Genomic DNA, 55,057 nt, shown 5'->3' with positions numbered 1-55,057 from the left:
TGTCGATGGCATCCACCCGAATCGCCTCGCCGCGACGCACCGCTTCCGCACGGGCAAAATGCAGTGCGCCGGCCAAGTCATTGAAGGCCGCAGTCAATCGGTTGTTCTGGATCATGGTGGTGAAGGAGGGAACCCCGATAGCCATGACGATACCGAGGATCGCAATGGTGAACATCAGCTCCACCAGGGTGAATCCCGCCGAGCGCCGAAAAAGTGTCATTATTGGACCTTATTTGAGCTTTTTATTTGTCTTTGGCGCCCTCCGCAGCGCCGTGCATCAGTTATACCAGCTTGTAAAGGGGATTAAAGTGCGCAGGTCCCCAGTTAAGGCAGGCGCCGACGAATGGCGGAAGTGAGCCGACTAACGGTGGGCAGAAAAGGTTTACTGATTGGCTCAGCCACCAGGCCCTTACGTAGCTTCCTGGACAGGGAGAAGCGGGCATTCTCCTCCCGCCCCGACATTACCCGCCGGCCTGCGGCGCCCAACTATTGCAGACGCCCGCCAAGTCCCGTGCTGGAATCTACGGCTGTGATACCAATGGCACTCGTCCCTTTGAACCGTGCCAGGTCGACATCCGCAGTGCTCTCCACAAGTTTCAATCAAGCGCCGCAGCGTTTCGCCCAACCGGGCCATTCAATGATAAAGCGGATAAACCCTACTTTTTGTGAAAGCCAAAATTAATCTATGCAGCTTAAGGAACATTTTATGCTGACACCAATAATGATTTTAATATGCACCTGATTAATTCAATACTGCCTCAACGGTCCTGGCATGATTTGCATACAAAACCCTAATATCAGATATAACCCGCATCTAACTTACCCAAGCTACTGCATTGGAAAGTCAACTGGGGCACCCAATTAACGTGAGTGCATTGAGCCCGATACACCAAACAAGGAAGCCGGCCTATAATCAAATATATTTGATTTAAGGTGTAAGCCACTGAAAACAATATCAATCCGGAAATTAAAATAAGTTGTCGTGTTAACACGACCGAAAATTATCGTTTAAGCGATAGAAATGCTCGAAAACTTCAGGCAGCATGTTTTATGTAAAAATTGAATAGGAACTTTACATCTCCCATATAACTTTCAGGATTTTCTGGTCTATAAGACTTTTTTATCAAAAAACAACTAAAATTTGAGCACACAAATAATGAAATACATCAAGTTTGCAGCCTTAGCGGCACTAGCCCCGAAAATGGTGTTTGTGGCTTCGCTTTCCCTGCAAAGCGCAGAAGTTCATAGTAATGAACCCTGCCTGGAGCCGCTATCCACCCCCGAACTCGGTCAGCAAAACGAATTAATTGAACCGGACCCCTGTGACCCAGGCGGTGGCGGTGGCGGTGGTGGCGGACCCTATGGCCCACCCAGCACTCCCGCGTCAATAACCTATCCAGCCTACACCAATACTGATTCTATAAAGGTCAGCTGGGCTGCCAGTTATGGGGACGGCTATCCTGTAAGCTATGAGCTTTACGAAAGTAAAAATAATGGGGGTTGGGTAAATGTCTATACAGGCTCTTTTCCCAGTCGTGTGCTGAACAACAAGACTGAGGGAAAGTACCGGTATAGGGTGCTGGCCAAAAACTCCATCTTCAGCAGCTCTTATCGCTATGGAAATTACTCCCTCATCAATCCCAGACAAAAATCCAATCTGTACTTAAAATATCCGACCACAATGAGTACGCTGGATTCACAAAACTATCAATTTCGAACTGTAAATTCAGCAGCCAAAACAGGGTTGAAAAGGGAATACCCGGAAGGCCAGAGCAGCTCAATGAATACGCCTGAGGGACGATTCTATTTGGGCAATGGCTTTGATGTGGTTAGAGGCTCCTTAAAGGAAACCTGTTTAGATGTAAATCACCCGGATTTTGTCATCACGCAAACACCAGCTTCTCAGGCAAGCACCTTTAATATCAGCTACGTAAACGATAATCGACATCTGGCACAGCTGCTGGATGTTTCCTCTTCTGCGCAAATTGGTTTTTCTTCACATGACATCGATTTGGGCCTGTCCGGCGAACAAGAGCGCTATGTCAACTCAGTTTCGGACGAAACCTATGTTCGATATGTGGTTAAAATAAAAAACAGGCGCGAATCCTGGAATCTGAGTACACCGGTAGATGCAATCCATCCGTTATTGGTCAACAACGTATTGTCGCCCAATGATGACGAAGCCAAAGCAGACTTTAGAGAGCGTTGCGGAGACAACTATTTAAGCGGTGCCAATATCGGCTCGGCACTGTACCTGGTGTTTAAATTCAGTGCCAAGGCATACAGTTATCAGGAGCGGGAAAATAAAAAGGCCGAACTGAGCTTGGCGATAGGAGACGTTTTCCAAGCTAGTGGCGCTGCGGATTCTTCATCATCGCTTACGGAAACTCTAAACAGGTTGAATGTGGAAGTAAGAGGAGAGCAGATTGGAGGCCCGCCCGGCGTGGCCGCTGCGATTGCGCTCAATGGTTCAAATGTTGTAGACAAATACAATCAATTTGTTCAGGATTCCAATTCTTCAAATTGGGCGGCAGTGGATTACTCCACCAATAATTATCAGCGCCCAACCGTGTACAATGCGTATGCCCACAACCAAATATTCGCCGATTACACCGGAAACCAGGGTCCTCTGGCACAAATGCGGCGCTGGCTGGACATCAGTGTCCAGCATAGGGAGCGTTGCGATCTTTACGGTGGATACAACAAAAACCCGCCAAGCCAGTGCCACACTTCAATCGGTGAAATCAGCACCGCTATGGACTCGTGCCTAAACACTCGTGAATGGGGCCAATGTGTGCATCCGCACCAGTACAATACGGGCAGCCCCACCACCACAGCACAGGGAACCTACCTCTTGGGCTGGCTTTCAACCAATGTTAAAAAGCTCAATGAAGACATCAATACAGAGGATTGGGACCATCACGTGTACCGTACCTATTTAAATGTCGATGATAAAACCTGTTTGAAAAATTCCCAGTGCTTCTTAAATCCATACCGGGGTAGCGGGCCCGGGATCGGCAAGGGATTTCACGTTTTCAACTACTACTATGACAACCCCAGGGGCGGTTCCAGAAGCTACTCGACATACGCCGGGTACTGTGCGAGGACTCAAGTGCATCTGGATACCGCGGACGGGTTTTGGGGTGACACCACGGCAGATTGGGAGTACTCGGTTACGGTGGAAGGCTTATGTCCTGAAACCGAAGATTTTCTTGTAATCCCTTAACCCAAAGCACCGGAAGGGTTTGCGGACATGCACCGCAAACCCGAGTTGAGGAAAGCCATGGAAGGTTTTTCGAAGCTGTCAGTGGCAGCATCCCGCCGGGGTGCTGCCACTGGGTTTTAACGCAATTCCCTGGGCAGGGAAAAACGGACATTCTCCTCCCGCCCGGACATTTCCCCCGGGGCCGCTGCACCCAGCTGTCGCAAACGCTCGATCACACCCTGCACCAGGATCTCCGGCGCCGATGCACCGGCGGTGATGCCGATGGCCCTCTTCCCCTCCAGCCAGGCCGGGTCGACATCCGCCGCGCCGTCCACAAGTTTCGACTCAGCGCCGCAACGCTCCGCCAGCTCCCGCAGGCGATTTGAGTTGGAGCTGTTGGGGCTGCCCACTACCAGCACCAGATCGCTTTCCAGGGCCAGCTGCTTGACCGCATCCTGGCGATTCTGGGTGGCATAACAGATATCGTCCTTGCGGGGACCGCGGATACTGGGAAAACGCGCCCGCAGGGCGTCGATCACCCGCGCCGTATCGTCCATGGAAAGTGTGGTCTGGGTGACAAAACTCAGGTTGCTCTCGTCCCGCACCCGCAAATTGGCCACGTCCGCCTCATTCTCCACCAGGTAGATGCTGCCACCGGTGCTGTCGTCATACTGGCCCATGGTACCCTCCACTTCCGGGTGGCCGGCGTGACCGATCAGGATACATTCGCTGCCTTCGGAGCTGAATTTGCTCACTTCGATATGCACCTTGGTCACCAGGGGGCAGGTTGCATCGAACACTTTCAGGCCCCGCTGGGCCGCTTCCCGCTGCACTGCCTTGGACACACCGTGAGCACTGAAGATCACTATGACATCGTCGGGCACTTCCGAAATCTCGTCCACGAACACAGCGCCGCGCTCGCGCAAACTGTCCACCACAAACTTGTTGTGAACCACTTCGTGACGCACGTAAATCGGCGCCCCGAACACGTCCAGCGCGCGATTGACGATATCGATGGCGCGGTCTACGCCGGCGCAGAAGCCGCGGGGGTTGGCGAGGAGAATTGCTGTCATCAGTTCACCGAGGCCACTTCTATAATCTTTACCTGAAAAATCAGCGTCTGGTCCGCCAGCGGGTGATTGAAGTCCACGGTGACCTCATCCTCGCCCACAGCCTGGACCACGCCGGGCAGTTCGCCACTGCCATTGTCAAACGAGATTACCAGGCCCGGCTCCAGCGCCATATCCGGCGAGAAGTGGTCGCGGCGCACCTTCTGAATATTGGCCGGATTGCGCCGCCCAAAACCCGCCTCCGGTGGAATTTGGAATTGCGCCTCGTCGCCCATTTTGAGGCCGAACAGCGCCTTTTCGAAACCGGGCAACAGGCTGCCATCACCCACGGAAAAAGAGGCGGGGTCGCCGCTAAAGGTGGAATCCACCTCGGAACCATCCTCCAGTTTGAGACTGAAGTGCAGGGTCACCCGGCTGTGCTCACCTATCAGGTTGTCACTCATAGTGGTTAAACTTCTGCACTGTCGCGCGCATTCTTGTCCCTGTGCTCGCCAAAAAACAACAGCTCGATCACCAGCATGGCGGCGCCGACACTGATAGCCATATCCGCCACATTGAAGACCGGGAAGTGCCAGCTATTGTAATACACGGAAATAAAGTCCCGCACATAACCCAGCATGACGCGGTCCCAGAGATTGCCCAGGGCCCCGCCGAGAATCAGCGCCAGCGCGCCGGACTCCCACCGCTTGGCCGGGGCGAGACGCCACAGCCAGATACAGATGACCACACTGAAGCCCAGGGCCACCAGGCCGAACAGCCAGCGCTGCCAGCCGCCGGCATCGGCCAGGAAACTGAAGGCGGCACCGTAGTTTTCCGCATAGGTAAACCGCAGCAGCCCGGGAATTATCTGCTGCGGGGGGCCAAAGCGAAACTGCTCCACCGCCCACACTTTGGTGGCCACATCGAGCCCGATCACCACCAGGGCCAGCAGGTACCAGCGCCAGGGGTGGGCGAACAAACTGAATCCCCTAAGCATAGTGCCGCTCCTCTCCCGCACCCACCACATTGTCCACGCAGCGGGCGCAGATCTCCGGGTGTTCAGGGTCCACACCGACATCTGCGCGGTGGTGCCAGCAACGGACACACTTGGGGTGATCAACCCGGCGCGCATCCACTTTCAAACCCTCCAGTTCGGTGGCGTGGGCACCGGCCGCATCGCTCAGTCGCTCTACCGTAACCGCAGAGCAGATCAGCACGAAGCGCAATTCGTCCCCCAGTGCCACCAGTTTCTCGCGCAGCGCGTCATCCGCGTACAGGACCACGCCCGCCTCCAGCGAACTGCCTATGCTGCCGGCGCTGCGCTGCTCTTCCAGCACCTTGTTAACCGCGGTTTTTACCTCGGCGATGGCAGCCCAGTAGTCCGCGTCCATATCGGTGTCCTGCGGGAGCACCGGCAGTGGGTACCACTCCTGCAGAAAGATGCTGTCACTGCGCTCGCCGGGAATAAACCGCCACAATTCCTCCGCAGTGAAACTGAGGATCGGCGCCACCCAGCGGGTGAACGCCTGCACCAGGTGGTAAAGCGCGGTCTGCGCGGAGCGGCGCGCGATACTGTCGGCGCGGGCTGTGTACTGGCGGTCCTTAATGATATCCAGATAGAAGCCACCCATGTCCACCACGCAGAAATTGTGCAGCTTCTGGTATATCTGGTGAAACTGGTAGTCGTGGTAGGCGGCGATAATCTCGTCCTGCAGCCGCGCGGCCCTGTCCAGCGCCCAGCGATCCAGCGCCAGCAGCTCGCTCTCCGGCAGCAGATCTTGGGCGGGGTCGAAACCGGCCAGATTGGACAGAAAAAAGCGCGCAGTATTGCGCAGACGGCGATAGGAATCCGCGGTGCGCTTGAGAATTTCGTCCGACACCGCCATCTCGCCACTGAAATCAGTGGCCGCCACCCACAGACGCAGTACATCGGCCCCCAGTTTATTGATCACCGCCTGGGGCGCGACCACATTGCCGATCGACTTGGACATTTTGCGCCCCTGGGCGTCGACGGTGAAACCGTGGGTCAGCACCTGCTTATAGGGTGCCGCATCGTTAATGGCGATGGATGTCTTCAGGGATGACTGGAACCAGCCGCGGTGCTGGTCGGAACCCTCCAGGTAGAGGTCGGCAGGGAAACGCAGCTCCTGGCGGCGCTCCAGTACCGCGAAATGAGTGACACCGGAATCAAACCAGACATCCAGGGTGTCGGTGACCTTTTGGTACTGATCCGCCTCATCCCCCAGCAGGTCCGCGGGGTCCAAGTCGAACCATACATCCATTCCCTCGGCGTCGACGCGCTCGGCCACCCTGTCCATCAGTGCGGGGGTATCCGGGTGAAGTTCGTGGGTCTCCCGGTGCACAAACAGGGCGATGGGCGTACCCCAGGTACGCTGACGGGAAATGCACCAGTCCGGGCTGGCATCCAACATGGCATCAATGCGGGCCTTACCCCAGGCGGGAATCCACTGCACCGAATCCGCCGCCTCGCGGGCATGGGCGAGCAGGTCACTCTGCTGCATGCTGACAAACCACTGCGGCGTGGCTCGGTATATCAGCGGCGTTTTGGTCCGCCAGCAATGTGGATAGCTGTGCACCAGTTTGCTCTGGTGCAGTAAGACCCCTTTGTCTTTCAACAGCTGGACGATCTTCTCGTCCACCCGGTATACATGCTCGCCGGCAAACAGCGGCACCTTATCCCGGTAAACACCGTGATCGTCGATATAGTTGAGTGTCTCGATACCGTAGCGACCGCCCACGAGGAAATCGTCCGGACCGTGATCCGGCGCTGTGTGCACGCAGCCGGTACCGGCGTCGGTGGTCACATGGTCGCCCAGGATGATGGGCAGTTCCCGGTCGTAAAAAGGGTGGTGGACCCTGCTGTGCTCCAGTGCCGCGCCGTGGATTCGGCCCACCACTTCGCCTTCCAGGCCGGCACGGGCCAATACCGTATCCTTCAACGCCTCGGCAACCAGGATACGGCGATCGCCGGTCTGCACCACTACATATTCCAGTTCCGCATTGACGGAGACCGCCTGGCTCGCGGGCAGCGTCCAGGGAGTCGTGGTCCAGATCACCACACTCAGCTGGCCGTCGCCGGCATGCCCCCCCGCCGCATCGGCTATCGCCAGCGCAGTTTCATCGGTGACCGGGTAGCAGACATCGATGGAGAAGGAAGTCTTGTCCTGATACTCCACCTCCGCCTCCGCCAGCGCTGAACCGCCGACCACGCTCCAGTACACCGGCTTGAAGCCGCGCGCCAAATGCCCGTTCTGCACCAGGCGCCCGAGCGCGCGGATAATGTCACCCTCGAACGGATAGTCCATGGTGCGATAGGGGTTATCCCAATCGCCAAACACCCCCAGCCGGACAAAATCCTTTTTCTGTCCCTCCACCTGTGTGGCGGCGTACTCGCGGCATTTCCGCCGAAACGTCTTGTGGTCGACCTTGACACCCGCCTTGCCGATTTTTTTCTCCACCCGGTGCTCGATGGGCAGGCCGTGGCAGTCCCAGCCGGGCACATAGGGAGCGTCAAAGCCGCTCAGGGTTTTCGACTTGACGATGATGTCTTTTAGGATCTTGTTAACAGAATGCCCGATATGGATATCGCCATTGGCATAGGGTGGGCCGTCGTGCAGGATAAACTGTTCGCGCCCGCTGCGGGCCGCGCGGATCTGTTCGTAGAGGTCGCTCTGCTGCCACTGCTTGAGAATCTCCGGTTCCCGCTGGGGCAGATTACCGCGCATGGGAAATCCGGTGTGGGGCAGATTCAATGTCGCTTTATAGTCGGTCATCGGGTGTCTACTTCGGTTCTAAGACTGGAAAAATTATCGGACATCTGCGCGTGCCGGCCGGACTCTTTTAGCCGCGCTGCAAAAACCAGTTCTGTGCGTCACGGATATCCCGGGCAATCTGCACTTTGAGCGCATCCAGGGAGTCGAATTTAACCTCGTCCCGCAGCTTGTGGCAGAAATCCACCGCCAGTTCGCGCCCGTATAGGTCGCCGTCAAAATCGAACAGGTTCACTTCCAGCAGCGGCCGGGCCCCTTCGCCTTCTACTGTCGGTCGAAAGCCCAGGTTGGCCACGCCATTGATACTGGCGCAGTCCGGTGCCAGTTCGCTGCCATCGGTGGCGCTTACCCGCACTGTGTACACACCCACCAGGGGTGAGCGGAAGCGACGCAGGCGCAGGTTTGCGGTGGGCGCACCCAACTGCCTGCCCAGAGTGCGTCCGGGCGCCACCCGCCCGGTGATCCGGTAGGGCCTGCCAAGCAGTGCCCGGGCCAGCTCGAAGTCCCCCCGCTCCAGCGCCGCGCGGATTCGGGTGCTGCTCACCCTGGCACCCCGGATTTCCACCGTGGCGGTATCCTCAACGGAAAAACCGGCCTCGGCCCCCAGTCGTTGCAACAGGCCATAATCCCCCCCGCGGTCACAACCGAAGCGGAAATCATCCCCCACCACCAGATGCCTGATTTGCAGGCCATCCACCAGTATTCGCCGGATAAACGCCTCGCCGCTGAGGCTGCGCAGAGTTTTGTTGAACTGCAGGCACAAAACCCGGTCCACGCCAGCGTCAAATAACGCCAGTACTTTTTCCTTGAAGCGCATCAGACGCGCCGGCGCCTTTGCCGCGGAAAAAAATTCGTGTGGCTGCGGCTCAAAGATGATCGCCACCGCCGGCACCTGATACTCGCGGGCGCGCCGGCGCAATTGTTCGATAATCGCCTGGTGGCCGCGGTGAACACCATCGAAGGAGCCTATCGTGGCCACACAGCCGCGATGGCGGGGGCGCAGATTGTGCAAACCGCGAATCAATTCGCGCGCGGAGGCCACCCTGGTCATCCCATCCTCACAAAAACAAGCGCCGCAGTATACCCGAATCCGCCGCCCCCATCAGCCATGCGCCAGGTCCCGGCCACTCAGCTGGCGGGGCGGAAGTGGCGTGCGCGCATGCCGCAGACCCACAGGGTGGCCAGGTAACAGGCGCCGCCCGCGACCACCATCACCCCCATGCGCCAGCACCGCTGCCACCAGGTCCACTCGGACCACTGTGGCCACAGGTACAGAAACAGCGCCAGCAGCGCCACCATCGCCAGATTGGCCAACAGCAACCGCACCAGAAAACCCATCCAGCCGGCTTCGGGCCGAAAGACGTCGTCCCGCCGCAGCCCCCGGTAAAGTAACCAGGCATTGACTGCGGCCTGGGCCGCAGTCGCCAGCGCCAGCCCCATATGGCCGAGCCGGAAATAGTGGTTCAGGGGAATAACAAAGGCGAGGCTGAGCACCATCTTGACGGAGATGGCAATCAAGCCGAATCGCACCGGCGTATAGGTATCCTGACGCGCGAAGTAGCCGGGAGCCAGAACCTTGATCAACATAAAGGCCAGCAATCCCAGGGCATAGGCCCGCAGGGACCAGGCCGCCATCTGCATATCCCAGGGTGTCATGCGACCGTACTGAAACAGAGTGGTCAACAGCGGCTCCGCCAGTACCACCAGAGCGACCGCCGCCGGCAGCGAAATCAGAGTCACACAGCGCAGGGCCCAGTCCAGGGTGTGGCGGAAGCGCTGTGGGTCGCCCGCCATATGCTGCCGGGAGAGGCTCGGCAATATCACCGTCGCCACCGCCACACCAAAGACCCCCAGCGGCAGCTCCGTGAGCCGGTCGGAAAAGTAGAGCCAGGAGATGCTGCCGGTGGGTAGGAAGGAGGCCAGCACCGTATCCAGCACCAGGCTGATCTGGGTGACAGACACCCCAAAGATGGCCGGACCCATCAGCCGCAGAATCTTGCGCACTCCCGGGTGGCTCCAGTCCCAGCGGGGGCGCGGCAGCAGCCCGGCGCGGATCAGGAAAGGCACCTGGAACAACAGCTGCACCACACCAGCCGCCAGCACGCCCCAGGCCAGACCCATAATGGGGGGCTCGAACCAGCCGGTTGCCAGTACCGCGGCGGCGATCAGTACCAGGTTCAGCAGTACCGGTGTCAGCGCCGGCACTGCGAAGCGGTCGAAGCTGTTCAGAACCGCCCCGGCAAATCCGGTCAGGGAGATCAGCATCAAATAGGGAAAGGTAATTCGCAGCATATCGGTGGCCAGGGCGAACTTTTCCCGCTCAGCGCCGTCCCACCACCAGCCGAATGCAAAAATACCCGCCACCAGAGGGGCGCACACCACACCGAATAAAGTGACCAGCAGCAGGGTGCCACCGAGCGACCCGGCGACACGGTCGTTGAGTGCCCGCGCAGCGGCAATACCCCCCTGCTGCCGGTACTCTGCCAGCACCGGCACAAAAGCCTGTGCGAAAGCCCCCTCGGCGAACAGGCGGCGGAAAAAATTGGGGATTTTGAAAGCGACAAAAAAGGCATCGGCAGCGGCACCGGCACCGGCAAATCGGGCGAACACTATGTCCCGCGCCAGCCCCATCACCCGCGAAAGCAACGTGGCGCCACTCACGACAGAGCTGCCGCGCAACAGCCCACTGGTGGATTTTTCCGGCGAAAGATCTTTGCTGGCGGCGGGTTGAGGCAAAACCGGGCTCCTGCACAGAGTGGGAAATGTGATGGCCGGCAAGTCTAACGCAATTTCGCCATCCCACGGACCGCGATCGGCGCCGCGTTCACACTACTGGCGCCCGGCGGGGAAACTATACTCTGAGAGAGCTAGTGGCGCGCCACAACGGATTGTCGGCGTTCGGGAGATAAGGATGACCATCAACGCTTTGTTTATCGCTCTGGCGTTGGCCGCAGTGCTGTACATCGCCGTAGCCATGGGCCCGCGGCCGCAACGTGTGCGGGTGCGGATAGAGACCCCCGGCGATCGCCGCTACCACCGCCGGCGATAGGTTTTCGGCAGAACCTCGGGGCAGTGCCATATTTCGCCACAATTGTCCCGGAATCTGCCCTGCTGACGCCATGTCAGCGCCTTCTTGCGCGCGTTAAATAAGACTCGACCGGGCCGCTGGGACAGGGCCCACCAGAGCAAACCGATTCGCAAGGAGAACAAAGATGAAAAAAGTATTGATGGCTATAGCCCTGGGTTCCGTTGTCACCACTGGTGCCCAGGCTGAAGAATTCCAGGGATCGAAATTCACCCCGGCCAAGCAGGCCACTGTATTTACCGGCGCCGCTGTCGCAGGGGCAGCCGTGGGTGGTCCGATCGGCTTCGTCGCCGGCGCCCTCGGTGGAGTCTGGCTCGGCGAACAGATAAGAGAGGCTGAAGAGGCAACCATGCTGGCATCACAATTGGCAGAGAGCCACAATGAATTAAGCGACCTGGCCCAACAATTGGACGCAGCGCGGCTGTCGGCCAGCGACGCCAGCCAAATGGCGGTTGATTCCCTCCAATTCCAGATACTCTTCACCACCGGCGACGATCAGCTGCAGGAAGTCCAGTTGCGTCAGTTGAGCGCTCTGGCGGACTTTCTCAAGCGCCACCAGCAGCTGCATGTGAAGCTGGAGGGACGCGCCGATCCCCGCGGCAGTGACGGCTACAACAATGTGCTGTCGGACCAGCGCGCCCTGAGCGTGCAGAGAGCGCTGGAGGCAAATGGTGTAGATTCCGCGCGGATCAGCCGCAATGCCCTGGGCGCCACCTACTCGACCGCGCATCGCGGCGACCTGGACGCCTACGCCATGGAGCGCCGTGTGGACCTGCTGTTTCACCTGCCGGACAGCGTCGCCGGCAACCTCTAGCGGGTTGTGGAGAGGGCTCTGAGCGGCTTCTCTCGACCCGGTCAGCGGCAAATGCCCGCACCTGCCCTCCTCCACCGGGCGCCCCTGTGCGCCCTAGCAGGCTGTTGAAATTCGAAGAATTTCGACGCCTGGTACCGGAATATGGATGTTCCGGCAAAATCGACGACGCCTAAGTCGTTGATTTTGGGAGAAAAGTGAAAATCACATTTTTCGCTTTTCGTGTTTTGAAACAGGCAGGATGCCTTTTTCAACAACCTGTTAGAGTTTGGATTTGGACGAATTTGCGGCATCATGTGTCAACCGCAGATTCCGCCAGCCACAGGCCTTCCCCCGAGCACCATGACCGCCACCATAGCCATAGTCGAAGACGAAGTCGCCATCGCCGAGAATTACCGCGACGCCCTGCGCCGCAGCGGCTACGCAGTCAACCTCTACGCCTCCCGTCCGGAAGCGCTGGAAGCCTTCCACCGGCGGCTGCCGGACCTGGCGATCATCGACGTCGGCCTGGGCGCGGAGATTGAAGGCGGCTTTGAACTCTGCCGGGAACTGCGCGCCATGGCACCCGGTCTGCCAATCCTCTTCCTCACCGCGCGCGACTCGGAACTGGATATCATTTCCGGCCTGCGCCTGGGAGCCGACGACTATCTCACCAAGGATATCTCCCTCCCCCATATGCAGGCGCGCATCAACGCCCTGCTGCGCCGTGTGACGACACTAAGGGATGGCAGCGAGGCAAGCGAAACCCTGTCCCAGGGCGGGCTGGCGCTGGATATCTCACGGCTGCTGTGCCTCTGGAAGGGAGCGCCGGTGGACCTCACCGTCACCGAGTTCTGGATAGTCCACGCACTGGCCAGGCGGCCCGGACACGTGAAATCCCGCAGCCAGCTGATGGAGGCTGCGCGCGTGGTCCTGGACGACAACACCATTACCTCCCACATCAAGCGTATCCGGCGCAAGTTCCAGGCGCTCGACAGCGAATTCGATGCCATAAGTACCGCTTACGGCATGGGGTACCGCTGGCAGTCCCCATGACCTGTGGGAGCCCGCCACCGTGAAGCTGCGCCGTCAACTGACCCTCGTCAGCCTCGCCGCCCTGGCCCTGCCCTGGGCCGGCTGCCAGTATTTACGCCAGGTGGACGACGCCCTGGCGGCGGGGCAGATGCAGGCACTGAAGGCAACCGCAAACGCGGTGGCGGCGCGGCTGGCCAGCGCCCCGCAACTGATCGCCCCGGACTCCGGGCGATTGGGACGGCCCGATGGCGCCCAGCTCTATCTGCACCCATTGCCACACTCCCCAAGGCTGGATGGCTACGGTGACGAATGGCGCTCCTGGGGCCTGCCGCCGCAACCCATCACCGCGACCGACGGCACCGCCAGCGCCCAGGTAACCCTCGGGCGGTCGGGCGAGCAGGTATACCTGTTGCTGACCGTGGCGGACGAGACCCATCGCTATCACGACCCCCGCACCGGCCTTCCCGCAAGCGGCGATACAGTGGAGCTGAGTATGGACGGCCAGCGCTACCTGCTGCCGGTGGCCAGCCAGGGACCTGTCCGCGCCCTGCGGCACAGGCCGCGCCGGGGGGACTATCAGCGCGAACTGCGCCTGCGCGGGCGCTGGACCTCGGGCCCCGACGGCTATCAACTGGAGCTGGCCATCCCCTATGCACTCACCGCCGGGGAACTGGCGATCACTGCCCTCGACCGCCACAACAGCGATGGAGGCCCCCCGGCGAGAATCGCATCCACCCTGCCGGCGGACGGCGTGCCCGGCAGGCTGGTGGAGCCGCTGCCGCAACTCGAGTCTGAAATCCACCACTTTGCCCGCCCGCACCTGCGCCTGGCGGTTGTGGACCGGGAAGGCTTTCTACTCGCCAGCAGCGGCAGTCTCGACCCGGGCCCGACGCCATCCCAGAACCAGCACTGGCTGCGCCGGTGGGTCACCCGCAGTCTCCTGGCCCGTGAGCCGCTGCAGCGGCTGCCGGCCGGGGCACTGCCTGAGGCACTGAGCCTAAACCGAACCACAACAGGCCAGTGGTTTGCCGGCGACAGCGCCGAGCGCGTAGGCGCGGCCAGCGTGCCGGTGATCACGCGCGCGGACGATATCGTGGAGAGACCTCTGCTGGGGCGGGTAATCGCCATGCAGTCTGGCGCGGCCATGCAGTCCCTGACCGACTCGGCGGCGCGGCAGTTGTGGCTGATCACCTGCGCCACTGCGGGGGCGGCGCTGCTGATACTGCTGGGCTATGCAAACTGGCTGTCCTGGCGGATCCGGCGCCTGCACCGGGCCGCGGGCAATGCAGTGGACGCCAGCGGCAAACTGCGCGGCAACTTTCCCCCCGCGCGACTGAACGATGAACTGGGAGCCCTGAATCGCGCCTTTGCCAAGCTGCTGGCGGAGCTGGACCACTACCACCAGTATCTGCGCACCCTGGCCGGCAAGCTGTCCCACGAGCTGCGCACACCGCTGGCGGTGGTGCGCTCGTCGCTGGACAATCTGCACGCCGGGGAGCTGGACGAACCTGGCCGCCGCTATGCCCAGCGCGCCATGGAGGGCGGTGAGCGCCTGTCGGGAATTCTCAACAGTCTGGCCGCCGCCAGCAACCTGGAGGCGAGCATCCAGCAGGCGGAGCGGGAGGAGTTCGACCTGGGAGACCTGCTCGATGTGCTCAGCCAGAGCTATCGGGACGCCAAACCCAGCCACCGCTTCAGCCTCACGCGGCCGCCGGGAAACCTGCATTACTACGGCGCACCGGAGTTGCTGGCGCAACTGATGGACAAACTGGTGGACAATGCCTGTAGTTTCGCCCCCGCAAACAGCGAAATCCGGCTCACTGTCACCAGCGAGCGGGCCGGCTACGCCATATCGGTGGACAACGACGGTCCGCCGCTGCCGGCGGGCTACGACCAAAAGCTGTTCGACTCATTGGTATCGGTGCGCAGCGGCGGTGGCAGAGAGGGGCACCTGGGCCTGGGACTGCATATAGCGCGGCTGATCGCAGAGTTTCACCAGGGCTGCCTGCAGGCCCGGAACCGCGAGGACGGCAGCGGTGTGGTGTTTACCCTTTTCCTGCCGGTGGATTGATGCCCGGTATAAGCCGGGGCCCGGCGCAGTTGACAAACAAGCGATGCTGGGGATAATGTCGCGTCCCGATCGGGCCATGGCCCGTCAGTGACAGCGATTTACAGATTCCAACAGGAGCAACCGGTGGCCAATTCACCTCAAGCAAAGAAACGCGCGCGCCAGAACGACAAGCGCCGCAAGCACAATGCCAGCCTGCGCTCCATGGTGCGCACCTACATCAAGAAGGTAGTTGCGGCCATCGATGCAGGTGACGTGGAAAAAGCCAAGACCGCTTATGCAGAAGCGGTGCCGGTCATCGACCGCATGGCCGACAAGGGCATTATTCACAAGAACAAGTCCGCCCGTCACAAGAGCCGCCTGAACGCACAGATCAAGGCTCTGGCCGCTTAATCCCGTTGCACAGGCGGATAAAAAACCCCGCTCCGGCGGGGTTTTTTATTGGGACCTATTCGATCAGGTTCTCACCCCCATCCTTCAGCTGCCGGGGACGCTGCCAATAGCTGAACTGCGGCGTCCAGTCCTGCTCGCCCAGGCCGGCGAGACCCAACAGACTCCACATGGCGCAGTAAATATCGCCGGGACCGAAGACACAGCTGTTTTTACGGTAAACCTTGTCCCCTTCGCGCTCGTACAGCACGGCACCGGGCATATTGTCGGCCCCGGCGGACACCGACTGCTCACTCAGGTAGGTGCCGCCACCGTGGGAGGCGAGCCGGAACCGCCACCCGCGGCCACTGGCGAAACGGCGCTGAAGCTCCGGGGGGTCTTTGGACACCAGCGCCAGCGACACTACCGACTCCAGGTGTGGCACCAGGCCGTTGAAACCGTCCGCCCACAGAGTGCAGTAGCGACAGCCCTGCCCCATATTGTGGATCAGCAACAGCTTGTCACGGCCGGCGAAGAGATCGCGCAGTGTCACCTGACCGCCCAGGGTGGTGAAGGTGTAATCCGGCACTGCCGCACCCCGATAGTCGCGCCGCAAGGCCACCAGCTTTTTCTGCAGCTCCCCCAGCTGCCGTTCCACCTGTTGGATTTCTTCCAGTGTGCTCATGCGAACCTCCCGATGCCGTCAGCCAAACGAACCCACAGCCTAACCGGGAATAGGGCCGGGCCGCACCGGCACAGACATCTTTAGGCGCCTTTTTACACATGAGGAAGGGGTATTATGGAACCGGCCCTCGCAGCGGGGCGATCAAAGCAATATCAGATTGTCCCGGTGAATCAACTCGTCATCGTCGCGGTAACCCAGCAATTCGGCAAACCGCTCTGACGGCTGCCCCATGATACGGGCGGTTTCGCTGCTGTCGTAGTTCACCAGCCCGCGGGCTATCTCGCTGCCGTCGGCACTGCAGCAGGCGACCAGGTCGCCGCGCTGGAAGCGGCCCTCCACTGCACTGACGCCCACCGGCAGCAGACTGCGGCCACCGACCCGCAGCGCCGCTTCGGCACCGGCGTCCAGCAGCAACTGGCCGCGCACCTGCAACTGCCCGGCGAGCCAGCGTTTGCGCGCCGTAAGCGGGTCTGCCTCGGGCAGCAGTAGAGTACCCAGCGGCTCGCCGGCGCAGATACGGGTTATAACCTCTGCGCCGGCACCTCCGGCAATCACCGTGCAGGCGCCGGAGCGCGCAGCCAATTGCGCCGCCCGCACCTTGGTGGCCATGCCGCCGCGCCCGAGACCGCTGCGTGAGCCCCCCGCCACCGCCATCAGCGCCGGGTCGGCGGCGGAGCCCTCGGGGATCAGTTCGGCACTGGGGTCATCGCGCGGGTCCCGGCTGAAGAGCCCCTCCGCATCAGTCAAAATCAGCAGTGCGTCCGCCTCCACCAGGTTGGCCACCAGGGCCGCCAGGGTGTCATTGTCACCAAAGCGAATCTCGTCGGTGACCACAGTGTCATTTTCGTTGATAACCGGCACCACCCCCAGCGACAGCAGAGTGCGCAGGGTACTGCGGGCATTGAGATAGCGGGTGCGATTGGAGAGGTCGTCGTGGTCCAGCAGTATCTGCGCTGTGCTGCGCTCAAAGCGGCCGAACGCCTGCTCGTAAAGCTGCACCAGATGGCTCTGACCCACCGCTGCGGCGGCCTGCAATCGGTGGATGGATTCGGGCCGCCGACGCCAGCCGAGCCGGTCCATACCGGCCGCCACCGCCCCCGAAGAGACCAGCAGCACCTCCGCGCCACCGCTGCAAAGCGCCGCGATCTGCGCTGCCCAGTTCAGAATCGCCTGGTGGTCTACACCGCGGCCATTGTCGGTCAGTAGGGCGCTGCCGATCTTGATCACCCAGCGCCGGCTGGCGGCCAGCTGTTGCCGAACTTGCACTCACTCCCTCCATTGGGCCCGGGTTAGCGGGGATGTAACCAGCCGGGCCGCGACCCGGAGTCATTGATTATTGGCGGTATTCTACGTCGACGTCACCGTCGTCGCTCCAGTCCTCGTCGTCCCCCTCCGCCCGGGTGGCCTTGCGCCTGGCCCGCTGCTCCCGACGGAGCTGCTCGATGCGCTCCCGCGCCTCCCGCTGCATCAGGCGCTGGGACTCCAGTTCCGCAGCGGCCAGGTCCGGATCTGCCTCTTCCGCATCCCTGCGCCCCTCCAAGTAGTCCATCAGCGCTCCGGCCAGTGCATCGGTGCCCTCCTTGCGGATGGCGGCGACACGAAACACCGGTCCATGCCAGTCCAGGGATTCAACTATGGCATTGCAGCGGGCATCCAGTTCGGCGGCGGGCACCAGGTCCGTCTTGTTCAGCACCAGCCAGCGTTCGCGCCCGGCCAGGGTGGGACTGAAAGATTCCAGTTCGCGCTCTATGCCCCGGGCGTTCTCGACCGGATCAGAACCGTCAAAGGGCGCCAGGTCCACCAGGTGCAGCAGCACGCGGCAGCGCGTCAGGTGCTTGAGAAAGCGAATACCGAGACCCGCGCCCTCCGCCGCACCCTCGATCAAGCCGGGAATATCCGCAATCACAAAACTGCGGTACCGCTCAACCTGCACCACCCCCAGGTTCGGCACCAGGGTGGTGAACGGGTAGTTTGCGACCTTGGGCTTGGCGGCGGATACGGCGCGAATAAACGTGGACTTACCGGCATTGGGGAGCCCCAGCAGGCCCACATCCGCCAGCACTTTCAACTCCAGCTTCAGCTGGCGCTCCTCACCCGGCGTGCCGTTGGAGGTCTGTCGCGGCGCCCGGTTGGTGCTGGATTTGAAACGGGTGTTGCCCAAACCGTGGAAACCGCCCTGCGCCACCAGCAGGCGCTGGCCATGCCCGGTGATGTCGCCGATGGTCTCGCCGGTATCCACGTCGATCACCGTCGTGCCCACCGGCACCTTCAACTCCAGGTCCTCGCCCTTGGCACCGGTGCAGTTGCGCCCCCGACCCGGCTCGCCACTGGCGGCGCTGTAGCGGGGCTGATAGCGGTAGTCCACCAGGGTGTTGAGTGCATCGTCGGCAACCAGATACACGGATCCACCGTCGCCGCCATCACCGCCGTCGGGGCCGCCCTTCTCGACGAACTTCTCCCGGCGAAAGCTCAGGCAGCCGTTGCCGCCTTTACCCGCCTGCACATGAATGGGCGCCTCGTCGACAAATTTCATCTTCTCTCCACCAGCCCGAGCGGCTGCGCTGTTTCTAGCAGGTTGTTGAAAAAGGCATCCTGCCTGTTTCAAAACACGAAAAGCGAAAAATGTGATTTTCACTTTTCTCTCAAAATCAACGACTTAGGCGTCGCCGATTTTGCCGGAACATCCATATTCCGGTAGCAGGCGTCGAAATTCTTCGAATTTCAACAGCCTGCTGGGACCTGCTCACAATGACTGAGTGTGAACAGGTCCCAGGGAGTGTAATCCCTACCCACAAGCTATGCAGCGCCTCGCCGCCATAAAACGAAAAAGCCCCGCACAGGGCGGGGCTTTGCCAACGGCCGAAGTACCGCTCAGGCAGTTTCGATGGAAACGTACTTGCGCTTGTTGGGGCCCTTGACCTCGAACTTCACTACACCGTCCGCAGTGGCGAACAGAGTGTGATCCCGGCCTATGCCAACGTTGACGCCGGCGTGGAACCTGGTACCGCGCTGACGCACGATGATGTTGCCTGCCAGGACAGACTGGCCGCCAAAGCGCTTCACGCCCAGGCGTTTACTTTCGGAATCGCGGCCGTTGCGCGTACTACCGCCAGCTTTCTTGTGTGCCATGAGTCGTTACTCCTCTGTTATGCCTCGATACCAGTGATTTTCACCTCAGTGAACCACTGGCGGTGGCCCTGACGCTTCATGGAGTGCTTGCGGCGGCGGAACTTGATGATTTTCACCTTCTCGCCGCGGCCGTGGCTGACCACTTCTGCAGTCACTTTAGCACCGTCTACCACCGGGGCACCGATGTTGACCTTATCGCCGTCGACCACCATCAGCACCTTGTCAAAGCCGATGGTTTCACCGGTGGCCACTTCCAGCTTCTCCAGGCGAAGCACCTCGCCCTCTTCCACGCGGTGCTGTTTGCCACCGCTTTCGATAACAGCGTACATATCTCTATGCTCCAAAATGGACGACACGAAGCAGCGGGCCGACCCCGGAACCGGGAAGTCACTACCTCGCATTTTGGGAGCTTGCGCCGTTTGTTTAACCTTACCGCCGCCGCTGGGCAAAAGAGAGCCAGCCAAACGGGGCGCAGATTCTAATCAATTCACAGGGTTGATACAATAGCGCCCCGCCACCACTGGGGTCGCGCCTGCCGGGCAGTATAAGGAATTTTTGCATGTTGTCGTTTCACCGGGTTGCCGCCGAAGATTTCACTGCGGTCAATCAGCGCATTCTGTTGCAGCTGCACTCCGACGTGCCCCTGGTTGAAAATATCGGCCACTACCTGGTCGAGGCGGGCGGCAAGCGCCTGCGGCCTCTGCTGGTACTGCTCTGTGCCAGGGCCTGCGGCTACCGGGGTGACCGCCACATCGACCTGGCCACCATCATCGAGTTCATTCACACCGCCACCCTGCTGCACGACGACGTCGTGGATGTCTCGGAGCGGCGCCGCGGCCGCCTCACAGCCAACGCCAAGTGGGGCAATGCCCCCGCCGTGCTGGTGGGTGACTTCTTATATTCCCGGGCCTTCCAGATGATGGTGGCGCTGGACGACATGGACATAATGGCGGTGCTGTCCAACACCACCAACACCATCGCCGAAGGCGAGGTACAACAACTGGTGAACGCCGGCAATCCCGGAGTCAGCGAAGCCAATTATCTCACCGTGATCCACAAGAAAACCGGCGCCCTGTTTGAGGCGGCCTGCGAAACTGCAGCAGTGCTGTCCGGCTGCGCAACCGAGGAACGCAATGCGCTGAAGCTCTACGGCCGCCATCTGGGGCTGGCCTTCCAACTGGTGGACGACGCCCTCGACTACCGCGGCGATCCGGAGGAACTGGGCAAAAACGTGGGCGATGACCTGGCAGAGGGCAAGCCAACCCTGCCCCTTATCTATACCATGGCCAGGGGCAGCGCCGCGCAGGCCGCGCTGGTGCGCGACGCCATCGAGCGGCGCAGTGCCGACAGACTCAGTGAAATTGTTGCGGCCATAGACGCCTGCGGTGCCTTGGATTACACCCTGGAGCAGGCCCGCAACGCGGTCGACCAGGCCAGAAACCAACTGGGCTTTCTGCCCCCGGGGGACCATAAAACGGCGCTGCAGCAGCTCGCCAGCTTTGCGGTGGAGCGCAGTGTCTAGGGTCTGTTCATACCAACTGAGCTGGCCCTGTTGTGACCGCTTTTTCGATGGGGCCGCGTATCAAGCCCGGATCAGCTGCAGCAGCTCCTGGGTCTTGGCTTCCATCAGCGCCCTGTCCCCCCGGGACTCGACATTGAGGCGCACCACCGGCTCCGTATTGGACATCCGCAAATTGAAACGCCAGCGGGGGAAAGCGACACTGAGTCCATCCACGTGGTCCACGGCTTCCGCCCCAGGCGCGTATTTCTCCTCAACCGTACGCAACAGCGCCCCGGCGTCGCTCACCCTGGAATTGATCTCTCCGGAACAGGGAAAAGCCGCCATGCGTTCGCTAACCAGGTCCGACAGGGACTTGCCGGTACGGCTGACCAATTCCGCCACCAGAAGCCAGGGAATCATGCCGCTGTCACAGTAGGCGAAGTCGCGGAAGTAGTGATGGGCGCTCATCTCGCCACCGTAGATGGCGTCCTCCCTGCGCATACGCTCCTTGATAAAGGCGTGGCCGGTTTTGCTCTGCACCGGCTCACCGCCGGTAGAGCGCACTATGTCCTCGGTATTCCAGGTCAGGCGGGGGTCGTGCACCACCCTGGCGCCCCTGTGTTTGAGCAGGAAACTTTCGGCCAGCAGGCCGACCACGTAATAGCCCTCGATAAATGCGCCCTTCTCATCGAAGAAAAAACAGCGGTCGAAGTCGCCGTCCCAGGCGATACCGAAATCGGCGCCACTGGCCCGCACGGCCTCGGCGGTGGAGCCGCGATTTTCTGGCAGTAGCGGGTTGGGAATACCGTTGGGGAAACTGCCGTCCGCCTCGTGGTGTACACGTACAAATTCAAACGGCAGCTGCGGCGCCAGCGCATCCACCACCGCTCCAGCTCCCCCATTGCCGGCGTTGACCACCAGCTTGAGGGGCTTTAGCGCTGCCCGGTCCACATAGCCCAGCAGGTGCCGGACAAAATCGTCGCGGTGGGCATAGGGGTGCAATTCGCCCCGGCGCTCCACAGAGGGGAAGGCATTGAGTTCGGCCAGCTGCCTGATTTCGTCGAGACCACTGTCACCACTGATGGGGCGGCTGCCGGCGCGCACGAACTTCATGCCGTTGTAGTCCATCGGATTGTGACTCGCGGTGACACAGATGCCGCCGTCGAAGTGGCCGTGGAAAGTGGCGAAGTAGACCTCCTCGGTACCGCATTCGCCGATGTGATAGACATCGGCACCGGCATCCCGCAGCCCTTCCACCAGCGCTTGGGTCAATTCCGGGCTGGTGAGACGGATATCGTGTCCAACCACTACACGGCGCGCAGTGAGAAACCGGGCAAAGGCCCGCCCGACCCGATAGGCCACATCGGCATTCAGCTCATCGGGCACACGGCCCCGCAGGTCGTAGGCTTTGAAGCAGCTCAGCTCTGACATTTATTAACCGCTTTTTGTACGATTATTGCTTTGCCGGCTCTACCTGGGCCGGCAGATAGACATGCTCGTAGACGTGGTTGGTGGCCTCGACAAAGCCGTCCACGGAACCGCAGTCGAAGCGGCGCCCCACAAACCGGTAGGCCAGCACACAGCCCCGCTGCGCCTGGGTGAGCAGGGCGTCGGTGATCTGTACCTCGCCATTTTTGCCCGGCGGTGTCTCGCGGATCAGCTCAAAGATATCCGGAGTCAGAATGTAGCGGCCGATGATCGCCATATTACTCGGCGCCGCTTCCGCGGCCGGTTTCTCCACCATATCGGTGACCTGGTACAGGCCCGGCTTGATCTCATTACCGGCGATAACACCGAATTTGTGAATCTGGTCCCGCGGCACCTCTTCAACGGCGACAATACTGCAGCGAAACTGCTTGTAGAGCTGTACCATCTGCGCCAATACACCGCGTTCCGCGTTCAGGCAGAGGTCGTCGGCCAACACAACGGCAAAGGGTTCATCCCCCACCAGGCGCTGCCCCTGCAAAATGGCGTCCCCCAGCCCGCGCATTTCCCCCTGGCGGGTGTAGGAGAAACTGGCCCGATCGATGACATAGCGCACCGAGTCCAGGTAGCGCTCCTTGCCGGTGCCGGCAATCTGGTGTTCGAGTTCAAAATTGGTGTCGAAATGATCTTCGATAGCCCTTTTCCCACGGCCAGTCACGAAGCCAATCTCATTGATCCCCGCCTCGATGGCCTCCTCAACGCCGTACTGCACCAGCGGTTTGTTGACCAGCGGCAGCATCTCCTTGGGCATGGCCTTGGTGGCGGGCAGAAAGCGGGTGCCGTAGCCGGCGACCGGAAACAGGCATTTCTTTAACATTTTGATCCCCAACAAACGATCCCTGCCGACGCTTTGCCGCGCCGGGCGGGCAACTTAGCACAAAATAACGGCGCTGTTCACCTGTGGGAAGGGCCCCATAGGCGGAAAATTCGTCATTGGCAGCGTAGGCATTTGCGGCAGCCAACCCCCACAATCTAGTCAGCAGCACCCGTGCGAACCGCAAAAGACAGGTGGCCGACTGGACAAGGACCCACCATTATTTAGAATGCCCGCTCTTACAAAAACGTCCACCCAGTGTGACGTGATCACCCAGAAACGGGAACAAAATGAGTAATTTCGTTCAGAAAAGCAGTTATAGCCGTGATGAATTGCTTGCCTGCTCACGCGGGGAGATGTTCGGCCCCGGCAACGCCCAGTTGCCTGCACCCAATATGCTGATGCTGGACCGCATCACCCATATCTCCAAAGATGGCGGCGCTCACGGCAAGGGTGAGCTGATCGCCGAACTGGATATCCACCCGGACCTGTGGTTCTTCGAGTGCCACTTCCCCGGCGACCCGGTGATGCCCGGCTGCCTCGGCCTGGATGCCATGTGGCAGTTGCTGGGCTATTTTCTCGCCTGGAAAGGCAACCCGGGCCGCGGACGCGCCCTCGGCTGTGGCGAGGTCAAGTTCACCGGCCAGATCTTACCCACCGCGAAAAAGGTCTCCTATCATATCCAGATGAGCCGCCTGGTTGAGCGCAAACTGGTGATGGGAATCGGCGACGGCTCAGTGTCAGTGGACGGCCGCGAGATTTATACGGCCAAGGATCTGCGCGTAGGTCTGTTCACCCGCACGGACAATTTTTAACCCGGTGGCAAATACAACCGGGGACAATAACAGCGTAAACTGCCAGGAAGCTTAAACGGAGACCAGTATGCGTCGGGTTGCTATTACCGGAATGGGGATCACATCCTGCATTGGCGCCAATCTGGAGGCGGTCACCGCCTCACTGAAGAATGGCTGCAGCGGCATCACAGCCGATGAGGAATACCGCGAACTGGGCCTGCGCAGCCAGGTCTCCGGCAAGGTTGAGATCGATTTCAAGGAACATATCGATCGCAAGCACCTACGCTTTATGGGGGATTCCGCCGCCTACGCCTATATCGCCATGCAGGAGGCCATCCGCACTTCCGGCCTCGAGGAAAGCGACATTTCCAATCCGCGCAGCGGCATTGTCATGGGCTCCGGCGGCACATCCACCGCCGCGATCATTGACGCTGCGCAGACCCTGAAAGACAAGGGGGTGCGCCGCGTCGGCGCCTTCCGGGTGCCCCAGGTGATGGGCAGTACCGTCTCCGCCTGTCTCGCCACCCCCTTCAAGATCAAGGGGGTCAACTACAGCATCTCCTCCGCCTGCGCCACCAGTGCACACTGTATCGGCAACGGCGCCGAGCTGATCCAGATGGGCAAGCAGGACATCGTCTTTGCCGGCGGCGGCGAAGAGCTGGCCTGGAGCCTGACCCACCTGTTTGATGCCATGGGTGCCCTGTCCAGCAAATATAACGGCACGCCGGAGAAGGCATCGCGCCCCTACGATGCGGACCGCGACGGCTTTGTCATCGCCGGCGGCGGCGGCTGTCTGGTGCTGGAGGAGATGGAACACGCGAAAGCCCGCGGCGCCACCATCTACGCCGAATTGACCGGCTATGGCGCCACTTCCGACGGCTACGACATGGTCGCCCCCAGCGGCGAGGGCGCGGTGCGCTGTATGCAGCAGGCCCTGGCCGGCGCTGACGGAAGGGGCCTGGAAGGACCTGTGGACTACATCAATACCCACGGCACCTCGACCCCCGTCGGTGACGTGGCGGAGCTGCGGGCGATGCGCGAAGTCTTCGGCGATCAGGTACCGGCATTCGCCTCCACCAAATCCCTCACCGGCCACTCCCTGGGTGCGGCGGGGGTCCAGGAAGCCATCTACTGCCTGCTGATGATGCAGAATGATTTCATCGCCGCCTCGGCCAATGTGGAAAACCGGGATGAGGCCGCGGCCGGTATGGACCTGGTGACCGAGCTGCGCAGCACGAAAATCCACCGCGCCCTGTCAAACAGCTTCGGTTTTGGGGGCACCAACGCCAGCCTGGTGTTCGACAAGATCTGAGCTGGCAGCTGTGCTTTCCGGCGCATCGGCGCCGGGCGGAGTGTCTGTTTTTTTTGCGCAACCGGTGTCAGGGCCTGTTCACACTAAATGAGCTGGCCCTAGGTGTCACTCCCACCTTTGTGATCCGCCGCCAGCCGCTCCAGCCATAACTCCACCTGTCGCGTCAGGCCCTGGCGCCAGCTGCGCTGCTGAATTCCGAAGACATCCCGCAGCCTGCCACAGTCCAATACCACACTGCTTCCGGCTTCCGCTCCCGGCAGGGCCTGGAGTCCGGCACTAAACCCCTCTTCGTAGAAAGACTGCGCGCGCTCCTCCACCTCCCCGGCAAACTCCATCGCCGTACAACTGTCGGCGGCGCCGTAATGGTAGATACCGGCGGTCGGCGCGCCGCTGGCAAGCTGCTGCACCATTGCAGTGACCACTCGGCCCAGGTCGAAAAGCGTTACCGGGCTGCCCAGCGCCTTGTCGTCCAAGGACACCAACTGGCGACTGGTCAAGCTGCGCAGAATACGCCCCAGCAGAGCGCTGTCGCTGCGATCCACCATCCAGCCCAGGCGCAACACAGTGCTGTGCCGGTGGTTCCCCAGGGCTTGCTCACAAGCCAGCCACTGGGTGCCCACCTCGCTTTTCGGTTGTGGCTCGTCGTCTTCGTAGTAGCGCTTTCGCGCCCGGCCGGGGAACACCCGGTAGGAAGAGAGATGCAGAATTGCCTGGTCACCGCGGTTTGCCAGGTAGCGGCAGGCCGCGAGTGCCGCAGGCAGCTCCCGGCTCCCGGCACAGCCGGCGGCATTGATCACCAGGGAAGTCCGGCGCAGCTTGTCGACTTGTGCCGGGGAAAATAGTTTGACGCGAAAACCCGCCCGCTGCAGCCGCTTTTGCAAGGTACTGTCGACCTCGTTGCCGGCGCCAATAATATCTACCGCATCCGACTGCAGCCCCTGATGGTCCCTCACTGTCCCCGATCGACCTTAAAAGGGAATATCGTCGTCGAAGCTGTTGTCGAAGCCGCCCGCAGGAGCCGGTTTGGGGGCCTGGCCGGAGGGCTGGTTGGCAGATGGTGCCGTAGGCGCCGAGCTGCGCCCCTGGTTGTAGGGGTCCGGCTGCCCCCCCTGAGAATAGCCGTCGCCCGGCTGCTGGTCATAACCCTGGCCGTAGCCGCCCTGCTCGCCACCTCGGCTGTCGAGCATCTGCATTTCACTGGCGACCACCTCGGTAGAGTAGCGGTCCTGCCCGGTATTCTTGTCCTGCCACTTGCGGGTGCGCAGGGAGCCCTCTACATAGACCTTGCTGCCCTTGCGCAGGTACTCGCCGGCGATTTCCGCCAAGCGGTTGAAAAACACCACCCGGTGCCACTCGGTGCGCTCCTGCTGCTGGCCACTCTGCTTGTCCTTCCAGGACTCGGAAGTGGCGAGAGAGACGTTGGTGACAGCGCCACCACTGGGCATATAACGGGTCTCCGGGTCTCCGCCCAGATTGCCGATCAGAATGACTTTATTGATACCCCTGGCCATAGCCCTCTCCTTCATCACCCGGACGGTGCCGGGATTGTCGTTGTGCAAATTAAAAGGTTCGATCGCGCCGTCGGTAGGGCGCCACTGGCGCAGCGCAAACCAGTGTATTTTTATCCAGCAGGATACAACAGTCGCCGCATCACTGCCCAGCGCCAGGGCCTGCCTGGGGTTCCCGGCGCAGCGACCACCAGAGGCAGCCCCACAGTAGTACCACAACCAGTCCCAGCAGTGCGACCGCCGCTGCGCCGCCCTGGCCATAGAGATAGCCACCCAGGCTGCCGCCGACAAAAGCGCCAAAAAACTGCAGTGTGGCGTAAAGGCCTGAGGCGGCACCTCTGGCCCGCTCCGGGGCGCCGCGTGTCAGCTGGGCCGGCAGCAGCGCCTCCAGCAGGTTAAACGAGATGAAAAATACCACCAGCAGCGCGACCAGCAGCCAGGCGCCGCCGGTGACCAGGGCCAGACTCCCCGCTGCAAGTCCCGCTAATGCCACGCCCATGGCCATGGGCACGCGGCCGCGGCGCTCCGCCAGGCGCATCAGCGGCAACATCGCCACAAACGAGCCCAGCATCAGCGGGGCATACAGTTTCCAGTGTTCCGCACCGGGCAAGCCGAGCTGTGCCACAACCACAAGCGGCAGCGGCACGAACAGGGCGGTCAACAGCAAGTGTGAGAAAAACACACCGCTCACCAGCTGCCAGGTCTCACCGCTTTGCAGCAGCTGGCGAAAGTCGCCGCGATAAACACGCTGGCGGGGCCTGGTGGCCGGGGTCGGCACCAGCCGCCACAACAACAGCATGCCCAGCAGCGCCAGCACCGCGGTCAGCCAGAAAATCGCCTGCAGGCCGCCGGCGCCAGCCAGTAGCGGACCCAGAATTACTGCCAGCATAAACGCCAGACCGATGGCGGCACCGATAGCCGCCATTGCCTTGCCGCGATTCTCATCCCGGGTCAGGTCTGCCATCAGCGCCATGGTCGCCGCGGCTATGGCACCACAGCCCTGCAGCGCCCGCCCGGCAATGAGGCCATACACCGAATCCGTCTGTGCCGCCAGCAAACTGCCGGCGGCAAACAGAGTCAGGCCGGCGTAGATCACCGGCTTGCGCCCCCAGCGGTCGGACAGCACTCCCAGCGGTACCTGCAGCAGTGCCTGGCTCAGCCCATAGACCCCCAGGGCCAACCCCAGCAGCGCCGGAGTGCTGTGGCGGTAGCCGGTCCCGTACACCGACAGTACCGGCAACACCATAAACAGCCCGAGCATGCGGAACACATACAGGGCGGCCAGACCGGCGAGGGCGCGACGTTCGGTGGAATTCATGAGTTGCGTGGGACAGCTTAATCCGGCGCGCATTGTACCAGCGCTGGGGGCACAGGTGGATAAATAATCTGCACCACAGCGACGACGGACACGGGGGTTTGGTCCGCCTGGCTGCCAGCTTATACTTGACCGTTTTCCGCCAGCCAGCACAGGACCAAGCGAGCGTGGACACGATTTATGTACGGGGTGCGCGCACCCACAACCTGAAGAACATCGACCTGGATATTCCCCGCGATAAGCTGATTGTCATCACCGGACTCTCTGGCTCCGGCAAGTCCTCTCTCGCTTTCGACACCCTCTACGCAGAGGGCCAGCGCCGCTATGTAGAGTCCCTGTCCACCTATGCGCGCCAGTTCCTGTCGATGATGGAAAAACCCGATGTGGATACGGTCGAGGGGCTCTCCCCGGCCATTTCCATCGAACAGAAATCCACCTCCCACAACCCCCGCTCCACCGTGGGGACCATAACGGAGATCTACGACTACCTGCGCCTGTTGTTTGCCCGTGTGGGCGAACCCCGCTGTCCCGAGCACGGCGAGCCGTTGCAGGCACAGACTGTGAGCCAGATGGTGGACCAGGTGCTGGCCCTGCCGGAGGACACCAAGATGATGCTGCTGGCCCCCATTGTGCGCGATCGCAAGGGCGAGCATGTCCATGTATTCGAGCGGCTGCGGCGCGACGGCTTTGTGCGCGCACGCATCGACGGCCTGGTGTGCGACCTGGACGACACGCCCAAGCTGGATAAACGCAGAAAGCACACCATCGAAGTGGTGGTAGACCGTTTCAAGGTGCGCGAAGGGCTGCAGCTGCGCCTGGCTGAATCTTTTGAGACGGCACTGCATCTCACCGACGGTATCGCCTCCATCAGTTTTATGGAGGGCGGCGGGGAAGACCGGCTCTTTTCCGCCCGCCACGCCTGCCCGGTATGTGACTACTCGCTAAATGAGCTGGAACCGCGGCTGTTCTCGTTCAACAATCCCGCCGGGGCCTGCCCCAGCTGCGACGGCCTGGGAGTGAAGCAGTTTTTCGATGAGGACAAATTGATTATCGACCCGGACAGCAGCATCTCCGAGGGCGCCATCCGTGGCTGGGACAGACGCAATATCTACTACTACCATATGCTCGACTCCCTGGCCGAACACTATGGTTTCGATCTGGACAGGCCCTGGAGAAAGCTGCGCAAGCGCGACCGCCAGACACTGCTGCAGGGCAGCGGTGACGAGGTGATCGACTTCAGCTACGTCAACGACCGAGGTGACGTCACTGTGCGCCGCCACAGTTTCGAAGGCATTATCCCCAACTTCCAGCGCCGCTACCGGGATACCGAATCCCAATCTGTGCGCGAGGAACTGGCCAAGTACCTGAGCACCCAGAAATGCCCGGAGTGCAACGGCACCCGTCTGCGCCAAGAGGCGCGCAATGTTTTCATCGACAACCGCACCCTGGCCCAGATCACCGCCATGCCGGTAGGCGATGCCTTTGACTATTTCGGCCACCAGTTGAAGTTCAAGGGTGCGCAGAAGGAGATCGCCGACAAAATCCTCAAGGAACTCCGCGATCGCTTCCGCTTCCTGGTGGATGTGGGGCTCAATTACCTGACCCTGAACCGCAGCGCGGAGACGCTGTCCGGTGGCGAGGCCCAGCGCATTCGCCTGGCCAGCCAGATAGGCGCCGGGCTGGTGGGCGTGATGTATATTCTCGACGAGCCCTCGATCGGCCTGCACCAGCGCGACAATGAACGCCTGCTCAACACTCTCACCCACCTGCGCGACCTGGGCAATACGGTGATCGTCGTGGAACACGATGAGGACGCCATCCGCAGCGCCGACCATATCATCGACATAGGGCCCGGGGCGGGAGTCCACGGCGGCGAGGTGGTTGCGGTGGGGACCCACGCACAGGTGGCCGGGTGTAAGCACTCCCTAACCGGCCAATACCTGTCCGGGAGAAAGAAAATCGCCGTACCCGAGGAGCGCTATGTCCCGGATCCGGATTTTATCCTGCGCCTGGAAGGTGCCAGCGGCAACAATTTGCGCAATGTGGACCTGGAAATTCCAGTGGGTCTGTTTACCTGCGTAACGGGAGTATCCGGCTCCGGCAAGTCCACCCTGATCAACACGACTCTCTACCCTCTGGCAGCCACCGCCCTGAACAAGGCCACAACTCTCAAGGCATCCCCCTATAAGGCGGTCTACGGCCTGGAGTATTTCGACAAGTGTGTCGATATCGACCAGAGCCCCATCGGCCGCACGCCGCGCTCAAATCCCGCCACCTACACCGGTATCTTCACCCCTATCCGAGAACTGTTTGCCGGCACCCAGGAGGCGCGCTCCCGGGGCTACAAGCCCGGGCGCTTTAGTTTTAACGTCAAGGGGGGACGCTGCGAGGCCTGCCAGGGCGACGGTGTTATCAAGGTGGAGATGCACTTCCTGCCGGATATCTACGTGCCCTGCGACACCTGCCAGGGCAAGCGCTACAACCGCGAAACCCTCGAAGTGCAGTACAAGGGCAAAAGCATCCATCAGGTACTGGAGATGACCGTGGAGGAAGCGCGGGAATTTTTCGATCCGGTGCCCAGCGTGGCCAAGAAGTTACAGACACTGATGGACGTAGGCCTGTCGTATATCAAACTGGGGCAGGCCGCCACCACCCTGTCCGGCGGCGAGGCCCAGCGGGTCAAGCTCTCTCGTGAACTGTCCAAGCGCGACACCGGCCAGACCCTTTATATCCTCGATGAACCCACCACCGGTCTGCACTTCGCCGACATACAGTTACTGCTGGATGTATTGCACCGGCTGCGCGACCACGGCAACACCATCGTTGTGATAGAGCACAACCTGGACGTCATAAAAACCGCAGACTGGATAGTGGACCTGGGCCCGGAGGGAGGCTCGGGTGGCGGGCAAATCATTGCCGCTGGCTCACCGGAAGAAGTGGCAGAAATGGAAGCCTCCCATACCGGGCGATTCCTCAAACCAATGCTCGGATAGACCTCCCATTAACCCGGCAACCAAATCAGTTGTCGGGTTAATGCGGCATAAGGAATTGATCGCGCTCTGCGCCATACTGATTTCCACTGCCTCTTTCTACGCCACCTATCAACAGGCCAGAGCGGCCAACCTTCAGGTCAAAGTGATGACCATACCGATTGTTGAATTCTCCCACGGCAACTTTGATGTTCAGGAGAAAAAGCCTCTCATATCCTTTACACTTAAAAATGCCGGGTCCGGACCAGCCATCCTAAAATCCATTCAGTTCAACCACAACGATATCCTGTATTCCAATCATACGGAATTCTTAAAAGGCTGTTGTCGAAAAGAATATAACGAACTAATGCAAAGAATCGGCAAAGCACAAAAGGAAGGGACGAACATCAACTTTGAATCCGGGGGAATCGTCACCAGCCCGACAGACAATACTATTATCCCGGCAAAGTCTGACTTCGAGTTTCTAAGAATCTACAGAGGCAACTTATCCGTCGACCTCTGCAAAAAATTGATAAAGAGCGGTTCAATCTCTCTCTCATCGCCTGCTTCTGCTCTCCTCTCGGAGATTGTTATCAATCCAACTCCGAACATATTTCCGCGGAAGTAAAATCCTGCCCGGCAAGTTGATTTTAAGTCTAGACTGCCCTGAAATAGACTTGGGTCAGGCCCCTCCGTGAGGGGCTTGGACTCAGCGAGAAAGGTTTGCCGCCAGGAAGCTGTCCATTTTGCGAAACAGGGCGAGCCTATGCTCCTCCTTGCTCAGATAGTGGTCCCCGTCTTCGTAGACCACCAGTTCAAATGGCGTTCCAGCCTTTTGCAATGCCTTGGCCATGGCCTCGGAGTGCCTCACCGGAACGATTCTGTCTTTGTTTCCATGGGCCAACAACACCGGCACTTTTATCCGCTCGGCCAGCAGGCGCGGTGAAGTCTCACGCAGTCTTTGCTTGTCGTCGCGCAGACTGCCTATTTGCCGCTCGACAATTTCATTGTTTAAAAAGCGACGTTGGTTTCGCAGCAGCATCTGCAGATCCGTTACGCCGGCAAAGCTCACCGCACAGCGGTAGGTATCCGGTGTCTTGGCTACCCCCATCAGGGCTGCATAGCCACCGTAGGAGCCGCCCACGATACAGACCCGGTTCGGGTCCGCAATACCCTGTTCCACCAGCCACTGCAATCCGTCACTGATGTCGTCCTGCATCTGCAGACCCCAGCTCTTGAACCCAGCGGCCATAAAATCATAGCCGTAGCCCGCCGAACCGCGAAAATTCATCTGCAGTACCGCGTAGCCACGGCTGACGAAAAATTGTGTCCAGTAGTCAAAGGTATCCGTATCTGCAGCTATGGGCCCACCGTGGGGAAACAAAATCGTCGGTAATTGTTCCTGCTCCACCGTTTGTGGCAAGGTAAGAAACGCCTCTATCTGCAGACCGTCCCTGGCCTTGTAGCGCACCACTCGCTTCTCAGGCAGGTCGATGGTATCGAGTGCCGGGTAAGAGGATGCTATCGGTGTCACAGTGCCGGACTTTCTGTCTCCGTAAAAATACTTACCGGGCTGGTCGCTGCTGACGGTATACAACAGATATATCTGGCCGTTGTTACTCATATCGACGATATAGTTGTCCGTGCCCGGCAGTGCCCTGTTGATAGCAGCATCGAACGCAGCAAACTGGTCATCCCACAGGTGATACATGCTGTCATCTTTGGGAGCCACCAGACCCACAAAGCCTTTACGCCAGTTGGAATACAGCAACTGCCCCGAAACATCGTAGCCCTTGCGGGCATAAAGAAGCTGTTTTCCCAATGTTGGATTTTCAAGGTCGACTTTGTAAAGGGCCCGGTAACCATCCCGGTATCCGCTGACAATCAATTCGCTATCGGTCTCACCAAATGCTAGCGGCCTGAGCCTGTCTTCCGACAGTGCCGTATAGCTCCACCCCAAGCGATAAGCTTTTTCCCCTGTACGTCGATAGAAAACGCGGTAGGTGTCCTTTTCCAGATCGACGTATACACGCGGCTGATGATTGCCATCCAAAATCCAGTCCACGGTGCGGGCCTTGCCACCGCGGGCCTTGCGTATCGCTTTCCGCCCTGACTTGCTCAGTCGAACCTTGTACAGGCCTTTGGACCCCACTGCGTCAATATCCAGCGCCACCAAAATATAATCGGGCTCTTCCGGCAACCAATCGACAACGTCGTCCTGATATTGGGGGTCGCGCTCGGACTTAGACCGAATCTGAATCAGGTTTCGCATTGAACCCGGCTCATCGTATTTTACTGCCATCAAGCGGGTACTGGTGATTCCGGCACCATTCGCACGGCTCGGATACCAGAAGCTCATGACCAGATACTGATTATTCGCCCACCGAATCCAATTCACCTTATATTTCTTGTTGTCAGTCTTTGTGACCGGATAGATCCCTCCGGTTTTCCCGAGGTCTTGGGCATAGACGACAGTCTGTCCTTTGACATTGATAATCGCGGCGAAACGCTTGCCATCCGGAGACAGATCCACGGCCCGGTATGCGGGCAACTTGGCGAATGCCTCCACGGGGAGATTGATGGAATCGGCCACCGCGGGCAGGGCCACAACAACTGACAATAGGGCCAACCAAACCGGACCCACCCAACGCCTGAGCATGAAAAATCCTTCGTATTTTGTAAAAGATAATAAAAGAAAGACCAGACAAAATAGCGGCATTTAATCAGCGGATCAATAGGCACGAAATACACGAAAAAGCGCCTTTGAACTACAGTATTTCGCCTCCCCAGGCTGGAGCGATTTCGTCAACGGAGCCATGCTGCCAACCCGAGAATCGAGCGGCATATCGGGTCACGCGCCACCCTCTGGATGGGTTGGCACAAGCCATTGAAATACAAGCGATTCCGTGTGATCGTGCGGTGTTTTGCCCACTTGTTGAACCCACGGAAAAGCCAGCAAAATAGGAAGTTATATGACTCGCCACCAGCGGTTGAGTATCGGTCCGGCCACTATGGTGGCCGCCGCCTTTATCGGTCCCGGTACCGTTGTTTCCGCATCACTGGCCGGGGCCAATTACGGCTATGCACTGCTGTGGGCACTGTTATTCGCCATACTGGCCAGTGTGATACTACAGGAAATGGCCGCCCGGCTCGGGATAGTCACCGGACAGGGCCTCGGCGAAAATATTCGCCAGACCTTCAGCCAACCGCTGGCGCGCCTCCTGGCCATTGCGCTGGTGGTCAGCGCCATAGTGATCGGAAATGCCGCTTACCAGAGCGGCAATATTGTGGGGGCCAGCCTGGGGCTGGACGCGCTGACTTCCGCTACTTTTGGCCGCCAGTTCCCCTTTAGTCCCTGGCCGCTGCTGATCGCCGCGGCGGCCTTCTGCCTGCTATGGCGCGGGGAGTACCGCCTTATAGAGGGGGTACTGGTGTCGCTGGTGCTGCTGATGAGCCTGGCATTTGTGGCCACACTGGCCCTGACCGAACCGGATTTGCCGGCGCTGTTCAAGGGACTGTTGCGCCCCTCTATTCCCACCGGTGCCGGATTAACCGTCATCGCACTGATCGGCACCACCGTGGTGCCCTACAACCTGTTTCTGCACAGTGCCACCGCCAGCAGGAAATGGCGTGGTGTCGACTCCCTGCCCCAGGCGCGAAAAGACATTTTTATTTCCATTCCCCTCGGCGGGCTCGTCTCCATTGCCATAGTCGCCACCGCCGCCTCGGCCTTTTTCGGCCGCCAGATGACGCTGGGAGGCGCCGCGGATATCGCCCAGTCACTGCGACCACTGTTTGGCGACGGCGCCCAGTACCTGATGGGGGTTGGGCTTTTCTCCGCGGGTATTTCCTCGGCCCTGACGGCGCCTCTGGCCGCCGCTTACGCGCTCAGCGGTATTCTGGGAATAAAACCTGACTTGAAATCGATGGCATTCCGCTTGGCATGGCTTGCCATTTTAGCGGCAGGCACCCTCGCCGCCACACTGGAGATCCGGCCCGTCAGGTTGATCTGGTTCGCCCAGGTTGCAAACGGATTGCTGTTGCCGGTGGTCACTGCCTTTCTGTTATGGGAAATGAATGCGCCGCGGCTGGGAAAATTCAGAAATTCGCCGCTGCAGAATACTTTTGGACTGCTGGTCCTGTTGGTCACACTGGTGCTCGGGGCCAAAAGCCTGGCGTCCGCCTTTGAGTATCTATAGCGGAATAATGAAAAGGTATTTTCCAGTAGTCCACCAGGCCGAACAGGTATCCTGATACCGCAAGTCAGGTTTGTCAGGGCTTGATTTATCGAAGAGGGCAATCCCGCCCAGCACTTTCTGCCTCACTATTTCCAGTGGTGTTTTACGTCATTTGCCATGACTGGTACGTCTACGATGACCGTTTGGTTTTGCCCCTTAATTCCCTGGACCTACTGGGGTTTCTTCACTAACCTTGGCCCGCTTTAACCGATAAGCAATATGGAGGTGCTGTCGACCGCTACGCTCGAGTAAGGGTGAGAGAGCTTTCCAGCCCCTGAGGTATAACGCGCGTTCCGGCCCGGCCGCAACCCGTAATAATACCCACCAACACAGGGGATTTAATAATGATAAAAAGGCTCCGCTATGTGGCTCCAATCATCGCAGCCAGCCTTCTGACTCTGAGCGCCAGCGCCCACTCGGAACCGGGCGACTATGGCTTCTGGACTACGCTAGGCCACCTGTTCAATCCGCCCAAAGCGAATGCGCCGGTCACCCCCGCGCAGACTCAGGGCATGTACCCTCTGTCACTGGACGACCCGGGATTCAACGACGGCTTCGATCACGGTGATTTCGACGATTGGCAACAGGTAAACCTTTCCGCTGACACCGGCGCCATGTGTGGTAATGGCTCACCCTATAAATTCTTTGTCTACCGGGTGCCGGACACCAGCAACACCATGTTCTATTTCGAAGGCGGTGGCGCCTGCTGGGATTACGAGAGCTGCTCCGGTGCCGCCGGTATCCGCGGAGCCCGTAACCCCAACGGTATTCCCGACGGTTATGTGCAGAACATCAACCTGCTGGACTTTAGTAACTCTGCCAACCTGGCCACTGCCGCGGTATCGCCGCTGATCTATACCCACCACCCCTACAACCAGTTCAAGACCGGCGAATGGAACCTGGTGTATGTGCCCTACTGCACCGGCGACATCTATGTGGGCGACAAAACCGAAGTCTATCCGGATCCCAGCGGCCAGAAACCAGATCTGATCTGGCATCACAATGGCGTACGCAACGTACAGGCGGTGACTTCCTGGGTCAAAAACAATCTGCAAAAACCCAAGCAGATGGTGGCCGCGGGCTGCAGTGCCGGCAGTATCGGTGCACTGCTCAACTATTCCAAGCTGCGCGCGGATATGAACGTGGATTATGGCTACTTGATCGATGATTCCGGTCCCCTCTATCGCGCACCCCTGAACAGCAACGACAACAACCGCTATCCGTCGCTGCCACTGCACAAGAAGGTGCTCGATTCCTGGACCACCTATACTGCCAACGGTAGCCCCACTGACGTCAACCCGGTCAATATGCTCGCCAGCATCACACCGGGATTCGACAAGAACGAACTGGCTTCGCTCTATGTCGCCCTGTCCGGCAAGTTCCCCTCCGACCGTCTGGGCATCACCCACTTCCTCGCCGACGGCAACTTCTCTTCCTACTCCTACGAGCGTTTCTACGAGGATATTTACAACGATCCGGACCCGGCTTCACGCCTGGCCAAACTGCGCCAGAAATGGCAGCAGGACACCTTCGACAACCTGATTCCAGAACTTGAGCAGACCGGCAACTGGAGCTATTACTTCCCCATGTACCGGGACTTCAACGAGAGCCACTGCACTACCATCCTGGATCTGGAATATGGCGAAATCGCCGAGCACGGATTGGTACTGCGGGACTTCCTGAACAATGTTGTCAACTACCGCGGCGGGGCCCCACTCCGCGCCTACGAGTCGGATCAGGTTTCCGATTTCGAAAACAACCACAACTGGTTCTACGATTTGGTGGGAGGGCTGCTTTAATCCCGGTTATTCACCCGGCAATACAATAGGTTGTCGGGTGAATGCGGTACAAGAATCTGCCGGCGCAAGCCCTTCGGTGTAATTTGCGCGGCTTTTGAAGGACGACAACCCAATTGATGAGAGATTATCTATTGGGTTGCCAAGTTGATGCGTGGTCCATGAAGTGCTGCTGCTTCTATGGACCACCGCTCACTGAGTACCTTGACCTGCATAGGCTTTTTTCCGCGCCTCCTGCAGGCGCTGACGCAGGTACTCCTGCCGGCTCATGCCGTCGGGGAAGCTGGTCATCTGCTGTACTTCCTTTACTATCTCCACCTCCCTCTGCTTGTACTCCGCAAAGCCGGGCACTTCCTTGTAGGGATCGTATTCCGCAGTGTGGCGCTGGGATTTCTCTCTATAGCCTTCCACCAATTCAGCGGCAGCTTGTTCGAATGCGGCTTTGTCCGCACTGTTGCGCTCCAGCCAGGCGAGCTTCAATGCCAGGGCCTCATAGGCCATCACTCGACCCTCAGCCTCAATGGTTTCTATCAACTGCCAGATTTCCTGGTCGCTGAGTGTGTCGTCATCACCATTGAAATAGTCGTCCAGGGATAACTTGTCCCGCTCTTTGCGCAAATAGGCTTCCACCCGCGGATCCGACAGCAGTTTGGCCGCTTCCTGACGGTCCATTTCCGCGGGGGCCATCGCCATCAACTCCTGCCGACTCACGGAGCGGTTTTCTACCGTCCGGTCCGGAGTCGGTTCAATGTCCACCGATGGGGAAATGTTATACCGCCAGCCGGCGGCGACTGCACCCAGAATAACCACTGGGGTAACAACAGACAGCAGAACCTTATTATTCATTGTGACCGCTTCCGTTATCGGGATAACGGTGCAGTTTAACCGGCGCGGGACACTGTGCAAAGCGCGCAAGCTATCCAGCGATGCTGGGTCGCATAAGACAGGGGATTACACCCAGGTGAGCTTCCGTTCGTCAGTCGGCCGCGGGGCGCAGGGGGACTCTTTCGGGGGCACAAAGCCAGTCCGGGACTCGGGTGGCAGATTGCGCTGTTCCCAGGCGGATACGGCCTGTCCACAGCGACGCCGCTGTTCGTCGGTTAGAACTCTGCCGTCGGGCCACTTTCCCAGCTCTATGGCGCGCTTCAGACTCCCAATTACCTGGGGACTGAGGCTGTTGAGCAGGGTTTCAAAAGACATAGCGGGTCTCTTTGCGTTTAACGCCGCAGAAAAAAGCCGGTCCATGACCGGCTTTCACTGCTAGCTGGCTACCCGGCGTTACGCTTCGGCGGCTTCGGACTCTTCCTCAGCCTGCTGGCGATCCACCAGCTCGACGTACGCCATGGGAGCCTTGTCACCGGCGCGGAAACCACACTTGAGTATACGGATATAACCACCCGGGCGGGCTTCGTAACGGGGACCCAGCTCATCGAACAGCTTGCGCACTGCATCCTTGTCGCGGATACGGGCGAAGGCCAGACGGCGGTTGGCGACACTGTCACTTTTGGCCAGGGTAATCAGCGGCTCGGCAACGCGGCGCAGCTCCTTGGCTTTGGGCAATGTGGTTTTGATCAGTTCGTGCTCCACCAGCGAAGCGGTCATGTTCTTGAACATGGCCTTGCGGTGGGCGCTGGTGCGGCTGAACTTACGGCCACTATAGCGATGACGCATGACTCAATTCCTTCCGACTTTTAGTTGCCTTCGCGGCAAGTCGTTCTGGAGCAGCCGACAAAGCTGCTCGGGTTATTGCAAATTGTTCTGTTGCGGCTTGGCCGCTGTTACAGGGTGCTCAGCTTGCTGTCACCTTTGAGACTAGCCGGCGGCCAGTTTTCCAGGCGCATCCCCAGGGACAGGCCGCGGGACGCAAGCACGTCCTTAATTTCGGTCAGAGACTTCTTACCCAGGTTCGGTGTCTTCAGCAGTTCCACCTCAGTGCGCTGGATCAGATCGCCGATATAGTAGATGTTCTCCGCCTTCAGACAGTTGGCAGAACGCACCGTCAGCTCCAGGTCATCCACCGGGCGCAACAGGACCGGATCGACTTCCGGCTCGTCAGTCTTGGGCTGGGCCTCCTTCTCGCCGTGCAGGTCCACGAACGCCGACAACTGCTGTTGCAGGATGGTGGCGGCGCGGCGAATGGCCTCTTCCGGATCCAGGGTACCGTTGGTCTCCAGATCCAGTACCAGCTTGTCCAGGTCGGTGCGCTGCTCGACCCGCGCTGCCTCTACACTGTAGGCCACGCGGCGAACCGGGCTGTAGGACGCATCCAGTTGCAAACGACCGATCGCCCGGGTCTCTTCCTCTTCGTCGCGACGCGCATCCGCGGGTTGGTAACCGCGGCCACGGGCCACGGTCAGCCGCAGGCTGAGGTCTACGTCTCCGGTGATATTGGCAATCACGTGTTCAGGATTGACGATCTCGATATCGTGATCCACCTGAATATCCCCCGCGGTCACCGCGCCCGGACCGGTTTTGCTCAGGCTCAGTACCGCCTGGTCCTTGCCGTGCATCACAACCGCAATCTCTTTCAGGTTGAGCAGGATTTCAATTACGTCCTCCTGCACGCCCTCGATCGCGCTGTACTCGTGCTCGACGCCGTCTATTTCAACTTCGATAACGGCGCAGCCCGGCATGGAGGACAGCAGAATGCGGCGCAACGCATTGCCAAGAGTGTGACCAAAGCCGCGCTCCAGCGGCTCCAGAACCACTTTGGCATGGTTCGGATTGTATTCGGTGACGTCAATACGACGCGGTGTCAAAAACTCGTTGACAGCAGTCTGCATAGCCATACCTGTTTACAGTTACACTCCAACTCAGGAGCAGGACCTTACTTGGAGTAGAGTTCCACGATAAGGTTTTCATTGATCTCCGCCGGCAGATCGACGCGGTCCGGAACACGCTTAAAAGTGCCTTCCAGTTTGCTTGCGTTCACGTCCACCCATTCGATTTCGCCACGCTGTCCGGCGAGGGACACGGAATGCTGGATGCGCAGCTGCTTCTTGGCTTTCTCGCGCACAGCAACGACATCGCCTTCCTGTACCTGATAGGAAGGGATGTTAACGGTCGCGCCATTCACCAGAATCGCCTTGTGGGAAACCAACTGTCGCGCTTCAGCACGGGTGGCGCCGAAGCCCATGCGGTAAACCACATTGTCCAGACGCTTTTCCAGAAGTTGCAACAGGTTCTCACCGGTCGCTCCCTTCAGGCGCGCCGCTTCCTTATAGTAGTTGCGGAACTGCTTTTCCAGTATCCCGTAAATCCGGCGCACCTTCTGTTTTTCACGCAGCTGTACACCATAGTCGGACAGGCGGCCGCGGCCGGCGCCATGCTGACCTGGCTTGGACTCGGCGCGGCACTTGGAATCGTGCGGGCGTACGCCACTTTTCAGCTGTAGATCGGTACCTTCCCGACGGGAAAGTTTACATTTTGGTCCTATATAACGTGCCATTTTGTCAGCCCCCTCTTACACGCGACGTTTCTTGGGCGGACGACATCCATTATGCGGGATTGGCGTCACGTCGGTGATGTTGGTGATCTTGTAGCCGCAGTTGTTCAGTGCGCGCACAGCGGATTCGCGACCGGGGCCAGGGCCCTTCACTTCTACGTCTAGGTTTTTCAGGCCGTATTCCTGCGCCGCAGTACCTGCGCGCTCGGCCGCCACCTGGGCTGCAAACGGGGTGCTCTTGCGTGAGCCACGGAAGCCGGACCCACCTGCGGTGGCCCAGCTGAGGGTATTGCCCTGGCGATCGGTGATCGTCACGATCGTGTTATTAAACGATGCGTGGATGTGGGCAATACCGTCGACAACGGTCTTTTTGACCTTCTTGCGAACAGTAGTTTTTGGCTTAGCCATACCAGTATCCTAAATCCTGTATCAACTCCCCCGGGCCTGTCGGCCTCCAGAGGCTTGTTAAACCGCGAAATCGCGCCTTAATCAGGCTTATTTGCGAATCGGCTTGCGCGGCCCCTTGCGGGTGCGGGCATTGGTCTTGGTGCGCTGTCCCCGCAGCGGCAGGCTGCGGCGGTGGCGCAGACCGCGGTAGCAGCCCAGATCCATCAAGCGCTTGATGTTCATGGAGACTTCGCGGCGCAGGTCACCCTCTACAGTGAGTTTTGCAACTTCACCGCGGATGGAGTCGATCTGCTCTTCAGACAGGTCGCGGATTTTGGTGGATTCAGCGATACCAACCGCTGCCAAAATAGATTTGGCCGTGGTGCGACCGACCCCATAGACATGGGTCAGGGAGATCACGGCGTGCTTGTGGTCTGGTACATTGACACCAGCAATACGTGCCATAGAGGCGTACTCCACGTATCGGGAGCCACAGCTTGTTCTACTGTGGCTCTACTTCGATTCCGGCGCTGACAGCGACTAAAAAACCGCCTGCGCCACCAAAAAAGGCGCGCAAGGATAGCTTTTCAGACACCAATTTGCAATAGCCCGCCTCCCCTTCGACCTCCCGAAGCGGATGCGAACGACAGTCAACGCCCCCAATTGGAAACCTGTCCGGGGACAGGCTTCACTCCCGGGACCAGTAGTCCCGGGCGTCGCCGTCTGACACGGGGCCGTATCAGGCGGCTTTTTCCTCTTTCAGCTTTTATGGATGCCCGCGTGAACACCCAAGGGGCTGCGCCCTCTATCAGCCTTGGCGCTGCTTGTGACGTGGCTCGGCACTGCAGATGACCCGCAGAACACCCTTGCGACGCACGATTTTGCAGTTACGGCAGATCTTTTTAACGGATGCGCGTACTTTCACGACCTTACCTCAAATCAATCAGTCTGCGAGCTAGCGACGGCCATAGCCCTGCAGGTTTGCTTTTTTCATCATGCCTTCGTACTGGTGCGACAACAGATGTGACTGCACCTGTGACATAAAGTCCATCACCACCACCACAACGATCAGCAGTGAGGTACCCCCCAGATAGAAGGGAACATTAAATCCGACCACCAGGAACTGCGGCAGCAGTGACACTGCGGCAATATAGGCGGCACCGACCAGGGTGAGTCGGGTCAGTACCCGGTCGATATAGCGGGCTGTCTGCTCGCCAGGGCGGATGCCGGGCACATAGGCACCGGACTTTTTCAGGTTGTCCGCCACCTCATTCGGGTTAAACATCAACGCCGTATAGAAGAAGCAGAAGAAACCGATCAGCAAAGCGAACAAAATAATGTTCAGCGGCTGACCCGGCCCCAGTTGCAATGCCATCCACTGCAGCACCTCGGCGCCGAAGCCTTCGCCACCCTGACCAAACCACTGTGCCAGTGTGGCCGGGAACAGCAGGATACTGCTGGCGAAGATCACCGGGATCACACCGGCCATATTCACCTTCAGCGGCAGGTGGCTCGCCTGCGCAGCCGGTGCCGCAGAGTAGCGGCCGGCCTGGCGCCGCGCATGGTTGATGGTGATACGGCGTTGACCGCGCTCCATCACCACTACGAAATACACCACAGCCAGGGCGACAAAGCCAATCGCCAGCAGCAGCAGGATATGCAGTTCGCCCTGCCGCGCCTGCTCGAATGCCTGACCGATGGCGCTGGGCAGTCCGGCCACGATACCGGCAAAGATCAACATGGAAATACCGTTGCCGACCCCACGCTCGGTGATCTGTTCGCCCAGCCACATCATGAACACCGCGCCGGTTACCAGGGACACGACGGCCACGAAGTAAAAACCAAACGCCGGCTCCGGTGAGTAGGCCAGGTTTTGCCCCGCCAGACCAAAGGTCATGCCGATACCCTGGATCAGGGCCAGCGCCACCGTCAGGTAGCGGGTGTACTGGTTAATCTTGCGCCGGCCCGCATCGCCCTCCTTCTTCAGGGCTTCCAGAGAGGGGGTCACCGCGGTCATCAGCTGCATGATGATGGACGCGGAGATGTAGGGCATGATGCCCAGCGCCAGGATACTCATCCTTTCCAGGGCACCGCCGGAGAACATGTTAAACAGCCCCAGGATGGTTCCCTGGTTCTGGTTGAACAGGTTCGCCAGCTTGTCCGGGTCGATTCCGGGTACCGGAATATGCGTTCCGACGCGATACACCAGTATCGCGAGAAACAGAAAACGAAGGCGCGCCCAAAGCTCGCCCAACCCCTTGCTATTCGCTAAAGGATTTACACCGGTTCCTGGTCGTGCCATTGGCGCCTCGATTAGTCTTCAATTTTACCGCCGGCAGCTTCGATCGCCGCCTTTGCACCCTTGCTCACTCCCAGACCCTTCACAGTGACCGCTTTGGTCAGCTCTCCCGAGAGAAACACCTTGGCGCGTTTAATATGGCTGCCGATAATATCGGCATTCTTCAGCGCTGCCAAATCGATTGTGTCGCCTTCCACCTTGGCCAGTTCGGCCAGGCGTACCTCTGCGGTGAAGCGGGATACCCGGGCGGTGAAACCGTACTTGGGCAGACGCTTCTGCAGGGGCATCTGACCGCCTTCGAAGCCCGGACGCACGCTGCCACCGGAGCGCGACTTCTGACCCTTGTGGCCGCGGCCACCGGTCTTGCCCAGGCCGCTGCCAATACCGCGACCAACGCGCTTGGCGTTGCGCTTGTGGCCCTGTGCGGGAGATAAGTCGTTCAAACGCATGTTATTCCCCCTCCACCTTCAGCAGATAATTCACTTTGTTGATCATGCCGCGCACAGAGGGAGTGTCTTCCACTTCCACAGTGTGACCGATGCGGCGCAGACCCAGACCCGCAACACACGCCTGATGATTTTTCAGGCGTCCAGCAGTGCTCTTGATCTGGGTGACTTTAATGGTCTTCTTAGCCATGGTGCTACCCAATAAATAACCCTGGTCCGAACCGCTATCAGTTCAGAATTTCTTCGACAGACTTGCCACGCTTGGCCGCAACATCCTCCGGGCTCTGCATTTGCTCCAGCGCCTTGAAGGTTGCCCGTACCACGTTCACCGGGTTGGTGGAGCCGTAGCACTTGGCCAGTACGTTGTGCACCCCGGCCATTTCCAGGACAGAGCGCATGGCGCCACCGGCGATGACGCCGGTACCCTGGGAAGCGGGCTGCATATAAACCTTGGAACCGCCGTGACGGCCCTTGGTGGCGTACTGGATAGTATCGCCATTCAGATCCACCTGGATCATTTCGCGGCGCGCGGCTTCCATCGCCTTCTGGATCGCCACCGGCACTTCGCGAGCCTTGCCCCTTCCGAAACCGACGCGGCCATTGCCGTCGCCAACCACGGTCAGTGCGGTAAAGGCGAAGATACGACCACCTTTAACAGTCTTGGCAACGCGATTGACCTGGACCAGCTTCTCCTGCAGGCCTTCGTCGTTGCTTTTGTCTTTCTCTCTAGCCATAACTCAACCCTTAGAATTTCAGACCGGCTTCGCGGGCAGCATCAGCCAGAGCCTTAACACGGCCGTGATACTTGTAGCCGCTGCGATCAAAAGCAACCTGTTCCACACCGGCGGCCTTGGCGCGCTCGGCGATCAGTGTGCCCACTGCGGTAGCAGCGTCCACGTTGCCGGTTTTACCTGAGCGCAGATCCTTGTCCAGAGTGGAGGCGGAAGCCAGCACTCTGTCGCCCTCGGCAGACAAAATCTGTGCGTACATGTGGCGCGGCGTGCGGTTCACGGTGAGGCGAACGGCGCCCAGCTCACGGATCTTGGCGCGGGCACGGCGTGCACGACGCAAGCGGGATGCATTCTTAACGTTCATATCTATGCCCTATTTACTTCTTCTTGGCCTCTTTGCGATACACGCGTTCGTCGGCATAACGGACACCCTTACCTTTGTAGGGCTCCGGCGGACGGAAGGCGCGGATCTCAGCGGCCACTTGACCCAGCAGCTGCTTGTCGCTGCTCTTGAGTACGATTTCAGTCTGGCTCGGGGTTTCGACCACGACACCCTCCGGCAACTGATAATCGATCGGATGGGAGAAGCCCAGGGTCAGGTTGACAGTCTTACCGGACGCTTTCGCCCGATAACCGACACCCTGCAACTGCAATCTCTTTTCAAAACCAGTGCTCACACCAACAACCATATTGTTGATCAGCGCACGTGTGGTACCGGCCAGCGCCCTGGCCTGCTTGGAGCCACTGCGCGCCGCGAAGGTCAGCTGGCTATCCGCCTGGCTCACTTCCACATCGTTGTGAACAACCATGCTCAGGTTACCGTTACCGCCCTTGATGGCGATGTCCTGACCTTTCAGGTCAACGGTAACGCCTGCGGGGATAACTACCGGACTATTTGCTACTCGAGACATGATAACCCCCGCTTAGAATACGGTGCAGAGCACTTCGCCACCGACACCGGCCTGGCGCGCAGCGCGATCGGTCATCACCCCCTTGGAGGTGGACACGATCGCGATACCCAGGCCACCGCGTACGGTCGGCAGAGTTTTCTTACCAGTGTAAGCGCGCAGACCTGGACGGGAAACGCGGTCCAGCTCGGCGATAACCGGCTTGCCCTGGAAATATTTCAGGGCAATGGTCAGCTCCGGCTTGGCGCCTTCACTGACACTGCAATCGGAGACATAGCCTTCGTCCTGCAGGACCTTGGCTACCGCTACTTTCAATTTGGATGATGGCAGGGTGACTTCCGCCTTTCCGCGCGCCAGGGCATTGCGGATACGGGTCAGCATGTCTGCCAACGGATCTTGCATACTCATCTTATGAGACTCCTCAAATCTGCCAATACCTGCCGGAAATTACCAGCTGGACTTCACCAGGCCGGGCACATCACCACGCATCGCTGCCTCGCGCAGCTTGTTACGGCACAGACCGAACTTGCGGTATACGGCGTGGGGGCGACCAGTGATACGACAGCGGCGTTGCTGGCGTACCGGGCTTGCATCGCGCGGCAGTTTTTGCAGCTTGAGTTGAGCCTCCCACCGCTCCTCTTCGGAAACAGTGGCACTGGCGATGATCGCCTTCAGCTCCTGACGCTTTGCGGCGTACTTAGCTGCGGTTCGAGCGCGCTTGTTCTCGCGCGCAATCATGGATTTCTTCGCCATGGAATCCTCTTAACCCTTAAGCGGGAAGTTGAACGCTTTCAGCAGCGCGCGACCCTGATCGTCGTTTGCCGCTGTGGTGGTAATACAAATATCCAGTCCGCGGAGCTTGTCCACTTTGTCGTAGTCAATTTCCGGGAAGATAATTTGCTCGGTCACGCCCATCGAAAAATTACCGCGACCGTCGAACTGCTTCGGACTGACGCCGCGGAAATCGCGGATACGCGGGATGGCGATGTCGATCAAACGCTCCAGGAACTCGTACATACGCTCACCGCGCAGAGTTACCTTGCAGCCGATCGGCCAACCGTCGCGGATCTTAAAGCCCGCAATAGACTTGCGCGCCTTGGTCACGATGGGCTTCTGACCAGTAATTGCCGTCATATCGTTGACAGCGTGTTCCAGCACCTTCTTGTCACCAATCGCTTCGCCGACACCCATGTTGACGGTGATCTTGGTGATGCGCGGCACTGCCATCACATTCTCGAGACCCAGCTCATCTTTGAGCTTGGCCGCGAGTTCCTTAGTGTAGAGCTCTTTAAGCTTTGCCATGATCTACCAACCTGCTTTTGCGCCAAGAGCCTTAGATGGCTTCGCCGCTGGATTTGAAGACGCGGATCTTGCTGCCGTCTTCCAGTACTTTGAAGCCCACCCGGTCGGCTTTCTGCGTGCCGGGGTTGAAGATGGCCACGTTGGAAGCATCGATAGACGCTTCCTTTTCCACGATGCCACCGGCAATACCCAGTTGGGGATTTGGCTTCTGGTGTTTTTTAATCATCTGCACACCGGAAACGATCAGACGGCCATCACTCAGCACCTTGCGTACGGTACCGCGCTTGCCTTTGTCGCGACCGGCAACAACGATCACTTCGTCGTCACGCTTGATCTTGCGCATAACTCTATCTCCGCTCCAGGCTTAGATAACTTCGGGCGCCAGCGAGACGATCTTCATGAACTTCTCACCGCGCAGTTCGCGAGTTACCGGGCCAAAAATACGGGTGCCGACCGGCGCATGTTGCTGGTTCAGCAGTACCGCTGCGTTATCGTCAAATTTGATCAGTGAACCGTCGGGGCGGCGCACACCTTTTTTGGTGCGAACCACCACTGCGTTCATCACCTGTCCCTTCTTCACCTTACCGCGGGGAATGGCTTCCTTTACGGTTACCTTGATAATGTCGCCCACGCGTGCATAACGACGATGGGAGCCGCCCAGCACCTTGATGCACATGACACGGCGAGCCCCACTGTTGTCAGCCACTTCTAAGTAGGATTCCGCTTGAATCATTGTCTCTCTCCGAAACCTTTCAACCCGGCATTCAATGCGCTAGGGGTTATACCTTCGCCGCACGCTCTACAATTTTCTGCAAAGCCCAGGACTTGCTCTTGGACAACGGACGAGATTCCTCGATAGTGACAACATCGCCGATGTTGCACTCATTACCCTCGTCGTGGGCCTTGAGTTTGGTGGACTTGTTTACGATTTTGCCGTAGATCGGGTGCTTAACACGGCGCTCGATCAAAACGGTGATGGTTTTATCCATCTTGTCACTCACGACCTTGCCGGTGAGTGTACGCTTCAGCTTTGCTTCCGCCATGATTAGTTACCTGCCTTCTCGGTCAACACAGTCTTAATGCGAGCAATGTCGCGACGAGTCTGCTTCAACAGATGGGTCTGGGCCAGCTGACCGGTGGACTTTTGCATTCGAAGCTTGAACTGAGCCTCAAGTTGGTTCAGCAATTCCTGATTCAACTCTTCAACTGACTTTTCGCGTAGATCTGCAGTCTTCATTACATCACCGAACGCTTAACGAAAGTTGTCTTTACAGGCAGCTTGGCCGCAGCAAGCTCAAACGCTTCGCGAGCCAGATCTTCGGATACACCCTCCATCTCGTAGAGGACCTTGCCCGGCTGGATCTGAGCCACCCAATATTCAACACCACCTTTACCTTTACCCATCCGCACTTCGAGGGGCTTGTTGGTAATTGGCTTGTCCGGAAACACGCGAATCCAGATTTTACCGCCACGCTTTACGTGACGGGTCATGGCGCGACGGGCCGCCTCGATCTGGCGCGCAGTAATGCGGCCGCGACCGATGGCTTTGAGGCCGAACTCGCCAAAGCTCACCTTGGAGCCGCGCTGAGAAAGACCGCGATTGCGCCCCTTCTGTACCTTGCGGAATTTTGTACGCTTTGGTTGCAGCATCTGCGTACTCCTTATTTAGCAGCTTTCTTGCGGCTCTTCGCCGGCTTCTCATCGGGCACTTCGTCACCGATGACTTCACCTTTAAAGATCCACACCTTGATGCCGATGATGCCGTAAGTGGTCATCGCCTCGGCAGTGGCGTAGTCGATATTGGCACGCAGGGTGTGCAGGGGTACACGGCCTTCGCGGTACCACTCGGTGCGGGCGATTTCCGCACCACCGAGACGACCACTCACCTGAATCCTGATGCCCTGGGCGCCCTGGCGCATGGCGTTTTGTACCGCGCGCTTCATGGCGCGACGGAACATGACACGGCGCTCCAGCTGCTGGGCGACATTCTGGCCCACCAGAGTTGCATCCAGGTCCGGCTTGCGCACCTCTTCGATATCGATATGCACCGGCACGCCCATCTGCGCGCTTACCTCTTTGCGCAGACGTTCCACGTCTTCACCTTTTTTACCGATCACGATACCGGGCCGGGCGGTGTGAATCGTCACACGCGCGGTGTTTGCCGGACGCTCGATCTCGATTCGGCTCACAGAGGCGTGGGCCAGTTTTTTGCGAATGAATTCGCGAACTTTCAGATCCGTGTACAGCTTGTCTGCGTACTCGTCGCTGCCGGCATACCACACGGAGGTATGCTTTTTAACGATACCCAGACGAATGCCGGTAGGATGTACTTTTTGTCCCATGGTTTTCTCGCCTGCTCTGTTATTTCTCGGCCACTTTCACAGTAATGTGACAAGTACGCTTAAGAATACGATCAGCACGACCTTTGGCACGCGGCTTAATGCGCTTCATGGTCATACCTTCGTCCACAAAAATTGTGGAAACCTTCAGTTCATCCACGTCGGCGCCCTCGTTGTGCTCGGCGTTGGCAACCGCCGACTCCAGCACCTTCTTGACGATCGCCGCACCCTTTTTATTGCTGAATGCCAGAATATCCAGGGCTTCCTCAACGCCTTTGCCACGAACCTGATCCGCTACCAGTCGCGCCTTTTGCGCCGACAGACGTGCGCCGCGTAATTTTGCTGCTACTTCCATCGTAATAACCTCGGCTTAGCGCTTCTTCGCTTTCTTATCCGCAGCGTGGCCGCGGTAAGTGCGGGTGGCAGCGAACTCGCCCAGCTTGTGACCAACCATTTCTTCGTTGACCAAAACGGGCACGTGTTGACGACCGTTGTGCACAGCGATCGTCAGCCCCACCATTTCCGGCATAATCATGGAACGGCGGGACCAGGTTTTAATCGGCCGGCGATCATTGGCTGCAATCGCTGCCTCCACCTTTTTGATCAGGTGCAGATCAATAAAGGGACCTTTCTTGAGTGAGCGTGGCACTGTCGATTCCTCTCTAGCTGCTCAGACACCGCGCGGCTTACTTGCCGCGGCGACGTACAATCATTTTATCGGTGCGCTTGTTCTTGCGCGTTTTCTTACCCTTGGTGGGAACGCCCCAGGGGGTCACCGGATGGCGTCCACCAGAGGTACGACCCTCACCACCACCGTGCGGGTGGTCGACCGGGTTCATCGCCACACCGCGAACGGTTGGACGAACACCGCGCCAGCGCGCAGCACCGGCCTTGCCCAGCTTGCGCAGGCCGTGCTCGGAATTGCCCACTTCACCCAGGGTTGCGCGGCACTCAGCGAGCACCTTGCGCGTTTCCCCGGAACGCAGGCGAATGGTCGCGTACTGGCCATCCCGGGCCACCAGTTGCACAGAGGCACCGGCGGAACGGGCCAGCTGGGCGCCCTTGCCCGGCTTCAGCTCGATGGCGTGGATCACCGAACCCACCGGAACATTGCGCAGGGGCAGAGTGTTGCCCACCGCAATCGGCGCGGCATCGCCCGACTGAATGGTGGCACCCGCCTTGAGGCCCTTAGGCGCTATGATGTAGCGGCGCTCACCATCGGCGTAACAAACCAGTGCGATGTTCGCACTGCGGTTGGGATCATACTCCAGGCGTTCAACTTTGGCCGGAATACCGTCCTTGTTGCGCTTGAAGTCGATGATGCGATAGTGCTGCTTGTGACCACCACCGATATGACGGGTAGTGATACGACCATTGTTGTTACGGCCACCGCTTTTGCTTTTGCTCTCCAGCAAAGGGGCATAGGGCGCGCCTTTGTGCAGGTCGGGATTGACGACCCTTACCTGATGGCGTTGACCGGCGGAGGTCGGTTTACTTTTTACAATCGGCATTGCAACTGTCCCCTTTACTCAGCAGCTTCAAAGTTGATATCGCTGCCTTCAGCCAGGCGAACATAGGCTTTTTTCCAGCCGCTGCGACGGCCTATGCCGTGGCGGGTGCGTTTGGTTTTGCCTTTGACGTTCAGGGTGCGAACCTGCTCGACGGAAACGTTGAACAGTTTCTCAACCGCGGCCTTGATCTCAGCTTTCTCGGCGTCGGCGACAACCTTGAAAACCACCTGGTTGGCGCTATCGGCCAGCATGGCGGCTCTTTCGGAAACCACCGGGCCCAACACTATGTTGTAGAGTCGCTCCTGGTTCATCCCAGCACCTCTTCAATTTTCTTGAGCGCGGCCACGGTAACCACCACCTTGTCAAAGCGGATCAGGCTCACCGGGTCTATGCCCTGCACGTCGCGGACGTCGATCTTGTGCAGGTTGCGCGCGGCCAGGTAGAGGTTTTCGCTCAGCTCCTCGGTCACGATCAGCGCATCGGCCAAATCGAACTGGGCCAGCTTGCTCACCAACTGCTTGGTCTTGGGCACCTCCACGTCGAAGGACTCCACCACCACCAGGCGCCCCTGACGGGCCAGCTCGGACAGGATGCAGCGCAGTGCAGCGCGGTACATTTTCCTGTTCAACTTGACGCTGTGATCGCGCGGCTCAGCGGCAAAAGTGACACCACCGGAGCGCCACAGCGGGCTACGGATAGTGCCCGCACGGGCGCGGCCGGTACCCTTTTGACGCCAGGGCTTTTTGCCACCACCGGAAACGTCAGAGCGGTTTTTCTGTGCCTTGGTACCCTGGCGAGCGCCGGCCATGAAGGCGACCACTGCCTGGTGCACCAGGTCCTGATTGAATTCACGCCCGAAAGTCACTTCAGAGACAGCCACTGTGCCTTTGGCACCTTCGGGAGTGGCGATATTCAGTTCCATACCCATTTCCCCCTCGGTGTTAGGCTTTAACTGCCGGGCGAACAATTACGTCGCCACCGGGAGCACCGGGCACGGCACCTTTCACCAGCAGCAGGTTACGCTCGGCATCCACACGAACCACTTCCAGGTTCTGCACGGTGACGCGCTCAGCACCCATATGGCCGGCCATCTTCTTGCCTTTCCATACGCGGCCAGGAGTCTGGCACTGACCGATAGAACCGGGTGCGCGGTGGGACAGGGAGTTACCGTGGGTGGCATCCTGGGTGCGGAAGTTCCAGCGCTTAACGCCGCCCTGGAAACCCTTACCTTTGGAGGTTCCGGTCACGTCGATCTTCTGGCCAGCCTCAAAGCCGGACACAGTGATCTCAGAACCGATTTCAAAAGCCTCTTCAGCACCTTCGGTGCGCAGTTCGAAGAGACGGGTACCAGCCTCTGAGCTGGCTTTGGCGAAGTGGCCCGCTTGGGGCTTGGAGACACGGGACGCCTTGCGACTGCCCACAGTGACCTGGACAGCGGCATAGCCGTCGGTTTCAGCGGTTTTCACCTGAGTGATGCGATTCGGGGCCACCTCAATCACGGTGACCGGAATGGATACGCCACTCTCGGTGAAGACGCGAGTCATGCCGCTCTTGCGGCCGACAATACCTATTGTCATCTTTTCAACCTCTCAGTGCACGGGGCTTTAACCCACTGCGGCCGCCCAGTTTCAGAGCGTTACACTACCCAGACCTTTTTCGCCCGGGATTCGGTAGTTAGTAAAAGTGTTAGCCGAGACTAATTTGGACCTCTACACCGGCCGCCAGATCGAGCTTCATCAGCGCGTCGACGGTTTTCTCGGTCGGCTCAACGATGTCCAGCAAACGCTTGTGTGTACGGATCTCGTACTGATCGCGCGCGTCTTTGTTGACGTGCGGGGAAATCAACACGGTGTACTTCTCTTTGCGAGTCGGCAGCGGAATAGGACCGCGGACCTGCGCACCGGTGCGCTTGGCCGTCTCGACGATCTCCTGGGTAGACGAGTCGATCAGCTTGTGATCGAACGCCTTCAGGCGAATTCGGATACGTTGACCCTGCATGGAATCAAACTCCAACTCAAAACCAAAGAACGTCCTTTTACGCAGCCCCGTGGGCGGGCGAAAAGGAGCGCGAATTCTACGGGCAGGCCGCCGCACTGTCAACTGGAGGACCGGCACAAATTTACCCGCGCGCAAACTACAATGAAGTATCGGCAGCGGATCGAGGATATCAACGTGACTATTGCCGCAAGATTGAGTCAATATCTCAATGACCAATCAGTCGATTATCGTCTGATTCAGCATCCCCACAGCCATACCAGCCGTGAGAGCGCCCATGCCGCCCAAGTGCGGGAGGACCGGGTGGCCAAGGCAGTCCTGCTCAGGGACGATGAGGGCTATGTGATGGCGGTAATACCCGCCAGCAGCAGCCTGGATATGCGCGCAGTCCACGACGAAACCGGGCGCAATGGCCTGCAGATGGTAGCGGAGAACGAGCTGGGGCCGCTATTCCCGGATTGTGAGCTGGGCGCCCTGCCTCCTCTGGGCCAGGCCTACGGTATCACCACACTGCTGGATAGCGGCCTGAGCCGCTGCGAGACCATCTATTTCGAGGCCGGTGACCACGAGGAGCTGGTGGCGATGGATGGACCGCGATTCACGCAGTTGTTCATGGGCAGCCACATCGCCGACCTAAGCAAAGACTGGCCTTAGCAGGGGAAGGGAGTGACAGCCGGGCGGCCCGCCCCCGGGCCTTGGCGCCCAACTGGAGACTCCTGCTGAAGGGAAACACCGAGGCCGCACAAGCGATGCTATGCGCTCCCCTTCGCTACAGGAACTGACATACCCTGACCCCTAGTGATAGAGTTCTGACATGGAGTCACTCATCGATACTGGCTGATGAAGGAGGCTGTGCAGCCGCACCGGCATCTCCCTCTGTGCGGCCGTACCCTTAGAGCAACCAATAATAACAACCGGGTGAACCACAAATGGAACGACCCCGTTTGACACACAGTTTCGCCAATGCCCAGCACCCCTCCAGCTATTGATCAATACCAGAAATGGCTAGGTATCAGCGCCCGGCTTTCCGGAGACTCCCAGGGAGCGGACGACCTGCTGCAACAAGGCCTGCTGGCCGCACTGGAGGCACAGCGAAAGCCCTTTCAGGAACCCCGGGACGCCGCCTGGTTTTATGGGGTACTGCGCAATCTGGCCGCCCAGACAATCCGGCAGACCAGGCGCCGCCAGGCCCGGGAGTCCAGCTACGCCGAGGAAAACAGCCAGCCGGGACGAGAAACGATCCTGGGCGGCAGCAGCATCCCGGCCCTGCCCCCGGCACAGCGGCTGGTACTGCTGCTGGCTTTGAACGGTCTCAACAAAAGTGAGATTTGCCAGGTTCTCGGCATTGCCGATGCCACTTTGCGCCAACGCCTCAGCGCTATGCGCAAAAAACTCGCCTCGCAGGAGGCTCGCAGGAAGATCGACCCCGCAAGCCTGGCTGCGGCCTACGCCGCGCGAATGGACAGCGCAAACCCTCCCGGAGCCGGCCAACGCCGCGCCGCCCTGGCACAGGGACCCGCCCGCCTGGCGGACTTTCGCTTTGGCATCACAGACCCGGACTGCAACCTCCTTGCAATCAGCCGCTCACCGGAGAAATAGCGTTATCCGGTTCGCGCGGCGCGCCGCTCCATATTGGCCAACCACTCTGACGGCAGAGCAGATAAGTGGAAAAATAAACTGAGTGATCGGCTCACAAAACAACCAAGCGCGGCAATAAGTAAGTGTCCGCAAAGCGGAGATACACTCGAAACCAAGCATTGACCGGAGATTGTTATGTTACAAAATTCACATATAGGCGCTGTGGTATTTTTTGTCAGCGACCTGGATAGTACGCGGCAGTTTTATGAAGGCACCCTAGGGCTTGAGACCAGCTGGATAGCCGCTGCAGAGGGGGAAGAAGACGGCAGCCATCTGCTAGCCCATATCGGCGACGCTGTACTGGTCTTCTTTAAGGGAGAGGAGAAGCCGGCAAGGACACCTATCATTGTTTTTTCAACCGGCGACAACGACATACACCGTATGGTTGAACAGCTGGTCGCCTGCAACGTGGAAATTATTGCCCCAGTGCAACATGCTCCGGATGGCGGCTTGACCGCGGATTTTGCGGATCCGGACGGACACATATTGAGCCTCTACCAACCACCCACCGAAGTATCCCAAAAGCTGTGACGCAATAAGACAAACCGCAATCCGGGCGTTAGGGCGCCCGAATTGCGGTAGAAAACTAACCTCTCGAAAAAGTTTGGCCTCCGAACATTGGGTGGTAAGATTAATGCTATAAGAAATCAATGGATCGCCCGACCCTAGCAATCGAACTCAGCAATACCGAAAACGGGAAGCAAGTCTCTAATGAAGGTTGGCGGTGGCTACCAGAAAACGTATGGTCATCAAGACCGGGTAGGCAGGAAGAAGAATTACAAAAAGAACACCTAAGGGTATTATTCTTTAATTAGCACTCATGTCCCGTCGATCCGTACGAACAGGTTTAACAAGTTACAAGGGATTTGCTCTCTTATGCTCAAGCGAACAAGTAGTTTTATACCTCCACATCCAGATACTCGACTAAGGAACGTCTGAATAACTCAACAATCGCTACGGCAGTATCAGTATTTTCTGGTGCGGGCCTGAATTTGACCAAAACAACCCTGAGATTGTTTGTTTTTTCACCTGGAATCTACTTCTCAGCAGATTCCAGGTGCACTGGCCCTAAGCCAGAAGATATTTTTGACTGCGAAGCAGGTTTGACAGACCAGCTA

64 protein-coding genes (1 of these 64 cut by a window edge) are annotated in these 55,057 nt (G+C 59.2%); 16 read left to right on the top strand and 48 right to left on the bottom strand.

Going from position 1 to position 55,057, the window contains the following annotated elements:
• Positions 1 to 220, bottom strand: partial view of a GspH/FimT family pseudopilin gene (locus ABVT36_RS13845; RefSeq protein WP_367149289.1) — the beginning only. The gene continues 317 nt to the left of window position 1, outside the view; 220 of the gene's 537 nt are visible here — the first part of the coding sequence; it begins with the start codon at positions 218 to 220; the stop codon falls past the left edge of the window.
• A gap of 936 nt (positions 221 to 1,156) precedes the next feature.
• Between ABVT36_RS13845 and ABVT36_RS13840 the strand changes: the two genes are divergently transcribed.
• The gene (locus ABVT36_RS13840) at positions 1,157 to 3,226 is read left to right on the top strand and encodes a hypothetical protein (RefSeq protein WP_368457068.1); all 2,070 of its coding nucleotides are present in this window, start codon (positions 1,157 to 1,159) and stop codon (positions 3,224 to 3,226) included.
• Between the two features lie 116 nt (positions 3,227 to 3,342).
• Here the strand turns inward: ABVT36_RS13840 and ispH are convergent, their stop codons facing one another.
• From ispH to murJ, 6 genes are all read right to left on the bottom strand, one after another.
• Positions 3,343 to 4,278 (bottom strand): 4-hydroxy-3-methylbut-2-enyl diphosphate reductase, encoded by a 936-nt coding sequence (ispH, locus tag ABVT36_RS13835; RefSeq protein ID WP_368457067.1) that lies wholly within the window; start codon positions 4,276 to 4,278, stop codon positions 3,343 to 3,345.
• Positions 4,278 to 4,718, bottom strand: coding sequence for a peptidylprolyl isomerase (locus ABVT36_RS13830; protein WP_368457066.1), 441 nt, complete (start codon positions 4,716 to 4,718; stop codon positions 4,278 to 4,280). The genes ispH and ABVT36_RS13830 overlap by 1 nt, the downstream gene beginning before the upstream one ends.
• A gap of 5 nt (positions 4,719 to 4,723) precedes the next feature.
• Complete coding sequence (lspA, locus tag ABVT36_RS13825; RefSeq protein WP_368457065.1) at positions 4,724 to 5,251, bottom strand: signal peptidase II; 528 nt, start codon at positions 5,249 to 5,251, stop codon at positions 4,724 to 4,726.
• Positions 5,244 to 8,048: an isoleucine--tRNA ligase gene (gene ileS / locus ABVT36_RS13820; protein WP_368457064.1), complete on the bottom strand. Its 2,805-nt coding sequence runs from the start codon at positions 8,046 to 8,048 to the stop codon at positions 5,244 to 5,246. Before ileS ends, lspA begins: the two co-directional genes overlap by 8 nt.
• 67 nt (positions 8,049 to 8,115) lie before the next feature.
• Positions 8,116 to 9,096, bottom strand: a complete 981-nt coding sequence (gene ribF / locus ABVT36_RS13815; RefSeq protein ID WP_368457063.1) for a bifunctional riboflavin kinase/FAD synthetase — start codon at positions 9,094 to 9,096, stop codon at positions 8,116 to 8,118.
• 77 nt (positions 9,097 to 9,173) lie between these two features.
• Positions 9,174 to 10,781 carry a murein biosynthesis integral membrane protein MurJ gene (gene murJ / locus ABVT36_RS13810; RefSeq protein WP_368457062.1) on the bottom strand — a complete coding sequence of 536 codons (1,608 nt, stop codon included), beginning with the start codon at positions 10,779 to 10,781 and terminating at the stop codon, positions 9,174 to 9,176.
• A gap of 175 nt (positions 10,782 to 10,956) precedes the next feature.
• On the opposite strand from murJ, the gene ABVT36_RS13805 reads away from it, so the two are divergent.
• The 5 genes from ABVT36_RS13805 (at position 10,957) to rpsT (ending at position 15,416) form a co-directional block, all read left to right on the top strand.
• Positions 10,957 to 11,094 carry a hypothetical protein gene (locus ABVT36_RS13805; RefSeq protein WP_367149297.1) on the top strand — a complete coding sequence of 46 codons (138 nt, stop codon included), beginning with the start codon at positions 10,957 to 10,959 and terminating at the stop codon, positions 11,092 to 11,094.
• 163 nt (positions 11,095 to 11,257) lie between these two features.
• The gene (locus tag ABVT36_RS13800) at positions 11,258 to 11,944 is read left to right on the top strand and encodes an OmpA family protein (RefSeq protein WP_368457061.1); all 687 of its coding nucleotides are present in this window, start codon (positions 11,258 to 11,260) and stop codon (positions 11,942 to 11,944) included.
• Positions 11,945 to 12,283: 339 nt separating this feature from the next.
• A complete protein-coding gene (gene pdsR / locus ABVT36_RS13795; protein ID WP_368457060.1) occupies positions 12,284 to 12,976 on the top strand; it encodes a proteobacterial dedicated sortase system response regulator in 693 nt (230 codons plus the stop codon).
• Positions 12,977 to 12,995: 19 nt separating this feature from the next.
• Positions 12,996 to 15,026 (top strand): ATP-binding protein, encoded by a 2,031-nt coding sequence (locus ABVT36_RS13790; RefSeq protein ID WP_368457059.1) that lies wholly within the window; start codon positions 12,996 to 12,998, stop codon positions 15,024 to 15,026.
• 123 nt (positions 15,027 to 15,149) lie between these two features.
• Positions 15,150 to 15,416, top strand: coding sequence for a 30S ribosomal protein S20 (gene rpsT / locus ABVT36_RS13785; protein WP_367149301.1), 267 nt, complete (start codon positions 15,150 to 15,152; stop codon positions 15,414 to 15,416).
• A gap of 55 nt (positions 15,417 to 15,471) precedes the next feature.
• On the opposite strand, the gene ABVT36_RS13780 is transcribed toward rpsT, so the two are convergent.
• The 5 genes from ABVT36_RS13780 to rplU form a co-directional block, all read right to left on the bottom strand.
• Positions 15,472 to 16,077, bottom strand: a complete 606-nt coding sequence (locus ABVT36_RS13780; protein WP_368457058.1) for a DUF899 family protein — start codon at positions 16,075 to 16,077, stop codon at positions 15,472 to 15,474.
• Between the two features lie 141 nt (positions 16,078 to 16,218).
• Positions 16,219 to 17,343, bottom strand: coding sequence for a glutamate 5-kinase (proB, locus tag ABVT36_RS13775; protein ID WP_368457057.1), 1,125 nt, complete (start codon positions 17,341 to 17,343; stop codon positions 16,219 to 16,221).
• Between the two features lie 67 nt (positions 17,344 to 17,410).
• Positions 17,411 to 18,610 carry an Obg family GTPase CgtA gene (gene cgtA / locus ABVT36_RS13770; RefSeq protein WP_368457056.1) on the bottom strand — a complete coding sequence of 400 codons (1,200 nt, stop codon included), beginning with the start codon at positions 18,608 to 18,610 and terminating at the stop codon, positions 17,411 to 17,413.
• A gap of 338 nt (positions 18,611 to 18,948) precedes the next feature.
• Entirely contained in the window at positions 18,949 to 19,206 is a 258-nt protein-coding gene (gene rpmA, locus ABVT36_RS13765; RefSeq protein ID WP_367149305.1) for a 50S ribosomal protein L27, read from the bottom strand.
• A 17-nt stretch (positions 19,207 to 19,223) separates the two neighbouring features.
• Positions 19,224 to 19,535 (bottom strand): 50S ribosomal protein L21, encoded by a 312-nt coding sequence (rplU, locus tag ABVT36_RS13760; RefSeq protein WP_367149306.1) that lies wholly within the window; start codon positions 19,533 to 19,535, stop codon positions 19,224 to 19,226.
• 230 nt (positions 19,536 to 19,765) lie between these two features.
• On the opposite strand from rplU, the gene ABVT36_RS13755 reads away from it, so the two are divergent.
• The gene (locus ABVT36_RS13755; protein WP_368457055.1) at positions 19,766 to 20,728 is read left to right on the top strand and encodes a polyprenyl synthetase family protein; all 963 of its coding nucleotides are present in this window, start codon (positions 19,766 to 19,768) and stop codon (positions 20,726 to 20,728) included.
• A 60-nt stretch (positions 20,729 to 20,788) separates the two neighbouring features.
• Here ABVT36_RS13755 and ABVT36_RS13750 read toward each other — a convergent pair whose 3' ends face one another.
• Positions 20,789 to 22,138: a phosphomannomutase gene (locus ABVT36_RS13750; protein WP_368457054.1), complete on the bottom strand. Its 1,350-nt coding sequence runs from the start codon at positions 22,136 to 22,138 to the stop codon at positions 20,789 to 20,791.
• Between the two features lie 22 nt (positions 22,139 to 22,160).
• A complete protein-coding gene (gene galU / locus ABVT36_RS13745; RefSeq protein WP_368457053.1) occupies positions 22,161 to 23,009 on the bottom strand; it encodes a UTP--glucose-1-phosphate uridylyltransferase GalU in 849 nt (282 codons plus the stop codon).
• 287 nt (positions 23,010 to 23,296) lie between these two features.
• Between galU and fabA the strand changes: the two genes are divergently transcribed.
• Both fabA and fabB read left to right on the top strand, forming a co-directional pair.
• Complete coding sequence (gene fabA, locus ABVT36_RS13740) at positions 23,297 to 23,821, top strand: 3-hydroxyacyl-[acyl-carrier-protein] dehydratase FabA (RefSeq protein WP_367149310.1); 525 nt, start codon at positions 23,297 to 23,299, stop codon at positions 23,819 to 23,821.
• Between the two features lie 67 nt (positions 23,822 to 23,888).
• Complete coding sequence (gene fabB, locus ABVT36_RS13735; protein ID WP_367149311.1) at positions 23,889 to 25,112, top strand: beta-ketoacyl-ACP synthase I; 1,224 nt, start codon at positions 23,889 to 23,891, stop codon at positions 25,110 to 25,112.
• 98 nt (positions 25,113 to 25,210) lie between these two features.
• On the opposite strand, the gene ABVT36_RS13730 is transcribed toward fabB, so the two are convergent.
• The 3 genes from ABVT36_RS13730 to ABVT36_RS13720 all read right to left on the bottom strand — a co-directional run bounded on the left by ABVT36_RS13730 (position 25,211) and on the right by ABVT36_RS13720 (position 27,938).
• Positions 25,211 to 26,065 carry a sugar nucleotide-binding protein gene (locus tag ABVT36_RS13730; RefSeq protein WP_368457052.1) on the bottom strand — a complete coding sequence of 285 codons (855 nt, stop codon included), beginning with the start codon at positions 26,063 to 26,065 and terminating at the stop codon, positions 25,211 to 25,213.
• Positions 26,066 to 26,080: 15 nt separating this feature from the next.
• A complete protein-coding gene (gene ssb / locus ABVT36_RS13725; protein ID WP_367149389.1) occupies positions 26,081 to 26,623 on the bottom strand; it encodes a single-stranded DNA-binding protein in 543 nt (180 codons plus the stop codon).
• 139 nt (positions 26,624 to 26,762) lie between these two features.
• The gene (locus tag ABVT36_RS13720; protein ID WP_367149313.1) at positions 26,763 to 27,938 is read right to left on the bottom strand and encodes an MFS transporter; all 1,176 of its coding nucleotides are present in this window, start codon (positions 27,936 to 27,938) and stop codon (positions 26,763 to 26,765) included.
• A gap of 164 nt (positions 27,939 to 28,102) precedes the next feature.
• Here ABVT36_RS13720 and uvrA point away from each other — a divergent pair, with 164 nt between their 5' ends.
• Together uvrA and ABVT36_RS13710 are read left to right on the top strand one after the other, a co-directional pair.
• Positions 28,103 to 30,928, top strand: coding sequence for an excinuclease ABC subunit UvrA (uvrA, locus tag ABVT36_RS13715; protein WP_367149314.1), 2,826 nt, complete (start codon positions 28,103 to 28,105; stop codon positions 30,926 to 30,928).
• On the top strand, positions 30,834 to 31,532 hold the full coding sequence (locus ABVT36_RS13710; RefSeq protein ID WP_368457051.1) for a hypothetical protein: 699 nt from the start codon (positions 30,834 to 30,836) through the stop codon (positions 31,530 to 31,532). The genes uvrA and ABVT36_RS13710 overlap by 95 nt, the downstream gene beginning before the upstream one ends.
• Positions 31,533 to 31,613: 81 nt before the next feature.
• On the opposite strand, the gene ABVT36_RS13705 is transcribed toward ABVT36_RS13710, so the two are convergent.
• Positions 31,614 to 33,563 (bottom strand): alpha/beta hydrolase family protein, encoded by a 1,950-nt coding sequence (locus ABVT36_RS13705; RefSeq protein ID WP_368457050.1) that lies wholly within the window; start codon positions 33,561 to 33,563, stop codon positions 31,614 to 31,616.
• Positions 33,564 to 33,876: 313 nt separating this feature from the next.
• On the opposite strand from ABVT36_RS13705, the gene ABVT36_RS13700 reads away from it, so the two are divergent.
• Together ABVT36_RS13700 and ABVT36_RS13695 are read left to right on the top strand one after the other, a co-directional pair.
• Positions 33,877 to 35,103 (top strand): Nramp family divalent metal transporter, encoded by a 1,227-nt coding sequence (locus ABVT36_RS13700; RefSeq protein WP_368457049.1) that lies wholly within the window; start codon positions 33,877 to 33,879, stop codon positions 35,101 to 35,103.
• Positions 35,104 to 35,486: 383 nt separating this feature from the next.
• Positions 35,487 to 36,941: a pectin acetylesterase-family hydrolase gene (locus ABVT36_RS13695; RefSeq protein WP_367149318.1), complete on the top strand. Its 1,455-nt coding sequence runs from the start codon at positions 35,487 to 35,489 to the stop codon at positions 36,939 to 36,941.
• 189 nt (positions 36,942 to 37,130) lie between these two features.
• Here the strand turns inward: ABVT36_RS13695 and ABVT36_RS13690 are convergent, their stop codons facing one another.
• The 30 genes from ABVT36_RS13690 to rpsJ form a co-directional block, all read right to left on the bottom strand.
• Complete coding sequence (locus ABVT36_RS13690; RefSeq protein WP_368457048.1) at positions 37,131 to 37,784, bottom strand: hypothetical protein; 654 nt, start codon at positions 37,782 to 37,784, stop codon at positions 37,131 to 37,133.
• A 105-nt stretch (positions 37,785 to 37,889) separates the two neighbouring features.
• Entirely contained in the window at positions 37,890 to 38,138 is a 249-nt protein-coding gene (locus ABVT36_RS13685; protein ID WP_368457047.1) for a YeaC family protein, read from the bottom strand.
• 78 nt (positions 38,139 to 38,216) lie between these two features.
• Complete coding sequence (gene rplQ / locus ABVT36_RS13680) at positions 38,217 to 38,609, bottom strand: 50S ribosomal protein L17 (protein WP_367149321.1); 393 nt, start codon at positions 38,607 to 38,609, stop codon at positions 38,217 to 38,219.
• 107 nt (positions 38,610 to 38,716) lie between these two features.
• Positions 38,717 to 39,721, bottom strand: coding sequence for a DNA-directed RNA polymerase subunit alpha (gene rpoA, locus ABVT36_RS13675; RefSeq protein ID WP_367149322.1), 1,005 nt, complete (start codon positions 39,719 to 39,721; stop codon positions 38,717 to 38,719).
• A 44-nt stretch (positions 39,722 to 39,765) separates the two neighbouring features.
• Positions 39,766 to 40,386, bottom strand: a complete 621-nt coding sequence (gene rpsD / locus ABVT36_RS13670; protein ID WP_368457046.1) for a 30S ribosomal protein S4 — start codon at positions 40,384 to 40,386, stop codon at positions 39,766 to 39,768.
• A 15-nt stretch (positions 40,387 to 40,401) separates the two neighbouring features.
• The gene (gene rpsK / locus ABVT36_RS13665; protein ID WP_020411406.1) at positions 40,402 to 40,791 is read right to left on the bottom strand and encodes a 30S ribosomal protein S11; all 390 of its coding nucleotides are present in this window, start codon (positions 40,789 to 40,791) and stop codon (positions 40,402 to 40,404) included.
• 87 nt (positions 40,792 to 40,878) lie between these two features.
• A complete protein-coding gene (rpsM, locus tag ABVT36_RS13660; protein WP_367149324.1) occupies positions 40,879 to 41,235 on the bottom strand; it encodes a 30S ribosomal protein S13 in 357 nt (118 codons plus the stop codon).
• Positions 41,236 to 41,578: 343 nt separating this feature from the next.
• Positions 41,579 to 41,695 (bottom strand): 50S ribosomal protein L36, encoded by a 117-nt coding sequence (gene rpmJ, locus ABVT36_RS13655; protein ID WP_010133825.1) that lies wholly within the window; start codon positions 41,693 to 41,695, stop codon positions 41,579 to 41,581.
• 30 nt (positions 41,696 to 41,725) lie between these two features.
• Complete coding sequence (gene secY, locus ABVT36_RS13650; protein WP_367149325.1) at positions 41,726 to 43,072, bottom strand: preprotein translocase subunit SecY; 1,347 nt, start codon at positions 43,070 to 43,072, stop codon at positions 41,726 to 41,728.
• An 11-nt stretch (positions 43,073 to 43,083) separates the two neighbouring features.
• A complete protein-coding gene (gene rplO, locus ABVT36_RS13645; protein WP_367149326.1) occupies positions 43,084 to 43,518 on the bottom strand; it encodes a 50S ribosomal protein L15 in 435 nt (144 codons plus the stop codon).
• A gap of 1 nt (position 43,519) precedes the next feature.
• The gene (gene rpmD, locus ABVT36_RS13640; protein ID WP_367149327.1) at positions 43,520 to 43,705 is read right to left on the bottom strand and encodes a 50S ribosomal protein L30; all 186 of its coding nucleotides are present in this window, start codon (positions 43,703 to 43,705) and stop codon (positions 43,520 to 43,522) included.
• A gap of 37 nt (positions 43,706 to 43,742) precedes the next feature.
• Positions 43,743 to 44,249: a 30S ribosomal protein S5 gene (gene rpsE, locus ABVT36_RS13635; RefSeq protein ID WP_367149328.1), complete on the bottom strand. Its 507-nt coding sequence runs from the start codon at positions 44,247 to 44,249 to the stop codon at positions 43,743 to 43,745.
• 10 nt (positions 44,250 to 44,259) lie between these two features.
• On the bottom strand, positions 44,260 to 44,610 hold the full coding sequence (rplR, locus tag ABVT36_RS13630; RefSeq protein ID WP_367149329.1) for a 50S ribosomal protein L18: 351 nt from the start codon (positions 44,608 to 44,610) through the stop codon (positions 44,260 to 44,262).
• A 13-nt stretch (positions 44,611 to 44,623) separates the two neighbouring features.
• Positions 44,624 to 45,157, bottom strand: coding sequence for a 50S ribosomal protein L6 (rplF, locus tag ABVT36_RS13625; RefSeq protein WP_368457045.1), 534 nt, complete (start codon positions 45,155 to 45,157; stop codon positions 44,624 to 44,626).
• A 12-nt stretch (positions 45,158 to 45,169) separates the two neighbouring features.
• Positions 45,170 to 45,562, bottom strand: coding sequence for a 30S ribosomal protein S8 (rpsH, locus tag ABVT36_RS13620; RefSeq protein ID WP_367149331.1), 393 nt, complete (start codon positions 45,560 to 45,562; stop codon positions 45,170 to 45,172).
• A gap of 39 nt (positions 45,563 to 45,601) precedes the next feature.
• Entirely contained in the window at positions 45,602 to 45,907 is a 306-nt protein-coding gene (gene rpsN, locus ABVT36_RS13615) for a 30S ribosomal protein S14 (RefSeq protein WP_367149332.1), read from the bottom strand.
• Positions 45,908 to 45,916: 9 nt separating this feature from the next.
• Entirely contained in the window at positions 45,917 to 46,456 is a 540-nt protein-coding gene (rplE, locus tag ABVT36_RS13610; protein ID WP_367149333.1) for a 50S ribosomal protein L5, read from the bottom strand.
• A 31-nt stretch (positions 46,457 to 46,487) separates the two neighbouring features.
• Positions 46,488 to 46,799, bottom strand: a complete 312-nt coding sequence (rplX, locus tag ABVT36_RS13605; protein ID WP_367149334.1) for a 50S ribosomal protein L24 — start codon at positions 46,797 to 46,799, stop codon at positions 46,488 to 46,490.
• A 21-nt stretch (positions 46,800 to 46,820) separates the two neighbouring features.
• Complete coding sequence (gene rplN / locus ABVT36_RS13600; protein ID WP_367149335.1) at positions 46,821 to 47,189, bottom strand: 50S ribosomal protein L14; 369 nt, start codon at positions 47,187 to 47,189, stop codon at positions 46,821 to 46,823.
• Between the two features lie 46 nt (positions 47,190 to 47,235).
• Positions 47,236 to 47,499, bottom strand: a complete 264-nt coding sequence (gene rpsQ / locus ABVT36_RS13595) for a 30S ribosomal protein S17 (protein ID WP_367149336.1) — start codon at positions 47,497 to 47,499, stop codon at positions 47,236 to 47,238.
• 2 nt (positions 47,500 to 47,501) lie between these two features.
• Positions 47,502 to 47,693 carry a 50S ribosomal protein L29 gene (rpmC, locus tag ABVT36_RS13590; protein WP_020411392.1) on the bottom strand — a complete coding sequence of 64 codons (192 nt, stop codon included), beginning with the start codon at positions 47,691 to 47,693 and terminating at the stop codon, positions 47,502 to 47,504.
• Complete coding sequence (rplP, locus tag ABVT36_RS13585; protein ID WP_073277504.1) at positions 47,693 to 48,106, bottom strand: 50S ribosomal protein L16; 414 nt, start codon at positions 48,104 to 48,106, stop codon at positions 47,693 to 47,695. Before rplP ends, rpmC begins: the two co-directional genes overlap by 1 nt.
• 11 nt (positions 48,107 to 48,117) lie before the next feature.
• Positions 48,118 to 48,798 carry a 30S ribosomal protein S3 gene (rpsC, locus tag ABVT36_RS13580; protein WP_367149338.1) on the bottom strand — a complete coding sequence of 227 codons (681 nt, stop codon included), beginning with the start codon at positions 48,796 to 48,798 and terminating at the stop codon, positions 48,118 to 48,120.
• 19 nt (positions 48,799 to 48,817) lie between these two features.
• Positions 48,818 to 49,150 carry a 50S ribosomal protein L22 gene (gene rplV, locus ABVT36_RS13575; protein ID WP_367149339.1) on the bottom strand — a complete coding sequence of 111 codons (333 nt, stop codon included), beginning with the start codon at positions 49,148 to 49,150 and terminating at the stop codon, positions 48,818 to 48,820.
• A gap of 15 nt (positions 49,151 to 49,165) precedes the next feature.
• Positions 49,166 to 49,444, bottom strand: a complete 279-nt coding sequence (gene rpsS / locus ABVT36_RS13570) for a 30S ribosomal protein S19 (protein ID WP_069946924.1) — start codon at positions 49,442 to 49,444, stop codon at positions 49,166 to 49,168.
• A gap of 37 nt (positions 49,445 to 49,481) precedes the next feature.
• A complete protein-coding gene (rplB, locus tag ABVT36_RS13565; protein WP_368457044.1) occupies positions 49,482 to 50,306 on the bottom strand; it encodes a 50S ribosomal protein L2 in 825 nt (274 codons plus the stop codon).
• Between the two features lie 14 nt (positions 50,307 to 50,320).
• Entirely contained in the window at positions 50,321 to 50,617 is a 297-nt protein-coding gene (gene rplW / locus ABVT36_RS13560) for a 50S ribosomal protein L23 (RefSeq protein ID WP_367149343.1), read from the bottom strand.
• Positions 50,614 to 51,228, bottom strand: a complete 615-nt coding sequence (gene rplD, locus ABVT36_RS13555) for a 50S ribosomal protein L4 (RefSeq protein ID WP_368457043.1) — start codon at positions 51,226 to 51,228, stop codon at positions 50,614 to 50,616. The genes rplW and rplD overlap by 4 nt, the downstream gene beginning before the upstream one ends.
• Positions 51,229 to 51,247: 19 nt before the next feature.
• Positions 51,248 to 51,883: a 50S ribosomal protein L3 gene (gene rplC, locus ABVT36_RS13550; protein ID WP_367149345.1), complete on the bottom strand. Its 636-nt coding sequence runs from the start codon at positions 51,881 to 51,883 to the stop codon at positions 51,248 to 51,250.
• Between the two features lie 109 nt (positions 51,884 to 51,992).
• Positions 51,993 to 52,304, bottom strand: a complete 312-nt coding sequence (gene rpsJ / locus ABVT36_RS13545) for a 30S ribosomal protein S10 (protein ID WP_367149346.1) — start codon at positions 52,302 to 52,304, stop codon at positions 51,993 to 51,995.
• 141 nt (positions 52,305 to 52,445) lie between these two features.
• Here rpsJ and ABVT36_RS13540 point away from each other — a divergent pair, with 141 nt between their 5' ends.
• The 3 genes from ABVT36_RS13540 to ABVT36_RS13530 all read left to right on the top strand — a co-directional run bounded on the left by ABVT36_RS13540 (position 52,446) and on the right by ABVT36_RS13530 (position 54,470).
• On the top strand, positions 52,446 to 52,955 hold the full coding sequence (locus ABVT36_RS13540; RefSeq protein ID WP_368457042.1) for an aminoacyl-tRNA deacylase: 510 nt from the start codon (positions 52,446 to 52,448) through the stop codon (positions 52,953 to 52,955).
• A gap of 309 nt (positions 52,956 to 53,264) precedes the next feature.
• The gene (locus ABVT36_RS13535; protein WP_368457041.1) at positions 53,265 to 53,900 is read left to right on the top strand and encodes a sigma factor-like helix-turn-helix DNA-binding protein; all 636 of its coding nucleotides are present in this window, start codon (positions 53,265 to 53,267) and stop codon (positions 53,898 to 53,900) included.
• Positions 53,901 to 54,074: 174 nt separating this feature from the next.
• The gene (locus ABVT36_RS13530; RefSeq protein ID WP_368457040.1) at positions 54,075 to 54,470 is read left to right on the top strand and encodes a VOC family protein; all 396 of its coding nucleotides are present in this window, start codon (positions 54,075 to 54,077) and stop codon (positions 54,468 to 54,470) included.
• The last annotated feature ends 587 nt before the right edge of the window (positions 54,471 to 55,057 follow it).

The organism is Microbulbifer sp. TYP-18, assembly GCF_040932045.1.
GTDB lineage: Bacteria > Pseudomonadota > Gammaproteobacteria > Pseudomonadales > Cellvibrionaceae > Microbulbifer.
The sequence above is the reverse complement of the archived record's forward strand: the minus strand, read 5'-3'. Positions and strand labels throughout refer to the sequence as shown.

Bases quoted from the DNA above. Each gene is read 5' to 3' on its own strand.
- ABVT36_RS13840 (WP_368457068.1), top strand. From the start codon at position 1,157: ATGAAATACATCAAGTTTGCAGCCTTAGCGGCACTAGCCCCGAAAATG.
- ispH (WP_368457067.1), bottom strand. From the start codon at position 4,278: ATGACAGCAATTCTCCTCGCCAACCCCCGCGGCTTCTGCGCCGGCGTA.
- ABVT36_RS13830 (WP_368457066.1), bottom strand. From the start codon at position 4,718: ATGAGTGACAACCTGATAGGTGAGCACAGCCGGGTGACCCTGCACTTC.
- lspA (WP_368457065.1), bottom strand. From the start codon at position 5,251: ATGCTTAGGGGATTCAGTTTGTTCGCCCACCCCTGGCGCTGGTACCTG.
- ileS (WP_368457064.1), bottom strand. From the start codon at position 8,048: ATGACCGACTATAAAGCGACATTGAATCTGCCCCACACCGGATTTCCC.
- ribF (WP_368457063.1), bottom strand. From the start codon at position 9,096: ATGACCAGGGTGGCCTCCGCGCGCGAATTGATTCGCGGTTTGCACAAT.
- ABVT36_RS13805 (WP_367149297.1), top strand. From the start codon at position 10,957: ATGACCATCAACGCTTTGTTTATCGCTCTGGCGTTGGCCGCAGTGCTG.
- ABVT36_RS13800 (WP_368457061.1), top strand. From the start codon at position 11,258: ATGAAAAAAGTATTGATGGCTATAGCCCTGGGTTCCGTTGTCACCACT.
- pdsR (WP_368457060.1), top strand. From the start codon at position 12,284: ATGACCGCCACCATAGCCATAGTCGAAGACGAAGTCGCCATCGCCGAG.
- ABVT36_RS13780 (WP_368457058.1), bottom strand. From the start codon at position 16,077: ATGAGCACACTGGAAGAAATCCAACAGGTGGAACGGCAGCTGGGGGAG.
- cgtA (WP_368457056.1), bottom strand. From the start codon at position 18,610: ATGAAATTTGTCGACGAGGCGCCCATTCATGTGCAGGCGGGTAAAGGC.
- rpmA (WP_367149305.1), bottom strand. From the start codon at position 19,206: ATGGCACACAAGAAAGCTGGCGGTAGTACGCGCAACGGCCGCGATTCC.
- rplU (WP_367149306.1), bottom strand. From the start codon at position 19,535: ATGTACGCTGTTATCGAAAGCGGTGGCAAACAGCACCGCGTGGAAGAG.
- ABVT36_RS13755 (WP_368457055.1), top strand. From the start codon at position 19,766: ATGTTGTCGTTTCACCGGGTTGCCGCCGAAGATTTCACTGCGGTCAAT.
- ABVT36_RS13750 (WP_368457054.1), bottom strand. From the start codon at position 22,138: ATGTCAGAGCTGAGCTGCTTCAAAGCCTACGACCTGCGGGGCCGTGTG.
- galU (WP_368457053.1), bottom strand. From the start codon at position 23,009: ATGTTAAAGAAATGCCTGTTTCCGGTCGCCGGCTACGGCACCCGCTTT.
- fabA (WP_367149310.1), top strand. From the start codon at position 23,297: ATGAGTAATTTCGTTCAGAAAAGCAGTTATAGCCGTGATGAATTGCTT.
- fabB (WP_367149311.1), top strand. From the start codon at position 23,889: ATGCGTCGGGTTGCTATTACCGGAATGGGGATCACATCCTGCATTGGC.
- ssb (WP_367149389.1), bottom strand. From the start codon at position 26,623: ATGGCCAGGGGTATCAATAAAGTCATTCTGATCGGCAATCTGGGCGGA.
- ABVT36_RS13720 (WP_367149313.1), bottom strand. From the start codon at position 27,938: ATGAATTCCACCGAACGTCGCGCCCTCGCCGGTCTGGCCGCCCTGTAT.
- ABVT36_RS13705 (WP_368457050.1), bottom strand. From the start codon at position 33,563: ATGCTCAGGCGTTGGGTGGGTCCGGTTTGGTTGGCCCTATTGTCAGTT.
- ABVT36_RS13700 (WP_368457049.1), top strand. From the start codon at position 33,877: ATGACTCGCCACCAGCGGTTGAGTATCGGTCCGGCCACTATGGTGGCC.
- ABVT36_RS13695 (WP_367149318.1), top strand. From the start codon at position 35,487: ATGATAAAAAGGCTCCGCTATGTGGCTCCAATCATCGCAGCCAGCCTT.
- ABVT36_RS13690 (WP_368457048.1), bottom strand. From the start codon at position 37,784: ATGAATAATAAGGTTCTGCTGTCTGTTGTTACCCCAGTGGTTATTCTG.
- ABVT36_RS13685 (WP_368457047.1), bottom strand. From the start codon at position 38,138: ATGTCTTTTGAAACCCTGCTCAACAGCCTCAGTCCCCAGGTAATTGGG.
- rplQ (WP_367149321.1), bottom strand. From the start codon at position 38,609: ATGCGTCATCGCTATAGTGGCCGTAAGTTCAGCCGCACCAGCGCCCAC.
- rpoA (WP_367149322.1), bottom strand. From the start codon at position 39,721: ATGCAGACTGCTGTCAACGAGTTTTTGACACCGCGTCGTATTGACGTC.
- rpsD (WP_368457046.1), bottom strand. From the start codon at position 40,386: ATGGCACGTTATATAGGACCAAAATGTAAACTTTCCCGTCGGGAAGGT.
- rpsK (WP_020411406.1), bottom strand. From the start codon at position 40,791: ATGGCTAAGCCAAAAACTACTGTTCGCAAGAAGGTCAAAAAGACCGTT.
- rpsM (WP_367149324.1), bottom strand. From the start codon at position 41,235: ATGGCACGTATTGCTGGTGTCAATGTACCAGACCACAAGCACGCCGTG.
- secY (WP_367149325.1), bottom strand. From the start codon at position 43,072: ATGGCACGACCAGGAACCGGTGTAAATCCTTTAGCGAATAGCAAGGGG.
- rplO (WP_367149326.1), bottom strand. From the start codon at position 43,518: ATGCGTTTGAACGACTTATCTCCCGCACAGGGCCACAAGCGCAACGCC.
- rpmD (WP_367149327.1), bottom strand. From the start codon at position 43,705: ATGGCTAAGAAGACCATTAAAGTCACCCAGATCAAGAGCACTGCTGGA.
- rpsE (WP_367149328.1), bottom strand. From the start codon at position 44,249: ATGGCTAGAGAGAAAGACAAAAGCAACGACGAAGGCCTGCAGGAGAAG.
- rplR (WP_367149329.1), bottom strand. From the start codon at position 44,610: ATGAACGTTAAGAATGCATCCCGCTTGCGTCGTGCACGCCGTGCCCGC.
- rplF (WP_368457045.1), bottom strand. From the start codon at position 45,157: ATGTCTCGAGTAGCAAATAGTCCGGTAGTTATCCCCGCAGGCGTTACC.
- rpsH (WP_367149331.1), bottom strand. From the start codon at position 45,562: ATGAGTATGCAAGATCCGTTGGCAGACATGCTGACCCGTATCCGCAAT.
- rpsN (WP_367149332.1), bottom strand. From the start codon at position 45,907: ATGGCGAAGAAATCCATGATTGCGCGCGAGAACAAGCGCGCTCGAACC.
- rplE (WP_367149333.1), bottom strand. From the start codon at position 46,456: ATGGCAAAGCTTAAAGAGCTCTACACTAAGGAACTCGCGGCCAAGCTC.
- rplX (WP_367149334.1), bottom strand. From the start codon at position 46,799: ATGCGCAAGATCAAGCGTGACGACGAAGTGATCGTTGTTGCCGGTCGC.
- rplN (WP_367149335.1), bottom strand. From the start codon at position 47,189: ATGATTCAAGCGGAATCCTACTTAGAAGTGGCTGACAACAGTGGGGCT.
- rpsQ (WP_367149336.1), bottom strand. From the start codon at position 47,499: ATGGCGGAAGCAAAGCTGAAGCGTACACTCACCGGCAAGGTCGTGAGT.
- rpmC (WP_020411392.1), bottom strand. From the start codon at position 47,693: ATGAAGACTGCAGATCTACGCGAAAAGTCAGTTGAAGAGTTGAATCAG.
- rplP (WP_073277504.1), bottom strand. From the start codon at position 48,106: ATGCTGCAACCAAAGCGTACAAAATTCCGCAAGGTACAGAAGGGGCGC.
- rpsC (WP_367149338.1), bottom strand. From the start codon at position 48,798: ATGGGACAAAAAGTACATCCTACCGGCATTCGTCTGGGTATCGTTAAA.
- rplV (WP_367149339.1), bottom strand. From the start codon at position 49,150: ATGGAAGTAGCAGCAAAATTACGCGGCGCACGTCTGTCGGCGCAAAAG.
- rplB (WP_368457044.1), bottom strand. From the start codon at position 50,306: ATGCCGATTGTAAAAAGTAAACCGACCTCCGCCGGTCAACGCCATCAG.
- rplW (WP_367149343.1), bottom strand. From the start codon at position 50,617: ATGAACCAGGAGCGACTCTACAACATAGTGTTGGGCCCGGTGGTTTCC.
- rplD (WP_368457043.1), bottom strand. From the start codon at position 51,228: ATGGAACTGAATATCGCCACTCCCGAAGGTGCCAAAGGCACAGTGGCT.
- rplC (WP_367149345.1), bottom strand. From the start codon at position 51,883: ATGACAATAGGTATTGTCGGCCGCAAGAGCGGCATGACTCGCGTCTTC.
- rpsJ (WP_367149346.1), bottom strand. From the start codon at position 52,304: ATGCAGGGTCAACGTATCCGAATTCGCCTGAAGGCGTTCGATCACAAG.
- ABVT36_RS13540 (WP_368457042.1), top strand. From the start codon at position 52,446: ATGAAGTATCGGCAGCGGATCGAGGATATCAACGTGACTATTGCCGCA.
- ABVT36_RS13535 (WP_368457041.1), top strand. From the start codon at position 53,265: ATGCCCAGCACCCCTCCAGCTATTGATCAATACCAGAAATGGCTAGGT.
- ABVT36_RS13530 (WP_368457040.1), top strand. From the start codon at position 54,075: ATGTTACAAAATTCACATATAGGCGCTGTGGTATTTTTTGTCAGCGAC.